This window comes from Euzebya sp. (assembly GCF_964222135.1).
Lineage (GTDB): Bacteria > Actinomycetota > Nitriliruptoria > Euzebyales > Euzebyaceae > Euzebya.
This window is the reverse complement of record NZ_CAXQBR010000049.1, coordinates 1-54,494: the sequence shown is the minus strand read 5'-3', so window position 1 is coordinate 54,494 and position 54,494 is coordinate 1. Positions and strand designations below refer to the sequence as shown.

At 72.4% G+C, this 54,494-nt stretch carries 48 protein-coding genes, 3 tRNA genes and 2 pseudogenes; 28 read left to right on the top strand and 25 right to left on the bottom strand.

The window, feature by feature from the left end; all coding sequences use genetic code 11:
• The first annotated feature begins 231 nt into the window (after positions 1 to 231).
• A complete protein-coding gene (locus tag ACEQ2X_RS11355) occupies positions 232 to 858 on the top strand; it encodes a site-specific integrase (RefSeq protein ID WP_370325925.1) in 627 nt (208 codons plus the stop codon).
• Positions 859 to 1,036: 178 nt separating this feature from the next.
• Here ACEQ2X_RS11355 and ACEQ2X_RS11350 read toward each other — a convergent pair whose 3' ends face one another.
• Positions 1,037 to 1,300, bottom strand: a complete 264-nt coding sequence (locus tag ACEQ2X_RS11350; RefSeq protein WP_370325924.1) for a helix-turn-helix domain-containing protein — start codon at positions 1,298 to 1,300, stop codon at positions 1,037 to 1,039.
• Between the two features lie 261 nt (positions 1,301 to 1,561).
• On the opposite strand from ACEQ2X_RS11350, the gene ACEQ2X_RS11345 reads away from it, so the two are divergent.
• On the top strand, positions 1,562 to 1,990 hold the full coding sequence (locus ACEQ2X_RS11345) for an ImmA/IrrE family metallo-endopeptidase (RefSeq protein ID WP_370325926.1): 429 nt from the start codon (positions 1,562 to 1,564) through the stop codon (positions 1,988 to 1,990).
• The gene (locus ACEQ2X_RS11340) at positions 1,959 to 3,629 is read left to right on the top strand and encodes an HD domain-containing protein (RefSeq protein ID WP_370325923.1); all 1,671 of its coding nucleotides are present in this window, start codon (positions 1,959 to 1,961) and stop codon (positions 3,627 to 3,629) included. The genes ACEQ2X_RS11345 and ACEQ2X_RS11340 overlap by 32 nt, the downstream gene beginning before the upstream one ends.
• A gap of 698 nt (positions 3,630 to 4,327) precedes the next feature.
• Here ACEQ2X_RS11340 and ACEQ2X_RS11335 read toward each other — a convergent pair.
• Positions 4,328 to 4,412, bottom strand: a tRNA-Leu gene (locus tag ACEQ2X_RS11335).
• A 130-nt stretch (positions 4,413 to 4,542) separates the two neighbouring features.
• Here ACEQ2X_RS11335 and ACEQ2X_RS11330 point away from each other — a divergent pair.
• The 4 genes from ACEQ2X_RS11330 (at position 4,543) to ACEQ2X_RS11315 (ending at position 6,694) form a co-directional block, all read left to right on the top strand.
• Entirely contained in the window at positions 4,543 to 5,229 is a 687-nt protein-coding gene (locus tag ACEQ2X_RS11330; protein WP_370325922.1) for a hypothetical protein, read from the top strand.
• Between the two features lie 109 nt (positions 5,230 to 5,338).
• Positions 5,339 to 5,839 (top strand): flavodoxin domain-containing protein, encoded by a 501-nt coding sequence (locus ACEQ2X_RS11325; RefSeq protein WP_370325921.1) that lies wholly within the window; start codon positions 5,339 to 5,341, stop codon positions 5,837 to 5,839.
• The gene (locus ACEQ2X_RS11320; protein WP_370325920.1) at positions 5,836 to 6,105 is read left to right on the top strand and encodes a hypothetical protein; all 270 of its coding nucleotides are present in this window, start codon (positions 5,836 to 5,838) and stop codon (positions 6,103 to 6,105) included. Before ACEQ2X_RS11325 ends, ACEQ2X_RS11320 begins: the two co-directional genes overlap by 4 nt.
• Before the next feature lie 46 nt (positions 6,106 to 6,151).
• Positions 6,152 to 6,694 carry a DUF1697 domain-containing protein gene (locus ACEQ2X_RS11315; RefSeq protein WP_370325919.1) on the top strand — a complete coding sequence of 181 codons (543 nt, stop codon included), beginning with the start codon at positions 6,152 to 6,154 and terminating at the stop codon, positions 6,692 to 6,694.
• A 21-nt stretch (positions 6,695 to 6,715) separates the two neighbouring features.
• Here ACEQ2X_RS11315 and ACEQ2X_RS11310 read toward each other — a convergent pair whose 3' ends face one another.
• Positions 6,716 to 10,225, bottom strand: a complete 3,510-nt coding sequence (locus ACEQ2X_RS11310) for a penicillin acylase family protein (RefSeq protein WP_370325918.1) — start codon at positions 10,223 to 10,225, stop codon at positions 6,716 to 6,718.
• Positions 10,226 to 10,411: 186 nt separating this feature from the next.
• Here ACEQ2X_RS11310 and ACEQ2X_RS11305 point away from each other — a divergent pair, with 186 nt between their 5' ends.
• The 7 genes from ACEQ2X_RS11305 (at position 10,412) to pknB (ending at position 19,006) form a co-directional block, all read left to right on the top strand.
• Positions 10,412 to 11,482: a hypothetical protein gene (locus ACEQ2X_RS11305; RefSeq protein WP_370325916.1), complete on the top strand. Its 1,071-nt coding sequence runs from the start codon at positions 10,412 to 10,414 to the stop codon at positions 11,480 to 11,482.
• A 110-nt stretch (positions 11,483 to 11,592) separates the two neighbouring features.
• Complete coding sequence (locus tag ACEQ2X_RS11300) at positions 11,593 to 12,390, top strand: FhaA domain-containing protein (RefSeq protein ID WP_370325915.1); 798 nt, start codon at positions 11,593 to 11,595, stop codon at positions 12,388 to 12,390.
• Complete coding sequence (locus tag ACEQ2X_RS11295; RefSeq protein WP_370325914.1) at positions 12,380 to 12,850, top strand: FHA domain-containing protein; 471 nt, start codon at positions 12,380 to 12,382, stop codon at positions 12,848 to 12,850. The genes ACEQ2X_RS11300 and ACEQ2X_RS11295 overlap by 11 nt, the downstream gene beginning before the upstream one ends.
• Positions 12,851 to 12,857: 7 nt before the next feature.
• Positions 12,858 to 14,207 (top strand): Stp1/IreP family PP2C-type Ser/Thr phosphatase, encoded by a 1,350-nt coding sequence (locus ACEQ2X_RS11290; RefSeq protein ID WP_370325913.1) that lies wholly within the window; start codon positions 12,858 to 12,860, stop codon positions 14,205 to 14,207.
• Positions 14,200 to 15,585: an FtsW/RodA/SpoVE family cell cycle protein gene (locus tag ACEQ2X_RS11285; RefSeq protein ID WP_370325912.1), complete on the top strand. Its 1,386-nt coding sequence runs from the start codon at positions 14,200 to 14,202 to the stop codon at positions 15,583 to 15,585. The genes ACEQ2X_RS11290 and ACEQ2X_RS11285 overlap by 8 nt, the downstream gene beginning before the upstream one ends.
• Positions 15,582 to 17,066 (top strand): peptidoglycan D,D-transpeptidase FtsI family protein, encoded by a 1,485-nt coding sequence (locus ACEQ2X_RS11280; RefSeq protein ID WP_370325911.1) that lies wholly within the window; start codon positions 15,582 to 15,584, stop codon positions 17,064 to 17,066. The genes ACEQ2X_RS11285 and ACEQ2X_RS11280 overlap by 4 nt, the downstream gene beginning before the upstream one ends.
• A 32-nt stretch (positions 17,067 to 17,098) precedes the next feature.
• Positions 17,099 to 19,006: a Stk1 family PASTA domain-containing Ser/Thr kinase gene (pknB, locus tag ACEQ2X_RS11275; RefSeq protein ID WP_370325910.1), complete on the top strand. Its 1,908-nt coding sequence runs from the start codon at positions 17,099 to 17,101 to the stop codon at positions 19,004 to 19,006.
• Positions 19,007 to 19,013: 7 nt separating this feature from the next.
• Here the strand turns inward: pknB and ACEQ2X_RS11270 are convergent, their stop codons facing one another.
• The 3 genes from ACEQ2X_RS11270 to ACEQ2X_RS11260 are packed head-to-tail and all read right to left on the bottom strand — an operon-like array spanning position 19,014 to position 23,003.
• Positions 19,014 to 19,625 carry an aminodeoxychorismate/anthranilate synthase component II gene (locus tag ACEQ2X_RS11270; protein WP_370325909.1) on the bottom strand — a complete coding sequence of 204 codons (612 nt, stop codon included), beginning with the start codon at positions 19,623 to 19,625 and terminating at the stop codon, positions 19,014 to 19,016.
• Positions 19,622 to 20,344, bottom strand: a complete 723-nt coding sequence (locus tag ACEQ2X_RS11265) for a TetR/AcrR family transcriptional regulator (RefSeq protein ID WP_370325908.1) — start codon at positions 20,342 to 20,344, stop codon at positions 19,622 to 19,624. The genes ACEQ2X_RS11270 and ACEQ2X_RS11265 overlap by 4 nt, the downstream gene beginning before the upstream one ends.
• 22 nt (positions 20,345 to 20,366) lie before the next feature.
• On the bottom strand, positions 20,367 to 23,003 hold the full coding sequence (locus tag ACEQ2X_RS11260) for an AMP-binding protein (protein WP_370325907.1): 2,637 nt from the start codon (positions 23,001 to 23,003) through the stop codon (positions 20,367 to 20,369).
• A 613-nt stretch (positions 23,004 to 23,616) separates the two neighbouring features.
• On the opposite strand from ACEQ2X_RS11260, the gene ACEQ2X_RS11255 reads away from it, so the two are divergent.
• Entirely contained in the window at positions 23,617 to 25,074 is a 1,458-nt protein-coding gene (locus ACEQ2X_RS11255) for a glycosyl hydrolase family 18 protein (protein ID WP_370325906.1), read from the top strand.
• Positions 25,075 to 25,095: 21 nt separating this feature from the next.
• Here the strand turns inward: ACEQ2X_RS11255 and ACEQ2X_RS11250 are convergent, their stop codons facing one another.
• Together ACEQ2X_RS11250 and ACEQ2X_RS11245 are read right to left on the bottom strand one after the other, a co-directional pair.
• Positions 25,096 to 25,221 (bottom strand): hypothetical protein, encoded by a 126-nt coding sequence (locus ACEQ2X_RS11250; RefSeq protein WP_370325905.1) that lies wholly within the window; start codon positions 25,219 to 25,221, stop codon positions 25,096 to 25,098.
• 43 nt (positions 25,222 to 25,264) lie between these two features.
• Complete coding sequence (locus ACEQ2X_RS11245; RefSeq protein ID WP_370325904.1) at positions 25,265 to 25,993, bottom strand: class E sortase; 729 nt, start codon at positions 25,991 to 25,993, stop codon at positions 25,265 to 25,267.
• 162 nt (positions 25,994 to 26,155) lie between these two features.
• On the opposite strand from ACEQ2X_RS11245, the gene ACEQ2X_RS11240 reads away from it, so the two are divergent.
• Positions 26,156 to 26,386 (top strand): cell division protein CrgA, encoded by a 231-nt coding sequence (locus tag ACEQ2X_RS11240; protein WP_370325903.1) that lies wholly within the window; start codon positions 26,156 to 26,158, stop codon positions 26,384 to 26,386.
• Between the two features lie 213 nt (positions 26,387 to 26,599).
• Positions 26,600 to 26,923, top strand: coding sequence for a hypothetical protein (locus ACEQ2X_RS11235; protein ID WP_370325902.1), 324 nt, complete (start codon positions 26,600 to 26,602; stop codon positions 26,921 to 26,923).
• A 3-nt stretch (positions 26,924 to 26,926) separates the two neighbouring features.
• Here the strand turns inward: ACEQ2X_RS11235 and ACEQ2X_RS11230 are convergent.
• Positions 26,927 to 26,999: transfer RNA gene (locus ACEQ2X_RS11230), tRNA-Ala, on the bottom strand.
• A gap of 313 nt (positions 27,000 to 27,312) precedes the next feature.
• On the opposite strand from ACEQ2X_RS11230, the gene ACEQ2X_RS11225 reads away from it, so the two are divergent.
• A complete protein-coding gene (locus ACEQ2X_RS11225) occupies positions 27,313 to 30,012 on the top strand; it encodes a GNAT family N-acetyltransferase (RefSeq protein ID WP_370325901.1) in 2,700 nt (899 codons plus the stop codon).
• 294 nt (positions 30,013 to 30,306) lie between these two features.
• Here ACEQ2X_RS11225 and ACEQ2X_RS11220 read toward each other — a convergent pair.
• The 8 genes from ACEQ2X_RS11220 to dnaA all read right to left on the bottom strand — a co-directional run bounded on the left by ACEQ2X_RS11220 (position 30,307) and on the right by dnaA (position 40,075).
• Positions 30,307 to 30,380 (bottom strand) — tRNA-Ile (locus ACEQ2X_RS11220).
• A gap of 31 nt (positions 30,381 to 30,411) precedes the next feature.
• The gene (locus ACEQ2X_RS11215; RefSeq protein ID WP_370325900.1) at positions 30,412 to 30,846 is read right to left on the bottom strand and encodes a DUF3566 domain-containing protein; all 435 of its coding nucleotides are present in this window, start codon (positions 30,844 to 30,846) and stop codon (positions 30,412 to 30,414) included.
• A 35-nt stretch (positions 30,847 to 30,881) separates the two neighbouring features.
• Positions 30,882 to 33,452, bottom strand: coding sequence for a DNA gyrase subunit A (gene gyrA / locus ACEQ2X_RS11210; protein ID WP_370325899.1), 2,571 nt, complete (start codon positions 33,450 to 33,452; stop codon positions 30,882 to 30,884).
• The gene (gene gyrB, locus ACEQ2X_RS11205) at positions 33,445 to 35,538 is read right to left on the bottom strand and encodes a DNA topoisomerase (ATP-hydrolyzing) subunit B (protein WP_370325898.1); all 2,094 of its coding nucleotides are present in this window, start codon (positions 35,536 to 35,538) and stop codon (positions 33,445 to 33,447) included. The genes gyrA and gyrB overlap by 8 nt, the downstream gene beginning before the upstream one ends.
• A 189-nt stretch (positions 35,539 to 35,727) precedes the next feature.
• A complete protein-coding gene (locus ACEQ2X_RS11200) occupies positions 35,728 to 36,042 on the bottom strand; it encodes a DUF721 domain-containing protein (RefSeq protein WP_370325897.1) in 315 nt (104 codons plus the stop codon).
• A 13-nt stretch (positions 36,043 to 36,055) separates the two neighbouring features.
• The gene (recF, locus tag ACEQ2X_RS11195) at positions 36,056 to 37,201 is read right to left on the bottom strand and encodes a DNA replication/repair protein RecF (RefSeq protein ID WP_370325895.1); all 1,146 of its coding nucleotides are present in this window, start codon (positions 37,199 to 37,201) and stop codon (positions 36,056 to 36,058) included.
• Between the two features lie 27 nt (positions 37,202 to 37,228).
• Positions 37,229 to 38,353 carry a DNA polymerase III subunit beta gene (dnaN, locus tag ACEQ2X_RS11190; protein WP_370325894.1) on the bottom strand — a complete coding sequence of 375 codons (1,125 nt, stop codon included), beginning with the start codon at positions 38,351 to 38,353 and terminating at the stop codon, positions 37,229 to 37,231.
• A gap of 303 nt (positions 38,354 to 38,656) precedes the next feature.
• The gene (dnaA, locus tag ACEQ2X_RS11185) at positions 38,657 to 40,075 is read right to left on the bottom strand and encodes a chromosomal replication initiator protein DnaA (protein WP_370325893.1); all 1,419 of its coding nucleotides are present in this window, start codon (positions 40,073 to 40,075) and stop codon (positions 38,657 to 38,659) included.
• Between the two features lie 400 nt (positions 40,076 to 40,475).
• On the opposite strand from dnaA, the gene rpmH reads away from it, so the two are divergent.
• The 8 genes and pseudogenes from rpmH to ACEQ2X_RS11145 all read left to right on the top strand — a co-directional run bounded on the left by rpmH (position 40,476) and on the right by ACEQ2X_RS11145 (position 45,760).
• Positions 40,476 to 40,610 (top strand): 50S ribosomal protein L34, encoded by a 135-nt coding sequence (rpmH, locus tag ACEQ2X_RS11180; RefSeq protein WP_370325892.1) that lies wholly within the window; start codon positions 40,476 to 40,478, stop codon positions 40,608 to 40,610.
• A 35-nt stretch (positions 40,611 to 40,645) separates the two neighbouring features.
• Positions 40,646 to 40,984: a ribonuclease P protein component gene (locus tag ACEQ2X_RS11175; RefSeq protein ID WP_370325891.1), complete on the top strand. Its 339-nt coding sequence runs from the start codon at positions 40,646 to 40,648 to the stop codon at positions 40,982 to 40,984.
• Positions 40,985 to 41,019: 35 nt separating this feature from the next.
• Positions 41,020 to 41,232, top strand: a pseudogene (yidD, locus tag ACEQ2X_RS11170) (membrane protein insertion efficiency factor YidD); the annotation flags it as partial.
• Between the two features lie 128 nt (positions 41,233 to 41,360).
• Positions 41,361 to 42,413, top strand: coding sequence for a YidC/Oxa1 family membrane protein insertase (locus ACEQ2X_RS11165; RefSeq protein WP_370325890.1), 1,053 nt, complete (start codon positions 41,361 to 41,363; stop codon positions 42,411 to 42,413).
• A 66-nt stretch (positions 42,414 to 42,479) separates the two neighbouring features.
• Positions 42,480 to 42,986 (top strand): protein jag, encoded by a 507-nt coding sequence (locus tag ACEQ2X_RS11160; RefSeq protein WP_370325889.1) that lies wholly within the window; start codon positions 42,480 to 42,482, stop codon positions 42,984 to 42,986.
• A gap of 8 nt (positions 42,987 to 42,994) precedes the next feature.
• Positions 42,995 to 43,750, top strand: coding sequence for a 16S rRNA (guanine(527)-N(7))-methyltransferase RsmG (gene rsmG / locus ACEQ2X_RS11155; RefSeq protein ID WP_370325888.1), 756 nt, complete (start codon positions 42,995 to 42,997; stop codon positions 43,748 to 43,750).
• Positions 43,747 to 44,766 carry an AAA family ATPase gene (locus tag ACEQ2X_RS11150; RefSeq protein WP_370325887.1) on the top strand — a complete coding sequence of 340 codons (1,020 nt, stop codon included), beginning with the start codon at positions 43,747 to 43,749 and terminating at the stop codon, positions 44,764 to 44,766. The genes rsmG and ACEQ2X_RS11150 overlap by 4 nt, the downstream gene beginning before the upstream one ends.
• A gap of 91 nt (positions 44,767 to 44,857) precedes the next feature.
• Positions 44,858 to 45,760: a ParB/RepB/Spo0J family partition protein gene (locus ACEQ2X_RS11145; protein ID WP_370325886.1), complete on the top strand. Its 903-nt coding sequence runs from the start codon at positions 44,858 to 44,860 to the stop codon at positions 45,758 to 45,760.
• Between the two features lie 121 nt (positions 45,761 to 45,881).
• Here ACEQ2X_RS11145 and ACEQ2X_RS11140 read toward each other — a convergent pair whose 3' ends face one another.
• Both ACEQ2X_RS11140 and ACEQ2X_RS11135 read right to left on the bottom strand, forming a co-directional pair.
• A complete protein-coding gene (locus ACEQ2X_RS11140; RefSeq protein WP_370325885.1) occupies positions 45,882 to 46,838 on the bottom strand; it encodes a D-alanine--D-alanine ligase in 957 nt (318 codons plus the stop codon).
• A gap of 9 nt (positions 46,839 to 46,847) precedes the next feature.
• Positions 46,848 to 48,080, bottom strand: a complete 1,233-nt coding sequence (locus tag ACEQ2X_RS11135) for a PLP-dependent aminotransferase family protein (protein ID WP_370325884.1) — start codon at positions 48,078 to 48,080, stop codon at positions 46,848 to 46,850.
• A gap of 168 nt (positions 48,081 to 48,248) precedes the next feature.
• Here ACEQ2X_RS11135 and ACEQ2X_RS11130 point away from each other — a divergent pair, with 168 nt between their 5' ends.
• A complete protein-coding gene (locus ACEQ2X_RS11130) occupies positions 48,249 to 48,377 on the top strand; it encodes a hypothetical protein (RefSeq protein WP_370325883.1) in 129 nt (42 codons plus the stop codon).
• Positions 48,377 to 49,027 carry an N-acetyltransferase family protein gene (locus tag ACEQ2X_RS11125; protein ID WP_370325882.1) on the top strand — a complete coding sequence of 217 codons (651 nt, stop codon included), beginning with the start codon at positions 48,377 to 48,379 and terminating at the stop codon, positions 49,025 to 49,027. The genes ACEQ2X_RS11130 and ACEQ2X_RS11125 overlap by 1 nt, the downstream gene beginning before the upstream one ends.
• Positions 49,028 to 49,106: 79 nt before the next feature.
• Here ACEQ2X_RS11125 and trxA read toward each other — a convergent pair whose 3' ends face one another.
• From trxA to ACEQ2X_RS11095, 6 genes and pseudogenes are all read right to left on the bottom strand, one after another.
• Positions 49,107 to 49,430, bottom strand: a complete 324-nt coding sequence (trxA, locus tag ACEQ2X_RS11120; protein ID WP_370325881.1) for a thioredoxin — start codon at positions 49,428 to 49,430, stop codon at positions 49,107 to 49,109.
• Between the two features lie 95 nt (positions 49,431 to 49,525).
• Positions 49,526 to 50,461, bottom strand: coding sequence for a thioredoxin-disulfide reductase (gene trxB, locus ACEQ2X_RS11115; protein ID WP_370325880.1), 936 nt, complete (start codon positions 50,459 to 50,461; stop codon positions 49,526 to 49,528).
• A gap of 86 nt (positions 50,462 to 50,547) precedes the next feature.
• Complete coding sequence (locus ACEQ2X_RS11110; RefSeq protein ID WP_370325879.1) at positions 50,548 to 51,630, bottom strand: hypothetical protein; 1,083 nt, start codon at positions 51,628 to 51,630, stop codon at positions 50,548 to 50,550.
• 42 nt (positions 51,631 to 51,672) lie between these two features.
• Positions 51,673 to 52,323: an RNA polymerase sigma factor gene (locus tag ACEQ2X_RS11105; RefSeq protein ID WP_370325878.1), complete on the bottom strand. Its 651-nt coding sequence runs from the start codon at positions 52,321 to 52,323 to the stop codon at positions 51,673 to 51,675.
• Positions 52,324 to 52,344: 21 nt separating this feature from the next.
• Entirely contained in the window at positions 52,345 to 53,952 is a 1,608-nt protein-coding gene (locus ACEQ2X_RS11100; RefSeq protein ID WP_370325877.1) for a protein kinase, read from the bottom strand.
• Positions 53,953 to 54,041: 89 nt separating this feature from the next.
• A pseudogene (locus ACEQ2X_RS11095) lies at positions 54,042 to 54,494 on the bottom strand (hypothetical protein); the annotation flags it as partial.

Genomic DNA, 54,494 nt, shown 5'->3' with positions numbered 1-54,494 from the left:
CTCGATGGCCTGCTGAGCTATACCCAGATGTTGTGGATCGGAGGTCTGAAAACGAGGGCGGCGTACCCTCCCGAAGTCCTGAAGTAGATCGCCGGGTTGCAGCCCGGTGGGAGGAGTACGCCTGATGTTGAAGATAGTCCATGACGCTCCGGCTGGCGACCAGCCGACCCTGACCGATCCCTCGACCGCGACCGGCACGACATCGACGCTGGATGAGATCCGCTGGAAGTCATGTGGACCGTGGCCCTCACGACCGGACTGCGACGTGGGGAGCTGGTCGGCCTCGCCTGGCACGACGTCGACCTCACCGCGGCAACCCTCGAGGTGCGAACCATGACCACCGTCGTGCGCGGGCAGCGGGTCACGACCGATGGCAAGACCGACGCCGCCCGGCGACGCCTGACGCTTGACGGTCACCTCGTCCAGGTCCTGGCGCGACACCGCACCCGACAGGCCCAGCTCGGCATGGACGTCACCGACGGCCCGGTCTTCACCGACCCGACCGGCGCGTCGCTTGACCCCCAACGGCTGACGAACACGCTGCGCCGCACCGCAGCCCGGGCAGGCCTCCCACCGATCGGCGTGCACGGCCTGCGCCACACGGCTGCCACGCTCATGCTCACCCAAGGCGTCCCGATCCACGTCGTCGCCAACCGCCTGGGCCACTCCGACGCCAGCACGACCCTGGCCGTGTACGCCCACGTCATGCCCGACGATGACGAGATCGCCGCCACCGCCATCGCCGAGGTGCTCTTCATCCCACCGGCCCGACCCGCTAGACGCACCAGGCTCCACCCGACACCTGAGCGCAGGACACCCACGGCCAGGCCTGAAGACGGGCGACACATCGGGGGGTGACGAGCTCTCGTGGGCTCCATCTCCCTACCCCCAGCGTCGCACAGATCATGGCCTAACCCTGATCGGCTCCCTGAACGACCCTCGCGGGCCAGCCCGCGACCGCGTTCGTTGGCGCCTTCCACGCGGCCCGTGCATTGACTTGGACGAACATATGTTCGATTATCTGGTGCATGCCGCTTCACGCCGCGTCGGAACCGGTTTCGCCCTTGCCCCACTCCTCACCCAGGCGCTCGACCGCAGAACGCCCGAGTAGTTCGTCGATCGATCCCACTCCGTATGCCCGTTGCATAGCCACGAGCGTGGCTAGCTGCGGATTCGGCGTCGGCGAACTCTCAAGACGCCTGAAGGTCTTCTCGTCGAGACCGCAGACGCGGGCCGCCTCACGGCCTGATAGCGCGGCCGCTTGCCGCAGGGCCCGAAGTCTCGACCCGAGATGCGGCACGCCGTCCGGTATGCGGTTTCTAGGCCGCACGCTGCCTCCAGAACTTGAGGCGTGAAGTCCATCGAAGTAAACTACAGACAGGTGTTTTCGACCAGCTCACGACCCAGCATAGCATCCGAGTGCGGCTTTAAAACCGCAGATGCTCTAGGTCCCCTCGCCCCCACCTTGGCCGAGGCTGCAGCTGAAGTACGCGCTGCGGCCGCCAGCTTGTCGCTACCGGCCCTGGCTGAGGCTTGGGAGGTCTCCGTGAAGCATCGGGGGATGGCCTCGCACTTGTGGGGCCTCCACTTGGGGAAGGGGCGCATCGTCATCAACCAAGGGCTGCCCGGCGACCTGCAGCTCTTCGCATTCGCACACGAGTTGGCCCACGTCTTGCTGTCGCGTGGGCGGTGGCCCTGGGCTAGCTCGTTGGCGGAGGAGTGGCTCGCCGACTGGTTCGGCCACGAGTTGCTGCTTCCGGCGCAACTCCTGGCCGATCTCTCGGGCGCTCGTGCGGCGCCGGCCCTCACCGTGGCTGCGCAGACAGCCCGTCTCGGACTTGGCCCCGCACTGACGCAGGTCGGTCCCACCGTCATTTGCCGAACGTGCGGCCATCGGCCCCACCTAGCGGGTTGTGAGTGCTTTACAGTGAGGGCACGCGTTCGCCGGGAGGGTTCACATGTCCAAGTTGTTGCCGGTCAATCCCTATAGCGACCTGTCGATAGACTCGGAGGTCCGGGAGCGCGTCAAGACGTACACGCTGCCGCCGGACGACACCGTCAGGCTGTACGGCCCCGAAGTCACCATCGTTGATTCACCCCAGTTCCAGCGACTGGCCGGCATCAAGCAACTGGGCACGACGAACTACGTCTACCGCGGCGCCCTGCACACCCGCTTCGAGCATTCGCTCGGCACACTGCAGCGTGCCGAGGAGATGCTCCAGGCGGTCGCCCGGAATCGCACGACACCTGGTGAAGTTGAAGCCAGCGCGCGACGGGTTGCACGACTGGCGTGTCTTCTCCACGATCTCCCCCACGTGCCCTACGGTCACACACTGGAGGACGAGTTCTCGCTACTCCAGCGTCATGACAAGAACCCCAGCAGGATGCAAGCTCTCCTAGTTGAAAGCCACATCGGTGACCTGCTACGAAGCACCATCGGCCAAGACGAATTCGAAGTCTTGGTCAAGACCCTCGAAGCCAAGACGGACGAGGAGATAGCCGCGCTCAAGTATCCGTACGTTGGGGATATCGTCGGGAATACCCTCTGTGCCGACCTACTCGACTACGTGCCCCGTGACTTGGCGGCGTGCGGGATGCCGGTCACGATTAACCGCCGGTTCCTTGATTACCTTACTCTCACGGGTCCAGAGACGCCGGTCGAACTCAACCGTCGCCGCCTTGCCGTCAACATCGACAAGGCGGGTATGCCAAGGCCCGACGTAGAGTCCGAGATTGTCGCGCTACTCACGCATCGTTACACTCTTGCGGAACGCGTCTACTTCCACCATGCCAAGAACGCTGCGTCCGTAATGATCGGTCGCGCCGTTCAAGCTCTGGGACTGGCAATGGGCGAGGATGACCCCCAGTCCCAGGACGATGCGTTTCTTGACCTAACCGACGACGTCCTTCTGCAGATTTTGGCCAATCCCGACTTGGCCGCTGCCTACGGCATCGACATCGCCCCGTCCGCGGCCGACCGAGCGCTCTGCCGAGAGCTCGGAAGTGCACTGCGTGAACGACGCCTATACAAGGTCGCATTCCTAGCGGTGAAAGACGACCTGCCTGCGGATGCCGCTGACCTCTATGCCCGATACGGAGCCCGGCCGCAAACCCGGCGAGAACTAGAGGACCGCATCGCCGCCCTAGCCGGGGCCGACCCAGGGCAGGTCCTCATTCATCTGCCTCGGCCCAAGATGATGCATAAGGACGCGGACGTTCGCGTGTTGATTAATGGCGGGCAGAGCATTCTTAAACTCTCCGAGTGGGACGACCTGCATTCACGGAGGATCCGTTCCCTTAACGAGGCTCACCAAGGGCTGTGGCGCCTCACCGTTTACGTGCATCCCGCGGTACGTGAGAACGAAGAGAAGCGCCTGCGAGTACTTGCCCTCGCCGAGGAAGAGTTCAACGCCCGTTCTCGTGTGAATCCGAAGGTCGGCAGTCCGTTTACCGATCTCCTATTCGACCAATTCGCGCCACAGAAGGGTTGGCTGCCCATGCACCGGCCCGCGTTGGCGGGGGCGCAACATAGTCAAGCTGGTTCACTGCAGGCTGTAGTGGACACGCTTCACGAACAGGTTTTGGCGTGGTCCGAGGAGAATGGGGTTGACCCACCCACCCTGGACTAGTTGTCTACAGGCGCTCGGGAGACACCTCCCACGCAGCGTCGCGGCCGATGGTCCACTTGATCGTTCGTGAACGGATGTCGCCACAAGAACGGCGGCTTCAACCTTGTGCACGGTGAGTCCGGTCAAGGCCGAGCTAGCAAGGACGCTACTCACAGAGAGCGTGCCCACGGATCTCATTCGTCTAGGTCTGGGTGCTCCACTCGATCCGGCAACCCCGGACGGGATCGATGTCCGTGACTGCGCCGCCGCCCATCAACGTGCACGGGCTGCGCTACTGGGATGCCGCGCTCATGCTCACCCAGGAGTCCCGGTCCACGTCGTTGCCAACCGCTTGGGCCACTCCGACGCCAGCTACGCCCACGTCGTGCCCGACGACGACCACATGGCCGCCAACAATCATCGTCGAGGCGCTCTTCAACCCGACGGCCGCCGCACGACCCACGCCCCCACATCTGTGGGCAGCGAACTCGGCCGGTGGACACCCCGCGCCCGACCCGCCGACGGCCCCCCGATCGCCCGGCCGCTGACGACGCCGCGACGCCCACGGCGGAACCGTCAATCCCACCCCGTTTCACAACCGCAGTTGGTCAAGGTTGGTCATGAGTTGGTCAAGGGAGCCCCGCGCCGCAGCGACACGCGACCTCGCCGAGCCCCCGCTTCGGGCCCATATCCACAGGTCAGATGTGGTTTGGAGGTGGTGGTGGGCGAGGGGGGACTTGAACCCCCATGTCCGAAGACACACGGACCTGAACCGTGCGCGTCTGCCAATTCCGCCACTCGCCCGTGGCCTTTGAGGAACGCGGAGTGTAGCGGGACGTCCTGAGAGCGGCCAACCGTCCGGTCGTCGGGAACCCTGGGGTCCGTCGGCGCGTCACACCCTGGCGACCCACCCCACGAAGGACACCTGACCACGATGCGCACCCCCCTCCCCCTCCTCGCCCTGCTCCTCGTCCTGGCCCTCGCCGGGGCCGGCTGCGCCGGCTCGGCCACGGACGTGGGTGCCGGCGGTGACCCGACCGACCCGGTGACCGAACCGGACAGCGAGGCGCCCATCCCGGTCGAGCCCGACGGCGGGATCGGGGACACCCCGTCCGACGCCGACACCCCGATCCCGGTCGAACCGGACGGCGGGATCGGCACCTCCAGCAGCCCGGTCGGCAGCGACACCCCGATCCCGGTCGAACCCGATGGCGGGATCGGCGACGACGGCAGCGGCGCCGGCGACCCCGAGACCGCACCCCCGTTCGGGGTCAGCGCGGAGGCCGACGACGTGGTCGCCGAGCCCTACACCTCCTGTTGGACCACAGAGGAGAGCGGTGTGTGCTCGGACGGGTTCCCCGGCTCGCGTGAGGAGCTCACCGCCGACGCCCGCATCGTCGTCACCTACCCGGAGGGCGAGCTCGGGGCCGAGATCTCACCACCGCTGACCGATGACGACTCCGCCGGTGTCGACCGCCTCCCCCTGCCCGTCACCCCGGAGAACCCGGGGATCTGGATCGTCGACGTCAGCGGTCTCGAACCGGGCCAGCACACCCTCTGGCTGACCTGGTCCGGTGCGCAGGGCGACTCCTCCGCCGCGATCGACCTGACCGTGGAGTGACGCCCCGGCGGGGACGAAGGTCCCCGGACATCGCCGACGATCGGCCCTGACCCGCCCCTCCCCGCAGGCGGATCCTGCGAGGACGACCGCCTCGGGACAGGAGCCGCAGATGCGCATCGTCGTGACCGCCGCCAGCAAGCACGGATCGACCGACGGGATCGCGGAGGTGATCGCGGGGCGCCTCGAGGAGCTCGGCGCGGATGTCGACCGTCCCCTCCCGAGGGCGGTCGGCGACCTCACCGACGTCGACGGCATCGTCGTCGGCAGCGCCATCTACGCCGGTCGGTGGCTCGCGGACGCGAAGGACCTCGTCGAGCGGCTCGCCGCGGCGGGTACGACCATCCCGGTGTGGCTGTTCTCGAGCGGTCCGCTCGGCGACCCGCCCACGCCCGCCGAGGAGCCGGCCGACGCGTCGGCGATGGTCGAGCGGATCCACCCGGTCGAGCACCGCACGTTCGCCGGCAGCCTCCGCCGCGAGGACCTCAGCCTGGCCGAGCGCATGGTCGTCAAGGCCGTCCGCGCGCCCTACGGCGACTTCCGGGACCGCGACGCGATCCGGGCGTGGGCCGAGCAGATCCACAGCCACCTCACCCCGGTGACCGCAGCATGAGCGCCGACGGCAGCTCGCAGGCGACCTGGGGCCGGTGGCACGGCGCGGCCCTGGTGATCGGCGCCGCCGTCGGTTCGGTCGTCGGCGTCCTGGTGGATCAGCTGGCGACGGGGCTGGTGCTGGGCGCGGCGATCGGACTCATCACCGGGGTGCTCCACAGCGGCCTGGCCCTCGCGCCTGCCCGCGACCGGCCCCGCATCGCCGCCATGGCCGGCGCGATCGTGCTCCTCGGGCTGGTGGCGACGGTGGTCGTGCTGATCCGTTGACGGCGGTCGGTGGCTGTGCGGTGGCGGATCGGATAGACCTGCGCACATGCCCCGCCTGACCGCGTTCCTGCGCGCCATCAACGTCGGTGGCCGGCGGGTCACGAACGACGACCTCCGCCGCGTGGCCACCGATGCCGGGTTCGCCGATCCCGCGACCTTCCTGGCCAGCGGGAACCTCGTGGTGGACGCGGGTGACCGGTCCCCCGACCAGGCGACGAGGGCTCTCGAGACGGCCCTCGAGGAGGGGCTCGGGTTCGCCTCGGAGGTCTTCATCAGGACCGCCGAGGAGATCGAGGCCATCGTCGGCGCCGACGTGTTCGAGCCCCCCGCCGTGGAGGCGGCGGTGGCGGCCCCGCAGGTCATCCTGCTCCGCGAGCCCCTCGACGGACCCGGGGCCGAGGCGGTCACCGCCCTGTCCACGGCCGCCGACCGACTGGCCGTCCTCGACCGCGAGATCCTGTGGCTGCCCCGCGACGGCGTGGGCCGCGCCGCGCTGGACTGGCGGAGCCTCGACCCCCTGATCGGGGTCACCACGGTCCGCTCGCGCAACACCCTGGCCCGCATCCACGCGAAGTACCTGTCCGGCTGAGCCGCGGCCGCTCCGTGCGGCTCAGCGGAGCCGGTCGGGCACCCCGTCAGCCACCACCGCCCTGCCGCCCAGCACGACGAGGCGCTCGACCGAGGCGCGCTGGCTGCGTGCCACGTCGAAGGCCGGGCCGGGGTTGCCCACCGCCAACCCGTCGACCAGCACGACGACCCCGTCGACCGCCGCGGCCCCCGCCCCGGCGGTCAGCCCGTCGGGGAAGTCCGCGCCGGTCGCCAGCACCACCGTCCCGAAGCCCACCCCCCTCGCCCGCGCGTGCGCCAGCACCTCGGCCGCCGTCGCGTACCGGTCTGTGCCAGCGACCCGCTCGGCAGCGGGCAGGGCCGCAGCCACCGACGACCCGACGGCCGCCTCCCCGCCCACGACCACCGTGGAGGTGATCCCGAGCTCGTCGATCACCGCGGCAGTGGCCGGCGACAGCTCCCCGGACCCGGTCAGCAGGATCGGCGTCCCGGTCCGCGCCGCGACCCCACCGACGGCGAGCGCGTCAGCGAACGCCTCACCCGACACGACGTAGGCGCCCACCCCCTCCCCCGCCCCGACCCGTCGGGCCACCGCCGCGGCCGTCGCCACGCGGTCCGGTCCGGCCACCCGCTCGACGGTGACGTCGAGCGCCTCCAGGCCGGCCACCACCGCGTGGGGCACCGCGGCCGGACCGCCCACCACGACCGCCCGCGTCGCCCCCAACCGGACGACCTCCTCGGCCACGACCTCCGGCAGGGTCGTCCCGACCAGCAGGATCGGCGCACCATCCACCGCCGCGAGCGGCGCGGCCGCCAACGCGTCGGGGAAGTCCTGCGCCGAGGCCACGACGACGGTCGCCGCACCGTCCAGGTGGGCCAGCCGGGAGGCGTCCACCGACGTCCCGATCCGCTCGCTCCCCCAGGCCCGCTCGACGGCGAGCTCTGCAGGCGGGTCGAACGCGACGAGGTGCACGTAGGAACCGCGGTCCATGTACGGCTGGGTCGAGGAGGGACCGACGACGCCGGTCAGCGACTCGACCTCCGACGTCGCGGTCGGGCGCCGGTAGGCGTCCAGGTCGTCCGATCCGTGGACCTCGGCCAGGGATGCGAGGGCCGACTCCACCGCGTCGAGGACCACCTCCTCAGCCGACCGGCCGCCGGTGTAGTCCATCGAGGGGGTCAGCCCCGACGACGTGGGGTCGAGGACCCGCAGCGCCAGGTTGTGCACCGGGCTCGCGTCGTAGACGTGGCTGGCGACGCTGCGCTGGCGGCTGACCAGGTCCTCGGGCACGTCGGCGAACAGCTCGACGAGCAGCGCGTCGACGATGGCGTCGAAGACCGTCGGCGCAGGCCCGTCCGTGCCGTCGACGGAGGTGCCGCCCGGACCGGCGTACAGCGACGGCGCGCCCGCGGGGTCGTGGTGGCGGCGGTTCCACCCCTCGAGCAGGTCGGCCACCTCGGCGAGCCGCCCGTCAGATCCCTCGAGGGAGGCGAGCACCAACGGCAGGAACGCGCCCGCCCGGACGTCGCGCAGCCCCGCCTCGACCTCCAGGTCGGCCAGGGTCTGCAGCGTGTGGTCGTCGGTCGACGTGGCCAGCTCGGCGGCGTTGACGACGCGCTGGACCGGCCCGGGCGGACGCGAGGCGTAGCCCATCCCGACCCCGCCGGGCCAGCCGTGCGCCGGGGAGTTGTTCCAGTTCGCGACGAAGCCCTGGACCGGGTCGACGACCTGCGGCAGGGCCTCGAACGGCAGGGGCGCGCCGAGGTCCATCGACCCGTCGCCGGGGAGGGGCAGGCGCGGATCGCTCCCCTCCGGGCGCTGCAGGTGCAGGCCCGGGTGCCAGTAGGCGATGTGGCCGTCGGCGTCGGCGTAGATGGCGTTCTCGTTCCACGTGACCTGGCGGACGCCGGCGGCGAAGTCCTCGAGGTCGTCTGCGCGGTTCCAGGCCAGCACGCCCTCGACCGTCTCGAGCTCCCTCGCCCACATGTGGTACTGGACGGCGCGGGCGAGGCGCTCCCCCTCCCCCTCCTCGGTCGCGACGATGGGGCCGTGGACGGTCCGGCAGACCTCGACGGCCTCGCTGCGCAGGGCGGGTGTGAGGGGCAGGCCCATCGCCGCCTCGCGGTAGCCCACGACCTCCTCGCGGCAGTCCGCGGGCACCCACTCGCCGTCGTGGAGAACCTCGAGGGGCCCGGCGTCGCCCCCGCCCCGGACGGTCTCGATGACGCTGTCGATGGTCTTCGAGAAGCCCGTCGTCAGCGCCCAGGCGACCGAGTCGGTGTAGCCGATCCCCACGACCGGGAGGGCGGGGACGCTGGCGCCGCGGGCGTCGTAGCCGCCGCCGTGGACCTCGAGCTCGACCAGCAGGGAGGGGTATGAGTACCCCAGCTGCGGGCCGCTCAGCAGCATCGCGCCGCCCTCGGCGGTCAGGCGCGGCCCGATCGCGACACCGATCGACCCGCCGCGGATCGAGTCCCGGAACGCGGCGAGCTGGGCGATGGCCCGGGCGGTCAGGACCGCGCCGGCATCGGCGACGGTCGGCACGGCCGCACCGACGTCGAGCGACGCCGGCTCGGGGTGATCGCCGGTCCCGGGACCCTCGGCGAGGGACAGCGGCAGCGTCGCGGCCCAGTCCGCCATCGCGTCGAACGCCGCCGCGGGATCGCCGGCTGCCCCGCCGGTGAACACCCCCTCGGCGCGCGGGACGGTCACGGCCGCGGCGGGGTCGGTGTCCCACACGAAGTCGGTGAAGACCCCGCGACCCGCCTCGACGCCGTAGGTCGCCTCGAGCTCGCGCAGCAGGGCGACGTTGCCCATCTCCTGGCCGCCCTCGGAGGCGACGGACCGGGTGATGAACACCCCGCTCGCCAGCACGTCGATGACGTCGAAGGGCTCGGGCACGGTGGTCAGCAGGGCGTACTCGGCGGGGAGCAGGGTCGGGTCGGCGATCGCCCGCTCGCGCCAGGCGTTGGCGCCGTCGACGTAGCCCTCGACGGCGTCGCGCGCCTCGTCGGACAGGGCGGCGAACATCGCCTCGTACTCGGCGTCGGTGTAGCCGAGCACCCGCGCCTGGACGTCCGCGGGGACGCCCGAGGGACCGGTCAGCTCGGCGAAGGTCCCCCGCGCCATGCGCCGGACGGCGTCCATCAGGAACAGGCGCAGCTCGGCGACGGCGTAGCCGGCCCCGAACCACACGTCCCGGCCGGAGTCGGCGTAGATCGCGGGGACCGCGTGGGAGTCCCAGTAGATCGTCACGCCGTCGGCGGGCTCCTCGACGCGGACGGCGTCGGCGGGGTCGGCGAAGCCGTGCCCGGAGTACCCGTCCAGCCCCCAGTACCGCTCGGACTGGTCGTCGAGGTTCGGGCCGTAGCTCCCGCCAGCCGCGCCGGACGCCTGGCCGGCCGCGCTGACGAAGCCGGAGTTCCCAGGGGGCAGGATCGATGCGGCGTCGCCCCGCAACCGCGGCGCGGTGGGCTGCCCGGCCGCCGGGGCCACGCCGAGCAGGGCCAGGGCGAGGGATCCGACCGTGACCGCGATCAGGAGTCGACGCACCGGAGGAGCATGCCAGAACGGGTGCACCCCGACGCCCCCACGGCACCCACCCCGAGCCGGCCGCCGGTGACTAGCCACAGCGGAGCACCGGTGCGCCGGCGGATCTGGCCCGTTCTGGGCACGCGGTGGGCGGTGGCCGGCCCCTAGAGTTGGCCCGACCACCGCCGCCGACCGCTCTGTGCCCGCATGCCCCGATTCGCCTTCGCGCTGCCCCTCGTCGCCGACCAGCGGTCGGCCTGGCACGAGGCCGCCACCGCCCTGCCCCAGACCGGGGCGCGGGCGCACCGCGCGTTCCTGCTGGAGCGGGGGATCTTCCGCGAGCGGGTGTGGACCCAGACCGGGGCCGGGACCCCGCCCCTCACCCTCGCGCTGTGGGACTGCGACGACGTCGATGCCGCCACCGCCGTGTGCGACGGGCGCCGACCGTCCACCCACGAGCGCTGGCTGGTCGACACCGTGCTGCGCACGTTCCACGGCCAGCCCGCCGACGGGTTCGCCTTCCCCGAGCCGGAGGTGCTGAGCGGCACGACGACCCGGGCGACGGCCTCCGCCGGGGCGCAGACCATGTTCGCCCTCCCCGTCCCCGACGAGGGCATCGGGGCGGTCCGGGAGCTGCTCGAGCAGATCGAGTTCGGCGACCTCGCCGGACCGCACACCAAGTTCCTCAACGACGCGTCGATCCGCGAGGAGTGGATCTGGCTGCAGGCACGCCGGCACGACCTCCCGGCGATGCTGCTGGTCCACTGGATCGGTGACGACCTGGCCGGCGCGTGGGACCGGGTGATCGCGGATCTGGAGGACCCCTACGCGACCGTGCTGCGGCGGGCGCTGTTCACGATGGTCGTCGGCATCGAGCCGGCCGTGGTCGCCGGGTGGGACGTCGAGCAGGTGCTGGCCATGCACGTCCGGCGCTCGGATTCGGTGCGGCCCTCCTCCCAACCCGTCGCCGCCCGGCTGAGCAGCGCGATCGCCCGCCGCCGCTGGGACGTGCTGCAGCGGGGGTTCGCCGAGCAGGTCGCCGTGGACGAGCCGGCCGGCGACCACCTGACGATCACGCTCGACGCCGCCGACGCGGCCGCGCACGTCAGCCGGGTGATCGACCTGCGGCCGGCGGAGGTGTCCGACGTGCTGCTCAGCGACCAGCAGGTCCTGGTCGCCCTGACCGACGAGGCCGGCGGGTCGTTCGGGGTCCTCTTCGGCCTGTCCGGCGACCGCGTCAGCGCCGTGCGGGTCCTGCGCGACTGGCCCGGTCCCTGACCCCCGACGGCGCCGTGCACACCTGCGGTCGGACAGCCCGCTGCGGTGCGACGCGAACCGTAGACTCCCTGCGGAGACGACCGGGCCGACGCCCGTGGTGACGGAGATCTATGAGCATCCTGAGGGACTTCGAGAAGCGCCTCGAAGGCGCGGTGGAGGGCTTCTTCGCGCGCGCCTTCCGCTCCGGACTGCAACCCGTCGAGCTGGCCAAGGCCATCCAGCGCTACGAGGCCGACTACCAGCACGTCGGCGTCGACGCGGTGTACGTCCCGAACGTCTACCGCTTCACCCTCTCCCAGTCCGACATCGAACGGTTCAGCGGGTTCACCCGGTCCCTCCAGCGCGAGCTGGCGGACGTGGCGCGCCGCACCGCGGACGAGAAGGGGTGGCGCACCCAGGGACCCATCCGGATCGAGTTCGAGCGCTCCGACGACATCCGCGTCGGCACCTTCGAGCTGCGCGGCAAGAGCGAGGCGCCGGGGACGGGCGCACCGTCGTCGAGTCGACAGGGCCCGCCGCCGATGCCCGCGTCACCCCCGACCGCCCAGCCCGCCCCGCGGCCCCCGGCTGCCGAGCCTGCCGTGTCCACCGCCGCGCCCGCGGGTCCGGCGGCCCGCCCGGTGCTGCGCGCGGTGGACGGGGCGGATGCCGGCAAGGTGTTCCCCGTGGAACACTCCCAGGTCGTCCTCGGGCGGCTGCCCGAGTGCGACATCACGTTGACCGGTGCCGGCGTGTCCCGGCGCCACGCGAAGCTGCAGCAGGAGGGTGACCGGTGGACGATCACCGACTTGGGGTCCACCAACGGGGTCCGGGTCAACGCACAGCCCGTGCAGGTCAGCGAGGTGAAGCCCGGCGACCGGCTGGAGGTCGGCGACGTGACCTTCACCTTCCTGCTCAGTGGGCAGTGACGTGCCGCCGATCGTCTTCACCGTCCTCCAGGCGCTGTTCCTGGTCCTGCTGTACGCCTTCGTGGCGCGGGCGGTGCGGTGGGTCATCCGGGACGTCGCCGCGCCGACCAGCCCGGCGCCCGCTCCGGCACCGGCCCGGAGCCGCCCGGCCAAGCAACGTCGCGCCACGCCGCGCGAGCTGGTCATCCACGCCCCCGACGGCGCGCCGCGCGTGCTGCCCCTCGAGGAGGGTCGCCAGGTGACCTTCGGCCGCCACGAGACGGCGACGGTCGTGCTGAGCGACCCGTACGCCAGCGACTTCCACGCCCGCATCGAGACCGACGGCGATGGCTGGACGCTGATCGACGAGGGCTCGACCAACGGCACCTACCTGAACGCCGTCCGCCTGACGGCTCCGACACCGCTCCGCGCGGGCGACCAGATCTCGTTCGGCCGCACGAGCGTCGAGGTCAGACGATGAGCGGGCTATGAGCTTCACGGTCCACGCCTTCGGCGACACCAACAAGGGGCTGTTCCGCGAGATCAACGAGGACAACCTCATGGTCGGCCGCACGGTCTTCGCCGTGGCCGACGGGATGGGCGGGCACGCCGCCGGCGAGGTCGCCTCGGCCGCGGCCATCGGTCCGCTCCAGGCCATCGACGGCACCGAGTTCCGGGACCCGACCGCCGCGACGGAGGCCCTCGCCGACGCGGTGCGCGAGGCCAACCACCTGGTGATCGAGAAGGCCACCGCGGACCCCGACCTCCGGGGCATGGGCACGACCCTCACCACCGTGATGGTCCGCGGGCGCCGGCTGCACCTCGCCCACGTCGGCGACAGCCGTGCCTACCTGCTGCGCAGCGGCATGCTCGAGATGCTGACCGAGGACCACACCCTGGTCAACGAGCTGGTCAAGGACGGGCGGCTGACCGAGGAGCAGGCGGCCACCCACCCCCAGCGCAGCGTGATCACGCGGGCGATCGGCGTCGAGTCGGCCATCGAGGTGGACGTGATGGCCCAGCCGCTCGAGCTGATGCCGGGCGATCAGATCCTGCTGTGCTCCGACGGGCTGACCGGTCCCGTGTCCGAGGCGCTGATCGCCGAGATCCTGCAGACCGAGTCGGACGGCAACATCGCCTGCCAGCGCCTGATCGACGCGGCGAACGCCGGCGGCGGGCCGGACAACATCACCTGCGTCCTGCTGCGGGTGGAGGGGGAGGGACCGGCCCCTGCGCCCGTCGAGCAGGTGCCGCGGGCGACGTCCGACGAGGACGCCACCGCCGAGCTGGGCGAGCCCTCGACCCTCGACGCGCGACGCCTGGCCGAGCTGAGCGACGGCGACCCCGACATCGCGCGCGGCGTGGTCGACGACGGCGACCGCGACTCCGGGGGTGGCCGGGGCCGCCGGATCGCCGCCGTCGTCGTCGGGGTGCTGATCGTCCTCGCCGTGCTGGTCGGGGGCGCCTACCTGCTGCTCAGCCGCCAGTACTTCGTCGGGGTGGGCGACGACGGCCAGGTCGGGATCTACCGGGGGATACAGGGCGACCTGCTCGGCATCGGGCTGTCGACCCTGGTGGAGGAGCAGCCCTTCACCCTCGACGACCTGCCCGAGCGGCTGCACCCGGGGCTCGAGGACGGCATCAGCTTCTCGACCGAGGCGGAGGCGGCCGCGCACGTCCGCCAGGTCCTGCTGCCCGCCGTCGACGAGGTGGACGGGGACGAACCGGTCGAGGACGCGACGGACGTCCCGGCGACGGAGTCGGCCACCGAGCCCGCGACCGAGGAGAAGGTCACGCCCGAACCCGACCCCTCGGACGGCACCGCATCCGATGGCTGACGCGACCGGCCGGTCGGCCGCGACGCGGTCCCCGCAGGGCAGGCGGCGTGGCGGCGCGCAGCTGGCGCTGCTGATCCTGGCGATCATCATCACCCTCAGCGCCTACGTGCTGGTCAACCTGGCGCGCGAGCCGGCCATCCCCGCGGACCTCGCGGCCTACGGCGGGGTCCTCGTCGCGCTGGCCGCCGCGGCGCACATCGTCGTCCGCCGCCTGGCCCCCCACGCCGACCCGCTGCTGCTGCCGATCGCGTTCCTGCTCAACGGCATCGGGCTGGTCATGGTCCGCCGCATCGACCACGCGCTCGCCGCCGACAACGCGCTCGCGCCGCTGCAGACGATCTGGACGATGGTCGGCATCGGCCTGTTCTGCGGCACGGTGCTGCTCCTGCGGGACCACACGGTGCTCGACCGCTACCGGTACCTCATCGGCCTCGGTGCCGTCATCGCGCTGATGACGCCGCTGCTGCCGGTGCTCGGCACCGACTTCGGGCGGGGGAGCCGCATCTGGCTGCGCATCCCCGGCGGGTTCAGCCTGCAGCCCGGCGAGTTCGCCAAGATCGGCCTGGTGGTCTTCTTCGCCAGCTACCTCGCGGAGAAGCGGGCGCTCCTGAGCGCGGCGACGTCACGACTGGGCCCGCTCCACGTGCCGCCGGCACGGGCGTTCGGACCGGTCGCCGTCGCCTGGGGGGTGTCGCTCGGGGTGCTCGTCTTCGAGCGGGACCTCGGCCTGAGCCTGCTGGTGTTCGGCATCTTCGTCGCGATGCTCTACATGGCGACCGGCAGGGTCGCCTACGTCGCGGTCGGGGGCCTGCTCTTCGGCGGCGGGGCGTTCCTCAGCTGGACGGCGTTCAGCCACGTCCAGACCCGCGTCGAGATCTGGCTCGACCCGTTCGCCGATGCCCAGGGCGCCGGCTTCCAGCTGGTCCAGTCCCTGTTCGCGCTGGGTACCGGCGGGGTCGCCGGGGTCGGCTGGGGACGCGGCAACCCCGAGCTCATCCCCGACGTGCCGACCGACTTCATCTTCGCCGCGATCGGCGAGGAGCTCGGGCTGCTCGGCACCACCGCGATCCTGCTCCTCTACTTCCTGCTCGTCGGCCGCGGGTTCGTCATCGCGCTCCGCGCGCCGGACGACTTCAGCCGCCTGCTCGCAGCCGGTCTGACGTTCGTGTTCGCGCTCCAGGTCTTCGTGATCGTCGGCGGCGTCACCCGGCTGATCCCCCTGACCGGCATCACCTTGCCGCTCGTCTCCTACGGCGGGTCGAGCCTGCTCGCCAACTACGTGCTGATCGCCCTGCTGGTGCTGATCAGCGGCGCCCGGCGCGCGCAGGGCCGTCGGGCGGCATCCGCCGCGCTCGCCGGGGTGGCGACCGGGCCGTGACGCGCTCCATCCGCCGCACGGCCTGGACCGTGTTCGTCCTCTTCGGCCTGCTGTTCCTCAACCTCAACTGGTTGCAGGTCATCCGCGCCGACGACCTGGCGGAGGATCCCCGGAACCGCCGGCAGCTGCTGGCGGAGTACGACATCCGACGCGGGTCGATCACCGTGGGGCGGGGCGGCGCCCAGCAGACGATCGCCAGCTCCCGCGAGACCGACGACCAGCTCCGCTTCCTGCGCGAGTACGCCGAGCCGGAGCTGTACGCGCACGTCACCGGCTTCCACTCCTTCATCTTCGGCCGCAGCCAGCTCGAGCAGCGCTACAACGACTTCCTGCAGGGCTCCTCGCCCGAGGCGCTGTTCCGCAACCTGGGGGACGCGCTGCAGGGCCGCGAGCGCCAGGGCGACACGGTCGTCACCTCGATCGACCCGCAGGTGCAGGCCGCCGCGGCGCAGGCGCTGGCCGGCCAGACCGGCGCGGTCGTCGCGCTCGACCCCCGCACCGGGGACGTCCTCGCGATGGTGTCGAGTCCCTCCTACGACCCGACCCTGCTGTCGAGCCACGACGGCGCGCAGATCCGCGAGACGTGGGAGGCGCTCGAGGCGGACCCGTCGAACCCGCGGCTCAACCGCGCCACCAGCGAGCTGTACGCGCCCGGATCGACGTTCAAGGTGATCACGGCCGCCGCGGCGCTCGAGCGCGGGGTGACGCCCGCCGACACCTACCCGGACCCGCCCTTCCTCGACCTGCCCCAGACCGAGGCCCAGATCGGGAACTTCGCCCGCGGGCGGTCGTGCGGCGACGGGCGGACCGTGTCGCTCCGACGGGCCCTCGAGGTCTCGTGCAACACGACCTTCGGCCAGATCGGCCTGGACCTCGGCGCGCAGGCCCTGATCGAGACCGCGGAGGCGTTCGGCCTGAACGCCGACCTCGAGTTCGACCTGCCGACGGCCACCAGCCGGATCCCGAAGGAGCTCGACCCGCCGCAGACGGCCCAGAGCGCGATCGGCCAGCGCGACGTCCGCGTGTCGCCGTTGCAGATGGCCCTGGTGGCCGCCGCGATCGGCAACGACGGGGTGATGATGCGCCCCCGCCTGGTGACCGAGGTGCAGGACTTCGCGGGCCGCACCGTCCGCCAGTACCCCGCGGAGGCGCGGGCGACGCAGGCCAGCGCATCGGGTGTGGCGATCAGCCCGGCGACCGCGGAGGCGCTGACGGACATGATGGTCGGCGTCGTCGCTGACGGCACCGGCTCGAACGCCCAGGTCCCCGGCGTGCAGGTGGCCGGCAAGACGGGGACCGCCGAGCAGGGCGACGGCGAGCCGCCGGACACGTGGTTCATCGGCTTCGCGCCGGCGGACGAACCCCGGGTGGCCGTGGCCGTCGTGGTCGAGGGCGGGGGCGACGCGGGTGAGAGCGGGACCGGTGGCGGCGTGGCGGCGCCGATCGCCCGTACGGTGTTGGAAGCAGCGCTCGCCACCTAGGCGAGCTGCTCGTGGATGGAAGGCATGGTGCTGTGAGCACGACTGACGGACAGGACCGGCGAGTGGTCGCCGGCCGCTACGTCCTGCGCGGTCTGCTCGGCCAGGGTGGGATGGCCGACGTCGAGCTGGCGTACGACGAGGTCCTCGATCGCCAGGTCGCGATCAAGATGCTGCACGAGCGCTACGCCGGCGACGACTCCTTCGTCGAGCGGTTCCGGCGGGAGGCGCAGTCCGCCGCCGCGCTCAACCACCCGAACGTCGTCGGGGTGTACGACACCGGCTCGGACGCCGGCCGTCCCTACATCGTGATGGAGTACATCGCCGGCCGGACGCTGCGGGAGATCCTCAAGCGGGAGGGGGTCCTGCCCCGACGCGCCGCGGAGATCGCCGCGGAGGCCGCCCAGGCCCTGCACTTCGCCCACGAGCGCGGCATCGTCCACCGCGACATCAAACCAGGCAACATCATGATCGGGGACGACGGGCGGGTGAAGGTCACCGACTTCGGGATCGCCCGCGCGGTCAACGTCGAGTCGATCACGCAGACGTCGTCGATCTTCGGCACGGCCGCGTACGTCGCGCCCGAGCAGGCGCAGGGCCAGCGCGTCGACGGGCGCACCGACATCTACGCCCTCGGCTGCGTGCTGTTCGAGATGCTGACCCGCCAGCAGCCGTTCACGGGCGAGTCGGCGGTGACCCTGGCCTACAAGCACGTCAGCGAGGCGCCGCCGCAGCCGCGCAGCATCAACCCCGAGATCTCCCCGCAGCTCGAGGCCGTGGTCCTGAAGGCCCTCGCCAAGGACCCGGCCCAGCGCTACCAGACCGGGCGGGAGATGGCCGACGACCTGCACCGCGCCGTCGCCGGCCAGCAGGTGTCCACCAGCCCGACCGCGGCGTACGCGGCGACGCAGGCCATCCCGCGCCAGGCCGCCGGTGCCGCCGCGCCGCACGACCCGACGCTGGTCGCCACCCGGACCACCACGACCGCCGAGCCTGAGCGCTACTACGCCGACGAGGGGCCGAACACCGGGCGGATCGTCGCCTACGCCTTCCTGGTCGTGCTGATCCTCGCGCTGGTCGGCATCGCGGTGTACCTGTTCACCACGGTGACCGACGGCGACGAGGAGGACCTCGCCCAGGTCGAGATCCCCGCCAGCATCATCGGGATCGATCAGGAGCAGGCCCAGGAGATCCTGGTCGACCTCGGGCTGCAGCCGGCGTTCGGGCCGGCGCAGTCCGACCCGGAGGCGCCGCCGGGGGCGGTCCTCGCGAGCGACCCGCCGCCGGGGACCACCGTGGACGCCGGCTCGACGGTGACCCTCACCCTCTCCTCGGGTCGTGGGACGGTCGTGATCCCGAACGTCGCCGACCTGACCCAGGCGGAGGCGGAGGAGACGCTCGAGGCCGCGGGCCTGGTCGTCGAGGAGGTCATCACCGACGAGGACGACCAGGTGGAGGAGGGGCTCGCGCTGCGCACCCAGCCGGGCGCCGGCAGCCAGGTGGAGGAGGGCAGCAGCGTCACGCTCGTCGTCTCCGCCGGGCAGCAGACGTTCCAGATGCCCTTCGTCGTCGACCTGACCGCCGAGGTGGCCCGCGAGCAGATCGAGAACGCCTGCGGCCGCGAGCCGGGCGAGCCGGTGTGCGCGCTGGTCGACGTGCGGACCGACGCGAGCGAGGTCGGTGAGGGACGGGTGATCCGCAGCGACCCCGAGGCCGGCGAGCCGGTCGAGATCGGATCGCTGGTCACGATCACGCTGTCGACGCCGGAGCCGACCGAGACCCCCCCGCCGGATCCCGAGCCGACCGACGAGCCCGAGCCGACCGACGAGCCCGAGCCGACGCCGACCGCGCAACCGACGCCGACGCCGCCACCCACCCCGACGCCGACGCCCACTCCCGGTCCGGCCCAGCCGCCGACCCCGCCGACCCCGCCCGGGGAGTAGCGGTCGGTCAGCCGATCCGGACCGGCAGGCTCGCCAGGAAGTTGCCGAGCAGGGTCATCCCGACGCGGGTGAGGATCGATTCGGGGTGGAACTGGACCCCCTCCACCGGCAGGGTCGCGTGGCGCACCCCCATGATGAGGTCGGGGTGGGCCGAACCCGGACCGGTCCGCGCGGTGACGACCAGCTCGTCGGGGATCGTGGCCGGGTCCGCGACGAGGGAGTGGTACCGCGTCGCGTCGAAGGACTGGGGGAGGCCGCTGAACACCCCGCGCGCGTCGTGGTGGATCGCGGAGGTCTTGCCGTGGACCAGCTCGGGCGCCGGGACGATCGTGGCGCCGTAGACCTCGGCGATGCACTGGTGGCCGAGGCAGACGCCGAGGAGGGGGATCTCGCCCGCGAACCGGCGGATCACGTCGTTCGAGATCCCCGCGTCGGCCGGGACGCCGGGACCGGGTGAGATGACGATCCCGTCGGGCGCGTCGGCCTCGACGTCGTCGAGGGTGAACGCGTCGTGGCGCGCCACCTCCACCGCGGCGCCGAGCTCCCCCATCTCCTGGGCGATGTTGTAGGTGAAGCTGTCGTAGTTGTCGACGAGCAGCACGCGCGGAGGGGCGCTCATGGCGCGACCCCACCCGCAGCCCCCGCGGTCATGGCGGCGAGGTGGACGTCGAGGAGGTGGTCGACGAGCGGCCCGACCTCGGGCCAGGGGAAGTCGATCGGCTCGACGGCCTTCGCGACCATCAGGGACGTCACGCCGTGGAAGGCGGCGAGCAACCCCATAGCCCACATCTCGTCCGTCGGGTGGGGCGCGTCGTGCGGCGGATCGGCGGGGGCCACGCGGGGGCTCCGGACGTCGGCGACCATGTCGGTGAGCAGGCGGAACGCGTGGGTCCCCTCGTAGGACTCGATGTCGAAGTCGTCGGGGACCTCGTGGTGGGGCGACATGAACGTGATGCGGTACGGCTCGGGGTTCTCGATGCCGAAGGTCACGAAGGTGTGGGCGGCCAGGCGGAGTCGCTCGACGGGGTCCCGGATCCCCTCCACCGCCTCGGTGACCCGCACGGCGAGCTGTCCCATCAGCATCCGGCAGCACTCGAAGATCAGTTCGCCCTTGTCCCCGAAGTGGAGGTAGATCGACGGCGGGGTCACCCCGACCCGCTCGGCGACCGCGCGGACGCTGACCGCGCCCTCGTCACCGGTCTCGACCAGCAGCCGGGTGGTGGCGTCCAGGATCTCTCGGCGCAGGCGGGCACCGTCACCCCGGCGTGCGCGGGAGCGGGCGGGCCCGGGCCGCGCGTCCACGCCGCCCGCGGTCCGTGCGGAGCCGGCACCTGCCATCAGGCGGCGAAGGCTAGCAGCGTCAGGTCCCACCCCCGCGCGCCGGGTCATCGGGCGCCGCGTCCTCGTGGACGGCGTCATCGGTGCCGGCATCGTCCGGGGTGGCATCGTCCGAGGCGGCATCCTCCGAGGCGGCATCGGGCAGCTCACCCAGGGGCGCGCCCGCCCCGTCGGAGAGGTCGAGGCGGACCGTCTGGCCGCCGAGCGGCTCGGTGTCGTCCCTCCGGGGCCCGTCCGGCTGGTCGGCGTCGGTCTGGGTGACCGCCGCCTGGCCGGCCTCGGGCTGGGGGGTTTCGGGCTGGGCGGGCTCGGAGGCGACCGCAGCCGGGGTCGGCGCGGCGACGGTGATGTCCCAGCGCGACGGAGGCGCCTGTGCGGGGGCGCGCTCGGCGAGCCCGGCGAGGAGGTGGGCGGGGGTGACCCCGTCGTCGGCGACGGTGGCGTCCACGACCAGGCGGAGGGCGCCGTCGGTGAACTCCGTCCGCACCGACGCGTCGACCACCCCGGGGCTGCGGCGGACGGCCGCGGCGATCACGGCGGGATCCGACACGCCGTCGGCGTGCACGACCGTCGAAGCGGCGTCGCCGACGACGGTCAGGAAGCCGGTGTCGTCGAGCCAGCCGACCAGGCCGAGCGGCTGCCAGCCACCTGGCACCTGGGGGCCGGACACCTCGACGGGTCCGACGGCGAGACCGGCCGCGGGGCCGTCGCCGGGGACGACGCGGAGGTCGGTGTCTGGCAGGGCCAGCCCCGCACCGGTGCCACGCGGGTCCGCGTAGACGGGTTCCGCGACGGCGATGCCCGCGATGCGCGGGGTGGTGACCGCCGTGCGGAGCCGCCCGCCCGTGCGCTGCTCCATGGTGGCGCGCACCGCCGGGTCCGCGGGCGCGCCGGCCACGAGGCTCACGCGGAGGGACGTCAGGTCCTGCTTGCGGGAGGACGGGGCGAGGACCTTGCGGACCTCCTCGACGCCGGTGACGAGGATCGTCGGGCGGCCTGCGTCGATCGTGCGCGCCAGGCCGCCGGGACGCGGCTCGGGCAGCAGGACCGTGCCGGCGGACAGGACGGCCATGAGCATGCCGGCCGCCATCCCGTACGGATCGGTCGGGTCGCCCGCGACCGCCACCACCTCGCGGCCGGCCTGGACGTCGGGGATCCACAGACGGGCCTGGAACGCGCCCACGAGGAGCTGGTGGTGGGTGAACGCGGTCACCGCGCCGTCGCGGACGACGGTCATCGCCGGCGCCGACTCGACGTCCACGTCCACCTGGGTCGCGGTGGGCGCCGCGCGCTCGAGGAGGGTGCGGAGGGCGAGGACGCCCTCGCTCGCGGGGATCTCGACGGTGGGGACCTTCATGCGGACCGACTGCACGCGGGCGCGGAGGCTCGGCAGGGCGTCGAGCAGGTTGGTGGCGACCACGTGGCGGACGCTCGACAGCTGCTCGGCGTGCGCGGTCAGCGCCGGGTAGAGGGTGTCGAGGAGGATCAGGACCCGGGGGGCCGACAGTCCGACCGCGCCGGCCAGGACGTGACCGGGGGCGTCGGGGTCGAGGACCACCGGGTCGAAGCCGCGTCGCCAGCACGCGTGGAGCGCGAGGACGAGCTGCGGGCTCCACGGCAGCGCGATCCCGACGCGGTCCCCGACGGACAGCTCGAGGTCGGTGAGCGCCGACCCGAGCCGGTCGACCTGCTCGGACAGCTGGCGGTAGCTGGTCTCGGTCCCGAGGAAGGACAGCCCGGTGGTGTCGGGGAAGTCCTGGGCCGCGTCGTCGAGGAACCGGGTGAGGGGGACCAGCGGGTACCGGTAGGTCTCCGGCACCCCGGGCGGGTACGCCCGCACCCACGGGCGGGTGCCCGCCTGGGCGGCGACCGGGGTCCCTGCGGTGGGAGCGAGCCGGACGGTGTCCGACGTCGCGGCCGCGCTCCGCAGGTCGACGGTGGGGTCGGCGGCCGGGTCATCGGACCCGGGGGACGGGGGCTTCGCGGGCTCGGCGTCGGCGTCATGGGTGCGTGCCGCGGGGTTCGCGGGCGGGTGGCGGTCGTCCTCGCCCGCGGTGGGCTCCCCGTCGCCGGGCACGGGGAGGTCGACCGGCAGGTCCGCGGTCGCGAGGCCGACCGACGGGGAGGCGGAGGCGTCGGCGCCACCCGTGGCGTCGGGCTCGGCTGCTGCACCGCTGGGCGCCACGTCGCTCGGTGAGGCCGAATCAGGATCCCCGTCGGCGACCGGCGCGGCGTCGGGTGCGGTGCCCGCTGAGGCGGGGCCATCTCGTGGCGGCCGTGGGAGCACCAGGCCGTCGAGCGCGCGCGCCGCCGGTCCTGCGTGGGGGGCGCCGGCGGCGTCCGTCGTCGCCTCGCCCCCGGGCGCGGTCCGCCCTGGCGGCTCGGGGAGGGGCGGCAGATCCGTGAGCTGGCCCGTCGCCGCCCCCAACCGCTGGCCGTCCACCGGGAGCCCGGCCGAGGGGGCCGTCCCGGACGCCCTCGGCTCGTCCGCCGTCTCCTCGGGGCTCGTCCGGCTGGGCTCGTGGGCCCCGGAGACCTGCGGCGCCGTCGTCGATCCCGTGGTCGCCGGTCCGGTCGCGGCGGGACCCTCGTCAGCGAGCGGGGTGACGCGGCCCTGGTCCGGCGCACCCGGTGTCGGACCGGCGTCGCGTGCTGGCACGTCGCCGCCGAGTCGGGCGGCGGGTGGCTGCGCGCCGGGCGCGGGCGGCCGGCCGGTCCGCGTGGCGGGCGGCACCGGACGTCGGATCGCGGGGGGTCGGGCCAGCCGCGACACGTCGCGCGACGACCCCGCAGGCGGGGTCGACGGAGTCGCCCGTCCGGGAGTCCCGGCGGCGCTCGTCGCGGTCCCGTCCCCGGTGTCGCCACCCCGACCGCGTCGGGGCGCGGGCCTGTCGCCCACCGGACCGGCGGGGGTGGTGCGGCCGGGATCCGGTGTCACCGCGGGACGGGCAGGTCCCCCGGCGGCCGCACCCGGCGGGGGGGCCGTCGCCCGCGAGGTCCCCGGCGGACGGCGGGCGGGAACCTCCCGACGGCGGGCAGCCTGCTCCGCACGCCGGGCAGCGGCGTGGCGAGCCGCCTCGCGGCGGGCCTCCGCTGCCGCCTCGGCGGCACGTCGGGCGCGCTCGGCCGCGCTGGGTTCCTGCTCTGGCACCGTGTCCTCATCTCCTCCGCTGCGCTCGCGATCCCCGGGGGACGCGCCCGCATTCTTCCACGCCCGGACCGCACCGTCCGTGCGCCGATCGGGCGTGCTCGCCGGTGCTACCGTCGCGGTGGTGGGGACGCAGCGCAAGGTGGCGACGTCCGCGGCGGTGGCCGCGGGGCCGACACCCGGATCGACGGTCCTCCGGGCGACCGCCCTCGTCGTCGCGGTCCCGCTGGCGCTCCTGGTGGCGATGCTGGTGGCGATCCTGGGGCTGCGCACCCCGCCGGCTGCCGGCGCGACCGCCGACCCAGCGGCACGCCACCTGCGGCCGGACGGGCACATCGCCCTCGCGTGGCTCTACGGCGGCTCGACCGCGGAGTACATCGCCCAGATCGACCGCGCCGACGGCCTGTCCGTGGTGTCGCCGACGTGGTGGTACCTCGATCCCGCCCGCCCGGGAGCCCTGGAGATCGACACCGACGCCGCCCTGGTCGCCCACGCCCACGGCCGTGGCATCGCGGTCTGGCCGCTGTTCGGCAACCACATCGATCCCGACCTGACCGACCAGGTGCTGCGGGATCCATCCCTCCGGGCGGGCGTCGTGGACCAGATCGCCGCCGAGGTGAGGCGCAGCGGCGTGGACGGCGTCAACGTCGACTTCGAGAACCTGCACGACCGGACCGCACCGCTGCTGACCCAGCTGGTCGCCGACCTCCAGGCCGCACTGCCCGACCGCGTCATCAGCGTCGACGTCACCGCGATGACCGACACCTGGGTGCTCGGCAACTGGTCGACGGCCTTCGACCGGGAGGGGCTGGGCCGAGTAGCCGACTACGTCATGCTCATGGCCTACGACCAGCACAACGCCCTGCGGCGCGATGGTCCCGTGGCCGGCCTCTCGTGGGTCGCCGAGTCCACCGCGTTCCTGCTCAGGACCGTCCCGCCGGAGAAGGTCGTGCTCGGCCTGCCGCTGTACGCACGGGACTGGGCCGAGGACCCCTCGGCGGAGCAGGGCATCGACCTCGACGCCACCCTGGGGATGGAGGCGATGGCCCGCCGGGCGGCCGAGCGCGGCACGGCGGTCGCCTACGACCCGGCAGCCGGCATGGACGTCCACACCTACGTCGACGAGCGCGGCCGGCCCCACCGGATCTGGATGGAGGACGTCGCGAGCCTCCAGCGCAAGACCGTGCTGGTCGCCACCCACGGCCTCGCCGGCATCGCGGCGTGGCGGGCGGGGTTCGAACCGCCGGAGGTGTGGACCGCCCTCGATGCCCAGCTGGCGGCCGTGGCCCCGCCGGGCCCACCCCCTGCCACAGCGGACCCGACCACCGCGGACCCTCCCACTGCGGACCCGCCCACCGCGGAACCGACCCCGGACCCGCCGCCCACCGGACCCGTCGTCCCGCAGGCCGAGACGCGTCCAGCACCAGCGTCGGAGGTGGCCACCCCCACCGAGCGGCCCATGGCCGTCATGACCACCGCCCTGCCCGCACCGCGGTCGAGCGCGATCGCGCTCGCCGCCGCGCTCCTGGTGCTGGTCGGCCTCGGACTCGCCGAGGTGGTGCGCCGCCGGCGCCCCCGGTGACCCCCTCTGACAGGAGCGGGGTCAGCCGGCGAGGGTCGGGTCGGCGACGAGGATCCGCTCGATCCAGGGGAAGACCCAGGTGAACAGCACGACGACCGCCACCACGACGGCGGCGGCGATCATGGCGCCGCGGGCGAGCGGGCTCACGGGTGGTGGCCAGGTGTGGACGGAGGGGGCGGCGGCCGATCGCTCATGACGCGAGCGCCAGGGGGACCTGGTCCGAGCTGAGGGTCGCGAAGACGATCAGGCGCTCGGTCTGGGACCAGCGCGGGTGGCACGTCGTGAGGGTGAGGGTCGGCGCGCCGGTGCCCAGGGGGTCCTCGCCGATCACCGACACGTCCTGGGGACCGACGATGCGGCTCTCGGCGAACTCGTAGACCCAGCGGGTCCCGTTGCGGTCGGTGACGTGGATCTCGTCGCCGGCCTCGAGCTGGTCGAGATCCCAGAACGGCGCGCCGTAGGTCGTGCGGTGCCCGGCGACGGCGAAGTTGCCGGTCTGGCCCGGGTAGGCGGTCCCCGGGTACCGACCGGGCCCGGACTGGAGCGCCTCGGTGGTGATGCCCTCCACCACGACCACCGGGTCGGTGACGACCTGCTGGCCGGTGGCGGGACGCCGGAACTCCATGACGCCGACCGCATCCCCCACCTCGGCGGCGGTCGGCGCGGTCGCGGGGCCCACGGAGGGGTCCTCCGCGCTGAGCGGGTCGAGTGCCGCGGTCTCGAGGTCGAAGTCGTCGCCCTCGGTCGGCGCCGCCGCGACGAAGTCCCCCCCGATGGACTCCTCGAACTCCTGCATGAGCCGGTCCTGGGAGCGGGACGTCTCGAGTCCCGTCCAGTACAGCGAGTAGACGAGGTACAGGGCCACCACCGCGCCGGCCGCGATCAGCAGCCAGCCCAGTGCGCGCAGTGCGAGCCGCATCTCCGGCGTTCCTCGTGGTCAGACAGCAGGGGCGAGGGTCGAGTCCCGCCGACCCAGCAGCCGAGGGTAGCACGGCGCTACCCTTGCGGTCCGTCCCGGCTCGCCGCAGCCGCGTGCCGCCGTGCGCCGGGACCGCGTCGAACGAGCTAGCGAGGTCCTGCTGTGCCCAAGTCCAAGTCCAAGCGCGACACCTACACGCCGCCGCCGAAGCCGAAGCCGCCGCCCAGCCCGACCTGGGTGCCCGTGGTCGGCACCGGGCTGATCATCGCCGGGATCGTCGTGATCCTCGTGAACTACATCTTCCCGGGGTTCCTGCCCGGTGGGAACGCGTGGATCTTCGGCGGTTTCGGGTTCATGGCGGTGGGATTGGGCATCCTGAGCCAGTGGCGGTAGCTGTCCACACCGCTCTCCCCAGGTGTGGACAGAACGACACGTGCGGAACTCCCCTCGTGTGACGTCATCCACAGCTGTGGGCAAACCTGTGGACGAGTTCGCGGGTGACCTGCGGAACCACATGGCTGTGGTCCAGGGTCCACCCCCCACCAGGGAGGTCCTCCCAGTGACGTGGGGAGGGTGCCCGGGGGCCGACGTGGCAGGCTGTGACGCATGAAGCGCGCGCTGTGGGCGGTGATCCTGGTCGCCCTCGGAGCCGCCCTGGCCGGGCGGATCCCGTTGGAGTGGGTGCTCGCGCCGCTGCTCGGCGTCGCGATCTGGTCGGTGGGGGTCGCGTCGCTGGGGTCCCTCCGCCGCGGCGGCGATCACATCCCCGACGGTCCCCCGACCCCCGTCGAACCGGAGGACGGGCGCGTGACCTACCTGTGCAGCGGGTGCGGGGCCGAGATGCTCCTGCTCGTGCGCGGGTCAGCGACCCCGCCCCGGCACTGCGGCGAGCGCATGCACGAGCGGACCGAGGTCCCGCACCTCAACTGATCGTGGAGCCAGCCGGAATCGAACCGGCGACATCTGCCTTGCAAAGACAGCGCTCTACCAACTGAGCTATGGCCCCGAGGGGTCCCCTGCGGGGATCGGACAAGCGTAGCGGGACTCAGAGGTCCCGCGGCTCCTCCCAGATCGCTTCGTCGAGCTCACGGTCGCGCTGCCGCTTGAGCGCCAGCGCGCCGGCGGTCGCAGCGGCCAGCAGGATCAGCAACTTCTTCATCTCGTCCTCCATGGAGCCGTGGGCCGCGGAGCGTACCCGACCACGCGGGGCGGCTCAGCCGGGCGTCGGGTCGATGGTCCCTGCCACGGGGAGGCCATCAGCCCTAGCGGGTCCCTGTGCGTCCCGCGAGGGTGGCTGGCGACGAGTGCGAGGAGCTCCTGTGACCACGCTTGCCAGCGCCGAGGCCGACCACCTGCTGCCCGACGGCACCACGATCCACGTCCGACCGCCACGGCAGGGCGACGTCGAGAAGCTGCGTGCGATGTGGGATCGCCTGTCGCCGACGTCCATCCGGTACCGGTTCGGCGGCGCGGTGGCGATCGACCGGGCACCCGCGCTCCTGGGCCTCGAGCAGCCGGACGGCCCGGTCGTGCGGGTCGCCACCACCGGCAGCGGACGCGCCGAGCAGGTGGTGGCGCTGGCCCAGCTCGCCGCGGTCGACGAGTCGACCGCGGAGTTCGCTGCGCTGGTCGAGGACGCGCACCAGGGGCGGGGCATCGGCACGGTGCTCCTCCGTGAGCTGACCGCCATCGCCCGTGAGGAGGGGAGGACGCGCATCGTCGCGGAGGTGCAGGCCTCGAACGTCCGCATGCTGCGCGTCATCCACGACCTGGGGGTCGACGTCGTCCAGCACCTCGAGGGCACCGACGTCCACGCGACGTTCGACGTGCACCCGACCGAGTCGTACCTGGCCGCGATCGCCCGCGACGAGCAGGTCGCCGCCCGCCAGGCGCTGCGCCGCTTCCTCCAGCCCCGCCGCATCGCGGTCATCGGGGCCACCGGCGACACCGTCGACGGTGCGGGTGCCGTGGCGGCGAACCTCCGCGCGAGCGGCTTCACCGGCGCGGTCTACGTCGTCGACCCCTCCCTCCCGGCAGACCCGTCCGACGGCCGGATCGCCGCGATCGAGGACTGCCCCCACGTCCCCGACCTGCTGTACGTCTGCCTGCCGGCCCCCGAGGTGCCGGACGCGGTGGAGCGCGCCGGGCGGTTCGGCGTGCGGGCGGCGTACGTCGCGTCCGGAGGCTTCCTCGAGCGGGGAGCCGAGGGGGCCGCGCTGCAGGCAGACCTCCTGGATCGCGCGCGCGCCCACGGCATGCGGGTGATCGGGCCGAACGGCGTGGGACTGGTCAACACCGCCGTCGAGGTGCGGCTCAACGCCACCACCACCCCGGGACTGCCACCGGCCGGTCGGGTGGCGCTCGCCTCCCAGTCGGGCGCGGTCACCTCGACGGTGCTGCGACGGGCCGAGGAGCTCGGCCTCGGGGTGTCGAGCGCGGTCTCGCTCGGCGGCAAGGCCGACGTGAGCGGCAACGACCTGCTCCTCAGCTGGGAGCAGGACCCGGGCACCGCCGTCGTCCTGGCGTACCTCGAGTCCTTCGGCAACCCGCGCCGCTTCGCGCGCATCGCGCGGCGGATCGCGCGGACCAAGCCGATCGCCATCGTGAAGGCGGTCCGCGGCCCCGCGGCCCAGCGCGCCGCCACCGGTCACCGCACCCCCGTCAGCCCCGCGGACCCGACGGACCTCGACGGCGCGGTGGAGGCACTGTGCCGTCAGGCCGGCGTCATCCGGACCGGCACGCTCGAGGAGCTGCTCGACGTGGGACGCCTGCTCGGCAGCCAACCGCTGCCCAGGGGACGTCGCATCGCGGTGGTCACCGACGGTGGCGGACCCGGCGCCATGGCCGCCGATGCGCTCGAGGCCGCGGGGCTCGTCCTGCCGGAGCTCGACGAGGAGCTGCGGTCCGCCCTGGCGGCCGTCCTGTGCGAGGGGGCCGGGACGGCGAACCCGATCGACCTGCTGGCCGGCGCCGGCGGTGACGCCTACCGCCAGGCGATCGAGCTCGTCGGGGCCAGCGGTCAGGTCGACGCCGTGGTGGCGATCACCAGCCCGCCGGCGGCGCGGGTCGAGGACGTCGCGCAGGGCATCGCGAGCGGGGCCGAGGGCCTGGGAGAGGACGTGGCCGCCGTGGCGGTCCTGTTCGGACCCGAGCAGGCCGCCAGGCGGACCGGCGGTGCGGTGCCGTGGTTCCGGGACCCGGCGGACGCCGCGCGAGCCCTGGGCCGCGCGGCGGTGCACGCGGAGTGGCGCCGCCGGCCGCTCGGCACGGTGGTCCGCCCCGAGGGCGTCGACGTCGAGGGGGTGCGGCGTGACCTCCGAGCCGTCCTCGCCGCGCACCCGGAGGGCACGTGGCTCCAGGACGTCCAGACCGCCGACGTGCTCGACGCCTACGGGGTGCGTCGCGTCCGGACCCGACGCGTGACGTCGGCGGCGGAGGCATCGCTGGCCCAGCGCGAGCTCGATGCGCCGGTGGCGGTGAAGATCGCCGCGCCGGTGGCCAAGCAGGACCTGGGTGCGGTCGTCCTCGGCTGTCGCACGGCCGCGGAGGCCCACGAGGCCGTCGGGCGGATCGACGCCGCGCTGGCCACCCGTGGCCGCACCGACCTGTCCGGCGCGTACCTGGTGCAGGAGATGGTCACCGACGGCGTCGAGGTCGCCGTCCGCGTCGTCCACGACCGGTCCTTCGGACCCGTGGTCACCATCGCCGCCGGCGGCCCCGCCCTCGAGCTGGTCGGTGACGTCGCCGTCGGCATCACCCCCCTGACCGACGTCGACATCGACGACATGCTCACCGGGCTGCGGACCTACCCCCTGCTCACCGGCTACCGCGGCGCGCCGCCCGCGGACGTCGCCGCCCTCCGCGACCTGCTCTTCCGCATCAGCGCCCTGGTCGAGGACGTCCCCGAGATCGCCGAGCTCGACATCAACCCCGTCTTCGTCCGCCCCGAGGGCCACGGCGTCACCCCCGTCGACGTCCGCATCCGACTGGCCCCACCCGCCCCCGCCCAGCCCCTCTGAGCGGGCCACGACCACGCAACGACCCGGCCACGATGTGCACGTGAGCCACCCGGTTGGCCCAAGTGCACATCCGCGCGCCCGGACCCCACCCGACGGTGCACACCCACCCCGGAGACCCCAACCGCCCAACGGCGTCTGACCCAACCGGTGCACGGCACCGGGGGATCGAAAGGGGGCGGAGCCCCCTTGGGAGGGACGTGGGCGGAGCCCACGCGGCTGACCGGATGCCCGGCGAAGCCGGGACTCCGGTCCGGTGGATGTCATGGGCGGACGCTCATGACATCCAACCCCGCGTGGGCCATCGAGGACTTGAACCTCGGACCTCACCCTTATCAGGGGTGCGCTCTAACCGCCTGAGCTAATGGCCCGTATGCGTTGCGGACGGAGGAGTGTACGCGGCTACTCCTCGCTCGCCAACTCGATCCGAAGGCCGCCGAGGAGGTCGGCGACCAGGTTGTAGAGGAAGGCGAGGAAGACGTTGATGCCGGTCCACAGCACGACGTTGAGCAGGCCCAGGAGGAACGCGGCGCGGGCGATGTTGGACCCGTTGATCGCGAGCTCGAGCTGCAGGTCGGCCAGGAAGCTGGTGATCGTGTCGATGATCCCGATGTTGATGACGACCGACCAGAACACGGTCAGGCCGAGCATCACCACCAGCAGGAAGCAGAAGTAGAAGATCACGCTGAGCTTCAGGACCGACCAGGGGTCGACCCGGCGGACGGTGGCACGGCGCCGCACGACCTGCCCGGTGCGGACGCGCTCGCGTGGCGGTTGGCTGCTCACGCGGGTCGCGCCGCGGCTGCGGGCGCTCTGCGGGCGCTGTGTGGTGGACATCGTCGAGGCAGTCTATACGCGCGCTGGTCGCCGGATCACTCGTCCGCCCCGGCCTCGTCGGCCGGGTCGTCGTCGCCCTCGACCGGCGCCGTCCCCTCCACGTCGTCCTCGTCGTCGACGAGCTCCATCACCTTGGCGACGCTCGCCACCTTCGCGCCTGCGGCCGGCGTCATGATCCGGACGCCCTGGGTCGCGCGGCCGGTGGGGCGGACGTCCTTGACGTCCATGCGGATGATCGTGCCGCGGTCGGTGACGACGAAGATCTCCTGCTCGTAGCCGGCGACGAGCGCGCCGACCAGGCTGCCGCGCGCGTCGGTCAGCCGGGCGGTCAGCACGCCCTTCCCGCCGCGCTTCTGGGTGGGGTAGCGCTCGAGCGGGGTGCGCTTGCCGTACCCCTCGTCGGTGATGACGACCAGGTAGCCCTCGGGCTCGGCGATGGCGCAGGCCAGGACCTTGTCGTCGTCCGCGAGGTCCATGCCCTTGACGCCCGACGCGCTGCGACCCATCGTCCGGGCGTCGGACTCGTGGAAGCGGATCGCCTGGCCCTTCTCGCTGACGAGGATGACCTGGTCGTCGCCGCTGGTCAGCCGCACGTCGATCAGCTCGTCGCCCTCGCGGAGGGAGATGGCGATCAACGTCGACCGCGGCGAGTCGTACTCCTCCAACTTGGTCCGCTTGACGATCCCGCCGGCGGTCGTGAACAGCAGGTTCAGGCCCTCGGACTGGAGGTCGGGCAGGTGCACGACGGTGCGGACGACCTCGTCGGCCTCGCGCTCGCGGCCCGGCACGTTCGCGATGTACACCCCGCGGGCGGTGCGGCTCTTCTCGGGGATCTGCCACGCCTTGATCCGGTGCATCCGACCGGTGGAGGTGAAGAACAGCACCCAGTGGTGGGTCGAGGTGCTGAACAGGTCCCAGATGATGTCCTCGTCCTTCAGCCCGCCGGACGAGATGCCCTTGCCGCCGCGCTTCTGGGTGCGGTACTCGCTGGCCTTGACCCGCTTGATGTAGCCGCCCTGGGTGATCGTGACGACGATCTCCTCCTCGGTGATGAGGTCCTCGACGTCGAGGTCCCCCTCCGCGGGCACGATGCGGGTGCGGCGGGCGTCGCCGAACTTGTCGCGGATCTCGCTGAGCTCGGTGGTGATGATGTCGAGGACCTTCTGGTGGTCCGCGAGGATCCCCTCGAGCTCGGTGATGCGGCCCATCAGCTCGTCGTACTCCTCGGCGATGCGCTGGCGCTCGAGGGCGGCCAGGCGGCGGAGGGGCAGGTCGAGGATGGCGCGGGCCTGGACCTCGGAGAGGTCGTAGGTCTCCATCAGCTCGCTCAGGGCGGCGTCGGCGCTGGCGGAGTTCCGGATGAGCTGGATGACGTCGTCGAGGTTCTCGAGGGCGACGATCAGGCCCTCGAGGACGTGGGCGCGCTCGCGCGCCTTGCGGAGCCGGTACTCGGTCCGCCGGCGGATGATCTCGACCTGGTGGTCGATGTACTCCGCGATGGTGGCCTTGAGCCCCATCGTCCGGGGCACGCCGTTGACCAGCGACAGGTTGATGACGCCGAAGGTGTCCTGCAGCTGGGTCATCTTGTAGAGCTGGTTCAGCACGACCTGGGCGTTGGCGTCGCGCTTGAGCTCGATGACCAGCCGGTTGCCCTGGCGGTTGGACTCGTCGCGGATGTCGCGGATGCCGGTGATCCGCTTGGTGTTGACCAGCTCGGCGATCTTGAGCGCCAGGTTCGCCTTGTTGACCTGGTAGGGCAGCTCGGTGGCGACCAGCCGCTCCCCGCCGGCGTGCTCCTCGACGTCGACGATCGCGCGCATGCGGATCGAGCCGCGGCCGGTCTCGTAGGCCTCGCGGATCGGGGCGTTGCCCATGATCAGCGCGCCGGTCGGGAAGTCCGGCCCGGGGACGATCTGCATCAGCTCCTCGAGCGTGATCTCCGGGTTGCGGATCTGGGCGATGACCGCGTCGGTGATCTCGTTGAGGTTGTGCGGGGGGACGTTGGTCGCCATCCCGACGGCGATGCCGGCCGACCCGTTGACCAGCAGGTTCGGGAAGCGGCTGGGCAGCACCAGCGGCTCGGACTCCATCCCGTCGTAGGAGTCCTGGAAGTCGACGGTCTCCTCCTCGATGTCGCGGAGGAGCTCCATCGCGAGCGGGGACAGCCGGGCCTCGGTGTAGCGCATCGCCGCGGGCGGGTCGCCGTCGACGGACCCGAAGTTCCCGTGCCCCTCGACCAGCGGGTAGCGGATGGCCCAGGGCTGGGCCATGCGGACCATCGCGTCGTAGATCGGGGAGTCGCCGTGGGGGTGGTACTTCTTCATCACGTCGCCGACGGCGGCGGCGGACTTGCGGTGCTGGGTCCCCGCCCGCATGCCGCCCTCCCACATGCTGAAGAGGATCCGGCGGTGCACCGGCTTCAACCCGTCGCGGGCGTGCGGCAGCGCCCGTCCGACGATGACGGACATCGCGTAGTCGATGTAGGAGCGCTGCAGCTCCTCCTCGATCTCGACCGGCTCGAAGGTCTCGAGGGCCGCGTCGGCGATCTCCGCGCCGACCTCGTCGTTCGGATCGATCGGGCCGCCCGGGAGGTCGTTGTCAGACATCGAGGAACTCCACGTTCTTCGCGTTGCGGACGATGAAGTCACGACGTGCCTCGACGTCGTCACCCATCAGGATGGAGAACATCTGGTCGGCGGCGGCGGCGTCCTGCAGGGAGACCTGCAGCATCTTCCGGGTCCGCGGGTCCATGGTCGTGACCTCGAGCTGCTCGGCGTCCATCTCGCCGAGGCCCTTGAGGCGGCCGATCTCGACCTTCCGGCCCTCGCCGTTGGTCATCTCCGCCACGATCCGGTCGCGCTCGGCGTCGTTCAGCGCGTAGCGCATGTTCTTCTTCGACTTCGAGCCCTTGGGCTTGATCTGGTACAGCGGCGGCTGGGCGATGTAGACGTAGCCGGCCTCGATGAGCTCGCGCATGTAGCGGAACAGGAAGGTCAGGACGAGGGTCCGGATGTGGGCGCCGTCGACGTCGGCGTCCATCAGCATCACGACCTTGTGGTACCGGGCCTTGGTGATGTCGAACTCCTCACCGATGCCGGTCCCGATCGCGGTGATCAGCGCCTGGATCTCCTTGTTCTCGAGGATCTTGGTGATCCGGGCCTTCTCGACGTTCAGGATCTTCCCGCGGATCGGCAGGATCGCCTGGTACTCCCGCTTGCGCGCCTGCTTGGACGTGCCGCCGGCGGAGTCCCCCTCGACCACGAAGATCTCGCACTCCTCGGGGTTCCGGGACTGGCAGTCCGCCAGCTTGCCGGGCAGCGACGTCGAGTCGAGGAGGCCCTTGCGCCGGGTCAGGTCGCGCGCCTGCCGGGCCGCCATCCGCGCCTGCGCGGACGACACGGCCTTCAGGAAGATGCGCTTGCCCTCGTTCGGGTGCTCCTCGAACCAGGTCTTGAGGTGCTCGTTCACCGTCCGCTGCACGAAGCTGCGGATGTGGGTGTTGCCGAGCTTGGTCTTGGTCTGCCCCTCGAACTGCGGGTCGCCGAGCTTCACGCTGAGGACCGCGGTCAGCCCCTCGCGGATGTCGGCCGCGTCGAGGTTCTCGATGCCGTCCTTGCCCTTGGTGGGCAGGATCCCGGCCTCCTTGGCCATCCGGTTCACCACCGAGGTCAGCGCGGCCCGGAAGCCCTCCTCGTGCGTACCCCCCTCGTGGGTGTTGATCGTGTTGGCGAAGGAGTGGATCGAGTCGTGGTACTCGCTGGTCCACTGCATGGCCACGTCGATCTCGGCCATGCCCTCGGTCTCGTGCTGCTCCGAGCCGGTGAAGGCGATGACCTCCTCCTGCACCTCGGTCTTCTTCGTGGCGTTGAGGTGCGCGACGAAGTCGCTCAGACCGCCCTCGGCGTGGAACTCCGCGTGGCGGGGCCCTTCCTCCTCGTCGGGGTCCACGCCCTCGTCGGTGACCGTGATCCGCAGGCCGGCTGTCAGGAATGCCGTCTCGCGGAACCGGGTGACCAGCGTCTCCCAGTTCAGCTCGGTGGTCTCGAACACGGTGTCGTCGGCCCAGAAGGTGATCGTGGTGCCGGTGCCCTCGCCCTCGGCGAGGGGGCGGACCTGGGAGACGGGACCGTCGGGGACACCGCGCTGGTAGGACTGGCGCCACAGGTGCCCGTCGCGCTTCACCTCGGCGACGAGACGGCTCGACAGCGCGTTGACGACCGAGATGCCGACGCCGTGGAGGCCACCGGACACCGCGTAGGCCTGGTTGTCGAACTTCCCGCCCGCGTGGAGGACGGTCATGACGACCTCGAGGGTCGACTTCTTCTGCGTCGGGTGCTCGAGGACGGGGATGCCGCGACCGTCGTCGGTGATCCGCACGCCCCCGTCGGCGGTCAGGACCACGTCGATGCGGTCGCAGCGACCGGCCATCGCCTCGTCGACGGAGTTGTCGACGACCTCCCAGACCAGGTGGTGCAGCCCGCGGGGGCCGGTCGAGCCGATGTACATGCCGGGCCGCTTGCGGACGGCCTCCAACCCCTCGAGCACGGTGATGTCAGACGCGACGTATTCATGCGCCCCTCCCGAGGCGACGTACTCATGCGGCGCGCCGCCGGGGGCGGGGTCCGACGGGACCACGATCTCGGCCTCCTCGTCCCGTCCTGGGGGCACACCATCGATTTCGTCGCTTGCCACGTCGGAGCCTCCCTGGATCGGGGTGACACGTCGACCCGCGTGCAGACGCCATCGGCAGACAGGGGAGAAATGGCGTGTCTGCGGGCGTCTCTGGGCCTGGAACGTCTTGGTCGCCCAGCCTACCACGCCAGGGGGGTCAGGCCCGCAGGCGTCCCCAGATCGCATTTGCCCTGGTCAGGGGCGGATCGATCAGCTGCCGACGACGATCTGGACCTTCCGGACGGTGTCCGGTCCCATCAGGGAGTTCGCCCGTGCCTGGAGGTCGCCGGTGAAGTAGCTCAGCTGGGTCGCCCACCCGGCATCCGCCGCGCGGATCACGAGGACACCGCCGTGCAGGCGGACCGGGGTCGCGTGGGCCGCGATCTCCTCCCCCGCCACCTGGTCCCACACGTCGAAGATCCGCGCGCCGTCGAGGCGTCCAGCCCACCGCCGGCGCATGACCAGCTCGTCGAGCGCCCGGCCCAGCGGCTGGGGTTCCGGTCGTCGCGGTCGCCCCTGTTTCACGTGAACCTCCCTGTCACGACGCCGCCGTGACGCTACCGGCGCGCACCTGGAAGCGCATCCCGTCCAGAGGGACCTCGGTGCCCATCGCGGAGGTCACGAGCACCTGGTCGAAGGCCGCGCAGCGCTCGGCCAGACGTCGCCTGCGGTGGTCGTCCAGCTCGGCGAACACGTCGTCGAGCAGGACCAGCGGCTGATCCCCCACCTCGGCGATCACACCGTGGGACGCGAGCTTGAGGGCCAGCGCGATCGACCACTGCTCGCCGTGGCTCGCGTAGCCCTTGGCCGGGAGCGCGCCGATGCCGAGGTAGAGCTCGTCGCGGTGGGGCCCGGCGAGCGTGGTGCCCCGCCGGACCTCATCACCCTCCTGCGCCGCCAGGGACTCCCGCAGCTCCTGGGCGAGCTCGGCGGGGTCGGGGACGGGCTGTCCCGTCCGGCCGACGACGTGACGGCCGCTCGAGAGCTCGTAGCGGAGCTCGGGGAGGCGGGCGACGTCGTGGCTCGGGCTGTCGGCGACCAGGTCGGCGTAGGCCTCGCGGACCGGGTCGGCCAGGGCGTGGACGGCGGCGATCCGCGCGGCCAGGACCGGGCCGGCGGTGTGGACGTAGGTGTCGGTCCACACCTCGAGCACGTCCCGCGGGATCCTCCCGCTCGCCCGCGCGTCCTTCAGCAGCGCGTTGCGCTGCGCCAGGGCGCGGTCGAGGTCGCTGCGGATCCCGATGTAGCTGGCGCGACGACCACCCAGGAGGTCGTCGAGGAACCGCCGCCGGTCCCCGGGATCGCCCCGGACGAGGGAGAGGTCCTCGGGCGCGAGCAGCACCGAGCGGATCCGACCGATGACGTCACCGATCCGCTGCTGGGGCTGGCCGTTCAGCTGGGCGCGGTTGCGGCCCTGGCGCAGCTCGAGGCTGACCGCGATGCGCTCGTCGTGGTCGCTGCGGGCCTCGGCCCGGATCACCGCGGCAGCGGCGCCCACGCGGACCAGCGCCTGATCGCTCGACACCCGGTGGCTGCGGCCGAGGGCCAGGTAGCTGACGGCCTCGAGCAGGTTGGTCTTGCCCTGGGCGTTCGGGCCGACGAAGAGGGACACGCCCGGCTCGAGGGCCAGGTCCACCCGCTCGTAGTTGCGGACGTCGAGGAGGTGGAGGGACTCGAGCCGCATCAGCGCGACGGCGCGGCCGTCACCGGCTCACATCCGGACCGGCATCAGCAGGTAGAGGAAGTCGGCCTGGTCGGTGTCGTCGCCCTGCTCCGGCGCCGGCGGGCGGAGGATGGCGGGCTTCAGCTCGTCGCGGAACTCGAGCATGACCTCGTCCCCGCCGACCGCGTCGAGGCCGTCGATGAGGAAGCGCGGGTTGAAGGCGATCGTCAGCGGCTCGCCCTCGAGCTCGATCGGCAGGGACTCCTGGGCCTGCCCGGCCTCCGTGGAGTCCGCCTTCACCACGACGCTCGAGCCAGCCATCTCGAAGATCACCGGCGTCATCGCCTTGTCGGCCTCGCCGACCACCGCGATGCGGCGCACGACCTCGGTCAGGGCCTGGCGGTCGACGCGCATGCGGCGCTCGAAGCCGTCGGGGATCAGCTGGCGGTACGGCGGGTACTTGCCCTCGATGAGGGTGGACACGAGCCGGCGGTCGGCGAACTCGAAGGTCGCGTAGCTCGGCTCGAGGATCAGCTTGACCTCGCTCGACAGCATCTCGGCGGCGTTGCGGGCCTGGTCCAGGGCGCGGCGCGAGACCAGCGCGCTCATCTCCCCCTCACCGTCCCAGCCGATCGTCCGGACCGCGAGGCGGTAGGAGTCCGTGGCCGCCGCGGTGAAGCTGCCGTCCCCCGCCTCGAGCTTCACCCCGGTCAGGGCCGCCCGGGCGTCCTCGGTGCTGGCGGACTTGGCGACCTGCCCGACCAGGGCGGCGAACTCCTCGGCCTTCAACGTGGCCGACGGCGCGTCCGCCATCGGCGTGCGCATCGCGGGGAAGTCCTCCAGCATCATCAGGCGCAGCTCGAAGCTGGCCCGTCCGCACGTGATGTGCAGCGACTCCGCCTCCACCTCGAGCTCCACCGCGTCGTTCGGCAGCAGGTGCACCACGTTCGTGAGCAGCTTGCCGGACACGAGCGCCCCGCCGTCGCGTTCGCCCTGGACGGTCAGGTGCAGCTCGGAGTCGACCTGCCCGTTGGTCGACGAGAGCGTCAGCGTGTCACCGGACAGGCTCAGCTTGATCCCCGCCATCGCGGGGAAGCTGACACGTTCCCCGACGGTCCGCTGGACCCACTTGACCGCCTCCTCGAACTCGGTGCGCTCTGCGCGGAACTTCATGACGGGCTCCTTTGTCCACCGCTCCCGGCGCCCCTCCTGGGTGAGGGTGTTGGGAGAGGTACATGAGAAGTTGTAGCTGTAGGGGCGGAGCTGGGGTGTGGAGAACCGGTGTCCTCCCAGGTCAGCGCGGGTTCGGGCCTGTGCGGATCGATGTGGACGTCCTGTTCGGCGTTCGTGTAATTCCCTGAACGCCTTGTGGGCAGCGCCCAGTCTGCCCGACGCCCTGTGGGCAGACCAGGGACGTCCACCGCCGATCCACACCCCGCTGTGGACACATCACCTGCGCTCCAGTGGTGTGCTCGGTCAGCCACGCGCCTTGACCTTGATCTGCCCCGTCAGGTCCTGGATCTGCTCGAAGGTCGCGGGCCGCTCCTTGATGAGGGCCTGGATCTTCTTGTTCGCGTGGATGACCGTGGTGTGGTCGCGCCCGCCGAAGGCCTCGCCGATCTTCGGCAGGGACAGCTCGGTCAGCTCGCGCGTGAGGTACATGGCGATCTGGCGGGCGTTCACCAGGGCGCGGGTGCGGGTGCTCGAGCACAGCTCGTCGACGGTGAACCCGAAGTACGCGGCGGTCTCGGCCTTGATGATGTCCGCCGTGATCTCGCCGCTCTGGGACTCGGGGAACACGTCCTTCAGCGCGGTCTCCGCCAGCGCCAGGGTGACGGGCCGCTTCGACAGGCTGGCGGCGGCGATGACCCGGATCAGCGCGCCCTCGAGCTCGCGGATGTTGGTGGCGATCCGACCGGCGATCAGCTCGAGGACCGGGCCGGGGACGTCGACGCCGTCGAGCTCGGCCTTGCGGCGGAGGATGGCCAGGCGGGTCTCGAGGTCCGGCGGTTGGACGTCTGTCAGCAGGCCCATCTCGAAGCGCGTGCGGAGGCGCTCCTCGAGGCGCTCGAGCCGGCGCGGCGGCCGATCGGACGTCAGCACGATCTGCTTCTCCGCGTGGTGGAGCGCGTTGAAGGTGTGGAAGAACTCCTCCTGGGTCCGCTCGGCCTTCTCGAGGAACTGGATGTCGTCGATGAGGAGGATGTCCACGTCCCGGTAGCGCCGCTGGAAGCTCGCCTGCTGGCCGCTCCGGACGCCCTCGATGAACTCCGACGTGAACTGCTCGGACGTGATGTACGTGATCCGGCTGCGGGGGTAGAGCCGGCCTGCGTAGTGGCCGACGGCCTGCAGGAGGTGGGTCTTGCCGAGCCCGGAGTCGCCATAGATGAACAGCGGGTTGTAGGCCTTGGCAGGTGCCTCGGCCACGGCGAAGGCGGCAGCGTGCGCGAAGCGGTTGCTCGCCCCGATGACGAAGCGGTCGAACACGTACTTGTCGGAGAGGTTCGGCACCGGCAGCGGCGTGGGCCCGTCGCTCGACCGACCCCCCGGCACCGCCCGCAACGGCGCCTCGACCTCCTCGATCACCGCGTCGTCCTCCGGTTCGGGGGGGTCGCCCACGGCGGCACCGCCCGCGTCGGGCCGGGCGGTGATGACCAGCGTGACCGGTTCGCCCACCGCGGCGCTCAGGGCCTCGGTCAGCGGCTCGGTGAAGCGGCGCTTGAGCTGCTCCTGCGCGAACCCGTTGGGCGCGGCCAGCACGAAGACCCCGTCGGTCAGTCCGATCGGCTCGGTCTGGTCGAGCCACGCCATCTGCGCCGGGCCGGAGACCTGGTGGGCCAGAGCGTCGACCGCCGCCCTCCACAGCTGTGGGAGATCGGGTGGCTGCTGCTCCATCAGGGTGTCACGCTCACTTCACGGCGGTCGGCACTGGCGTTCGGGCACGTCGAGGCGGGGCATCGATGCTGCCTCGCGGATCGGCATCGTCCACAGAGTTGTCCACACGCTGTGGACGGGGAAGGGCGAGGCCGCGGACGGGGCCCGCCGACGTGGAAGGTCGCGGAGTCTAGGCACACCCGGGTCGTGGCAACAAGCCCCGTCGTGTGGCCGGTTGACGGGGTGAGAGGGGGCTCCCTACACTGTCCTGACGCATGCGGGGCGCAGCAGTCTGTCGCACTGCGATCCGCCGGGGCACCACGCCCGCTCCACCGCCACCCGACCGCACGTCTGCCGAGCACGACGCGCGCGGGGACGGCACCGCCTCCCCCAGGCCGCTCCACCACCGAGGTCACCAGCCATGAAGCGCACCTTCCAGCCCAACAACCGTCGCCGCAAGCGCAAGCACGGCTTCCGCAGCCGCATGAGCACCCCTGCCGGTCGCCGGATCATCAAGGCACGGCGGGCGAAGGGGCGCAAGAAGCTGTCGGCCTGACGCCCCGACACCCGGGCGTCGCTACGGTGGTGTCCGTGCCCACCCCCCTGCGCTTGCGGTCCTCCGCGGACATCCGCGGGGTGTTCACCGCACGCGCGTCGTGGGGCAGTGACCAGGTCGTCGTGCACGCGCGCTCGCGCGGTGACGGCGGCGGTGCGCGCGTGGCCGTCGTGGCGGGACGCCGCGTCGGCGGTGCGGTGGTGCGGAACCGCGCGAAGCGCCGGATGCGGGCGGTGCTCGCGTCGTGCGACCTCCCCGCGGGGCTCGATCTCGTCGTGAGCGGTCGTGCAGGGGCCGACTCGGTCCCCTTCGCGGCGCTCGAGGCCCAGATCGCCGACGGCATCCGGCGGGCGGGCCGGCGAGCCACCCGATGACCCGCGGCACCGCACAGGCAAGTTCGAACTCGAACATGCGTTCGCCCCTCGCATGGCTGCTGGTCCTCGTCATCCGGGCCTACCGGCTGGTCCCGAAGACCCAGGACCGCTGCCGCTACCACCCGACCTGCTCGGCCTACGGCCTGGAGGCCGTCACCGTGCACGGTGCGCTCCGGGGCGGTTGGCTGACGCTCCGCCGCCTGGGGCGCTGCCACCCCTGGGGCGGGACGGGGATCGACCCCGTGCCCCCGGCGCGACCGCGACGTCGCGCACCCGACCACGACACACGTCATCACGACCAGCCCGCGGCCCACGGTGGGCCGGATGAGCGCGATCAGCTCGTCCCGGCCACGAGGCCTGCAGAGGAGCGCACACCATGGGATTCCTAGGCGACATCTTCGGTGGGTTGCAGGACGCCCTCGCACAGGTCCTGCGGTTCTACGAGGGGCTCCTCGAGCCGCTCGCCGGCGGCTACGCCTGGGGACTCGCGATCATCCTCCTGACCGTCACGGTCCGGATCTTCCTCATCCCGCTCATGGTCCGCCAGACCCGGTCCATGCGGTCGATGCAGCGCCTCCAGCCGGAGCTGAAGAAGATCCAGGAGAAGTACAAGGCGGACCGGTCGCTCATCAAGACCGACCCGGAGCGCTACAAGAAGCTCAAGGACAAGCAGCGCGAAGCCCAGATGGCGCTCTACCAGGAGCACCAGGTCAACCCGGTGGGCGGCTGCCTGCCGTTGCTGCTGCAGATGCCGATCTTCCTGGCGCTCTTCTACGTGCTGCGGGACAACGCCCGGGTGGAGGAGCTCACCGCCGCCCCGTTCTTCGGCATCGAGGGCCTGGGCATGACGGCCGCCGAGGGCGCCGGCATCGGGGCGTTCGTGCTGGTGGCGCTGCAGGTCTTCACGACCTTCTACACCCAGAAGCAGATGCAGGCCCGCAACTCCGGCAACTCCAACGACCAGCAGGCCCAGGTCCAGAAGATCATGATGTACGTCATGCCGGCCTTCCTCGGCTGGCTGTCGTTCACCTTCCCGATCGGCGTGGTCCTGTACTGGGTCACCACCAACATCTGGACCATCGGCCAGCAGGCCTACATCTTCAAGAAGGTGGAGGCCGAGGAGGCCGAAGCCGCGCGGCAGCGCAAGGAGGAGCGCGTCGCCAGCAAGCGCACCCGGCCCAAGGGCCAGAGCGGTGACCGCCGGGCCCGGGCGGACGAGGTCACGGGGAAGCGGGATCAGTCGAAGGACATCGTGGACTCCGGCTCCTCCGGCTCCCGACCACGCACGAACGGGTCGAACGGGACGCCGCGCAGCCAGCGCTCGAGCAAGGGCGGGAGCACGGGCAAGGGCAAGGGCGAGAGCTCGGGCAAGGGCGAGGGCAGCTCCCGCAAGGGCCGCTCCGGCGGCAGCGGCGAGCGGGACCGCTAGGCCACCACTCTCCATCAGCCGCGTCCCCACATCGAGCTGGGGACCTGACAGACGAAGGGGGCTCATGTGAGCACCGACACCGGAACCGATCCGCAGGACGAGGGCACGCTGGTCGAGCAGCTGGACGAGGACGCCGATCTCGCGGCGGACTTCGTCGAGGGCCTGCTCGACATCCTCGACCTGCCAGGGGACATCGACATCGAGGTCAAGGAGGATCAGGCCGTCGTCACCGTCCAGGACGTCGGCAGCGGGCTCCTGATCGGCCGACGTGGCGCGACGCTGGATGCGCTCCAGGAGCTCGTCCGCTGCTCGGTGCAGCGCCAGACCGAACGGCGCAGCCACGTGCGCGTCGACGTCGAGGGCTACCGCGCGCGTCAGCTCGAGAAGCTGCGCGAGCGGTGTCGAGAGGCCATCGCGGAGGTTCGCGAGACCAACGCCCCGGTCAAGCTCGAGCCGATGGATGCCTACGAGCGCAAGATGATGCACGACCTGGCGGCTTCGGCCGGGGGCGTGACCTCGGCCAGCGAAGGCGCGGAGCCGCGGCGGCGCGTCGTGATCCGACCAGCTGACTAGGACTGCACATGGCCATCGATGACGACGCCATCGATGACGAGCATGCGAGGGACGCGGGATGGGCCGATGCAGGTCCATCCCGCGTTTCACGTGGAACGCCGCTCTCGACCGCCGAGCAGCTCGAGCTGCTGGGCACCTTGATCGCCGAGTCCCCCCACAACCTGGTGTCCAGCAGGGACCGTGGGCTGGTGGCGACCGTCCACATCCCGGAGTCCGTCGCGGTCGTCGAGGCGTTGCACGCCGGTGACGGCCAGCACTGGGTCGATCTCGGCACGGGCGGCGGGCTCCCCGGCCTCGTGGCGGCGATCCTCCGCCCTCGCGTGGGGTGGACGCTCATCGATGCACGGCAGAAGAAGGTCGATGCGGTGTCCGAGTTCATCGACGTCCTGGGCCTCGAGAACGCACGGGCCGTTGCCGGCCGCGCGGAGGTGCTCGCCCACGACGACGCGTTCCGCGGACTCTACGACGGTGTGGTCAGCCGCGCCCTCGCCAGGCTCGACGTGACCGCGGAGCTGGCGCGGGGGTTCCTGCGCCCCCGCGGGCGGTTGGTGGTCGTGAAGGGGCCCTCCGTCGACTCCGAGCGAGGCTACTTCCAGCGCGCGTCGGGACGCCTCCGCATGAAGGAGCTGCACACCGAGGGGGTCGGCTCCGCGGATCGTGGCACGGTCCTTGTTAGCATCGCCGCGCAGGGTGGTCCGCCACGAGGGATCCCCCGACGGAACGGGATCCCCCAATCGTCACCGCTGGGAGGTGGACGGACATGACGGAGGCATCCACGAGCGGCTGGTATCGCTACTGGGCCGGCGGATCCGGCGACCCGCCCCGGCCCGCCACCTCCCGCCCCGCCGACCCGGAGGTGTTCCACGTGGAACGCCCCGACCCGGTTCAGGTCGATCCCCCCCAGCGTGAACCGTCGGGTCCCCTCCCCCCGACCGACGCCGCCTCTCCCCCTCCCCCGCCCGTCCGGGGTGCGCAGCGCTACGCCCAGGCCACCGTGTTGGCCGTCGCCAACCAGAAGGGCGGGGTCGGGAAGACGACGACGGCGGTGTCCCTCGCCGCCGCCCTGGCGGAGCAGGGGCTCCACGTGCTGCTGGTCGACTTCGACCCCCAGGGGAACGCTAGCAGCGGCCTCGGGCTGCGAGCGGGACCCGAGGACACGTCGATCTACGACGTGATCGTCGACGACGTCCCCATCACCGATGCGGTCGTCCAGACGTCGCAGGTCCGTCTCGACATGGTCCGCGCGACCATCGACCTGGCGGGTGCGGAGGTCGAGTTGGTCAGCGCGTTCAGCCGCGAGCACAAGCTGCGCCGGGCCCTCGATGCGGTGCGGGGGGAGTACGACGCCGTCGTGATCGACTGTCCGCCCAGCCTCGGCCTCCTGACCGTGAACGCGATGACCGCCGCTGACGGCGTGATCGTCCCGATCCAGTGCGAGTACTTCGCACTCGAGGGCCTCGGCGCGCTCCGCCGCAACGCGGAGCTCATCCGCGAGCAGCTCAACCCCCACCTCGAGATGACCGGGTTCGTCCTGACCATGATGGATTCGCGCACCAAGCTCAGCCAGCAGGTCGTCGACGAGGTCCACGCCCACTTCGGCGAGCGCGTCTTCGACGCGCGCATCCCCCGCACCGTCCGGCTCGCCGAGGCCCCCGGGTTCGGGCAGCCGATCACCCAGTGCGACCCGGCCTCACGTGGCGCGATGGCCTACCGCCGCCTGGCCCGAGAGGTCATCGGCCGCCTCGACCAGCGCGCCGCGCGCCAGGGAGCCGTGGCGTGAGCGAGCCGATGATGGACGAGCCGGCATGAGCGAACCCGCATGACCGATGTGAGCTGATCGACACCGACCCCGCCAGGAGAGAGGAACCGCCATGAGCCGTCCCGGAGGACTGGGCCGAGGTCTCGGTGCGCTGATCCCTGCTGCGAGTCCCGGCCAGTCCGGGCTCGTCACCGTGTCCCTGGACGAGCTCCACCCGAACCCCCGGCAGCCGCGCGACCGCTTCGACGCCGGCGCGCTCGAGGAGCTCGCCGCGAGCCTCTCCGAGGTGGGGATGCTGCAGCCGATCGTCGCGCGCCCCGAGCCCGATGGCGGGTACCAGATCATCGCCGGTGAGCGGCGGTTCCGGGCCGCGCGGATGGCCGGGATGGCGGAGGTCCCCGTCGTGGTGCGCCACACCGAGGACGCGCAGCTGCTGACCGAGGCGCTGGTCGAGAACGTCCACCGCGCCGACCTCGACGCCATCGAGGAGGCGCTCGCCTACCGCCAGCTCCTGGACGACTTCGGCCTCACCCACGATGCGCTCGCCACGAAGCTCGGCAAGTCCCGGTCCGCCATCTCCAACAGCCTGCGGCTCCTCGCCCTGCCGCCCGCGGTCCAGGACCTGGTCATCGGCGGATCCCTGTCCGCCGGGCACGCGCGCGCGCTGCTCGGCCTGGGCGAGCCGGAGGACCAGGAGCGGCTGGCCACCCAGGTCGTCGCCGAGGGGCTCAGCGTCCGGGCCACCGAGGACCTGGTCCGCACCATCTCCGACCGGCAGGCCCGCTCGGCGGATGCCACGATGAAGGACCTCGCCGCCGACGCTCGCGGTCGGCGGCGGTCGTCGCCGTTCGCGCACGTGGAGGAGCGGCTGGTCGACGCGCTGGCGACGAAGGTGCAGATCAAGGGATCGGTGAAGCGCGGCCGTGTCGTCATCGAGTTCTCGGGGGCGGAGGACCTCGAGCGCCTCATCGACATCCTCGGCCGTGGTGCGGGACAGGACCTCCTCGCGGGTTGACCCGCGAGGACCGTCTCCCGGGCCCCGAACGGCCCATGGTCGACCATGCGAGCGGTCCGGAACGTCGCCCAGGCGCGACGTGGGCGCGTTCGCCCAGGTCAGCGCGCCCTTCGGTGTGTGGTCAGCGGGTGTGTGCCGGCAGTGCGGCGAGCAGGATCCGCTCGCACACCGAGGCGAAGTCCTCGCCGGCGGCCTCGGCGGCGGCGGGCAGCAGCGAGGTCTCGGTCATCCCCGGCGAGGTGTCGAGCTCGAGCAGCCAGGGGTTGCCGTCGGCGTCGATGATCATGTCGGCACGGGTCACGTGGCGGGCGCCGACCTCTCCGTAGGCGGCCATGGCCGCGTCGGTGGCGCGCGCCGCGGTCGACGCGTCGAGCCGCGCCGGTGCGTGGAGCACCGTCGCACCCGGCGTGTAGCGCGCGCTGAAGTCGTAGTGGCCGTCCTCGCCGTCGGCGTGCGGCACGTCGATCTCGACGGGGGGCAGCGGCTCACCGTCGACGATCGACACGGCCACCTCGACCCCCTCGACGAAGCGCTCGACCAGGGCGACCGGGTGGTAGCGGAAGGACCCGATCAGCGCATCGGTCAGGTCCTGGGCGTCGCTGGCGTACCCGACGCCCATCGACGCGCCCCCCTGGGTCGGCTTGACGACCAGGGGCCCCGGGAGGCGCTGGGTGACCTGCGGCAGGATCCGGACGGCGCCGAGGTCGCGGACCGCGTCGGACGACAGGGAGATCCAGTCAGGCGTCGGGATCCCGTGTCGACGCCACACCCCCTTCGCGACGGCCTTGTCCCAGGCGAGCGACGAGGCGCGCGCGTCGGGACCGGTGAACGGGATCCCCATCAGCTGCAGGAGCCCCTGGATGGTGCCGTCCTCCCCCATGCGGCCGTGCAGGGCGACGTAGGCCACGTCGGGCTTGCAGGTCTCGAGCTCGTCCAGCAGGTGCTGGTCGACGTCGAACAGGGTCACGTCGTGCCCGCGGGACTCGAGGGCTGCGGTGACCCGCGCACCCGAGCGCAGGCTGACATCGCGCTCGAACGACAGGCCACCGGCGATGACGGCGATGCGCAGCGGTTCCATCAGACCTCCTCAGCGCCCGAACGCGTGCAGCAGCTCGAGCTCGTCACCGATGAGCTCCCCCAGTCGGCGTATGCCCTCGCGGATGCGGTCGGCTGACGCGTAGCTGAAGTTCAGGCGCATCTCCTGCTTCCCGCTGCCGTCGGCGTAGAACCCGCGGCCGGGCACGTACGCGACGCGCGCGTTGATCGCGCGGGGTAGCAGGGCGCCGGTGTCGATCGGCTCCGGCAGCCGGACCCAGGTGAACATGCCGCCGGTGGGGGCCGCGACGTGCGCCTCGGGTGGGAACGCGACCTCGATCTCCGACAGCATCTCGTCGCAGCGCTCGCGGTACAGCTCGGTGAAGGCGCGGACGTGCTCCCGCCACGGCTGGGTCCGGAGCCACGCCTCGGCGATCGCCTGCGTCATGTTCGACTGGCAGAGGTCCGAGGCCTCCTTCAGCTGCACGAGCTTGTCGCGGACGGCGTGGGGGGCGAGGACGAAGCCCGTCCGGACCCCCGGGGAGAAGATCTTCGACAGCGTGCCGACGTAGATCACCCGCTCCGGGGCGAGCGTCACGAGCGGCGTCCGGGTCTCGTGCTTGAAGTCGAGCATCCCGTAGGGGTTGTCCTCGACCACCATCAGGTCGTGGGCGTCCGCGAGCGCGAGGACGGCGCGGCGCCGGTCCTCGGTCAGCGAGACCCCCGCGGGGTTCTGGTGGTTGGGGATGGTGTAGAGCATCTTCGGCTTGACGCCCTCGGCCCGCAGCCGGTCCAGCACGTCCGCCATCGCCTCGGGCACCACGCCGTCGGAGTCCATCGGCACGTGCACCACCCGCGGCTGGTACTGGCTGAAGGCGCTGAGGGCACCGACGTAGGTGGGGCCCTCGGCCACGATGACGTCGCCGGCGTCGATGAACAGGCGGGCGAGGAGGTCGAGGGCCTGCTGGCCGCCGGTGGTCACGACGAGGTCGTCGGCCCGAGCGCGGATCCCCTCGGCGGCGAGGACGCCGGTCAGCTGCTCGCGCATCTCGCCGAGGCCCTGCCCCCCGCCGTACAGCAGCGCGCTCGCCCCCCGCTCGCGGATCACCCGCGCCGCCACGTCGGCGACCTCGTCGAAGTCGAGGACCGTCACGTCCGGGTTGCCACCCGCCAGGGAGACGATCTCGGGCCGCGAGGCCACGGCGAAGAGCGCGCGGATCTCGCTCGCGGTCATGCCCTGCGCCCGGGTGGCGTACCGGTGCAGGTAGGGGTCGGCTGGGCTCACGGTCAGCTCCTCGACGTCGTGACGGCCGGACCGCGGGGGCTCCACGTCCACCACGCCAGCGCGGCCGGGTCCAGCGTAACCGCGGGCGGCCGGGCCACCGCGGTGGCCACCCGGCCCCCGCCGGTCGGCCCGCTGACCGGCAGGACCGCGAGGCCTATCCTCCCTGACGTGACCTCGCGCACCGCCCACCTGATCACGCGCACCGCGGTGGCGTGCGCCCTCGGCGTCGGGGTGGCCCTGCTCTTCCGCTGGAGCAGCTACCCGAACGTTCGTTCGGAGGACGTGGTGGGTCCCTGATGCGGGTGCGCGAGCTCCGCATGGAGGACCTCGACGACCTCCCGGCCCCCTGCCGTGGCTGCGCCTTCTGGCAGACCACCTCGGCCGCCCGCGGAGGGCTGCCCAGCGACCCCGCGGCGCAGGACGCCTGGTGGCAGGCCGTCCAGCTCGAGTGGGGCGTCCCCGGCCGGGCGGTGTGGGACGACGACCGCCTCGTCGCCTACGCGCTGTTCGCGCCGACGGTGCACCTCCAGCGGAGCCGCGTCCTCGGGCCCCCCGCGAGCGAGGACGCGATGGTGCTCGCCACGGTCTGGGTCGACCCCGACCACCGCCGGGCGGGGCTGGCCCGCCACCTGTTCCAGGTCGTGGCGCGCGAGGCCGTCGCCCACGGCATCGAGGCGGTCGAGGCCTACGGGACCCTCGTCGGCGCCGGCGCCGCCCACGCGCCCGGCGGGTGCGTCGTCACCGGGGAGTTCCTCGAGCACCTCGGCTTCCGCCTCCACCGGTCGGACCTGAAGACCCCCCTGTACCGCTTCGAGACGCGTCGTACGGCGACGTGGGCCAAGTCCATGAGCCACGCACTGGCCGAGGTGGTCGCGGCGCTCTCGCGGCGCGAGAGGGCCACGTCGCGGCCGGCCCTCGAGTCGGTCCCCTCCCCCGCGGCAGATTGAACCGACGAGGGGTGAACGACGAAGGCCGCCCCGATGTGGGGCGGCCTGGTCGCGGTGCGGGGTGGCGCTGGCGCGCGGCCTAGAGGAACTCGGCCAGGTCGCCGAGCAGCGCGGCCTTGCCCTTGGCGCCGACGATCCGCTTCTTCTCGACGCCGTCGGAGACGACGAGCATGGTCGGGATCGACATGACCCGGTACTGGCGGGCGGTGTCGGGGTTCTCGTCGACGTTGAGCTTGACGACCTTCAGGTTGTCGGACTGCTCGGTCGCGATCTCGTCGATCACCGGGGCCACCATCCGGCACGGCCCGCACCACTCGGCCCAGAAGTCGATCAGGACGGGCTTGTCGGCCTCGAGCACCTCGGTGCTCCAGGTGGCGTCGGTGACGGCGGGGGTGTTGCTCACGGGTGCGCTCCTCTTGTGTCGCGGTCTTCAGCTGTGCGTCGACGGTCCAGAACGGTTCGGCGGGGCCGGCTATTCCGTAGCCGACCCCCCGGAGGTCAGTGGCTGGCCTCGAGCCACCGCTCGGCGTCGATCGCGGCCTTGCAGCCCTGCCCGGCTGCGGTGATCGCCTGCCGGTAGATCGTGTCGGTGATGTCACCGGCGGCGAAGACGCCGGGGATGCTGGTCGCGGTCGTGGGCTCGGTGACGACGAGGTACCCCTGGCTGTCGGTCTCGAGCTGGTCGGCGAACAGGCCCGACGCCGGGTCGTGGCCGATCGCGAGGAAGAGCCCGTCGGCGGCCATCTCCCGACGTTCCCCGGTCCGGGTGTCGGCCAGGACGACGCCGGTGACGACGTCGTCGCCGAGGACGTCCACGACCTCGCTGTTCCACTCGAAGACGATCTTCTCGTTCGCCATCGCCCGGTCCGCCATGATCTTCGAGGCCCGCAGCTGGTCCCGGCGGTGGATGACGGTGACCTTGGAGGCGAACTTCGTCAGGAACATCGCCTCCTCCATCGCCGAGTCGCCACCGCCCACGACGACGAGCTCGCGGTCGCGGAAGAAGAAGCCGTCGCAGGTGGCGCAGGCCGAGACGCCCTTGCCGATCAGGCGCTGCTCGTTGGGCAGGCCGAGCCAGCGGGCGGTGGCGCCCGTCGAGATGATGACCGTCCTCGCGAGGATCGTGTCGGCGCCGACCGTGATGGCGAACGGCGAGCCGCTGGTGAGGTCGACCGCGTCGACGTCGCGGGTCAGGAACTCGGTGCCGAACTTCTCCGCCTGCTTGCGGAAGTCCATCATCAGCTCCGGACCCATGCGCCCGTCGGGGAAGCCCGGGAAGTTCTCCACCTCGGTGGTCTGCATCAGCTGCCCGCCAGCGGCCTGACCCTCGATCACGAGGGGTTCGAGGTCCGCCCGCGCGGCGTAGAGCGCCGCGGTCAGCCCGGCCGGGCCGGAGCCGATGATCACGACGTTGCGGATGGGCGTGTCGGGCATGTGGGTGGTTTCCTCCGAGGCGGGACCGAGGTGGCGGCAGGGCGTTGAACAGCGGTGTCCCGCAGCCTATTCCGAGACGCCTGGGGTCAGCTGATGACCTGCTGGACCGCGCAGGTGGAGGGGTCGACGACCCACACGTCGACGGCGTCCAGGGCCTCACCGCCGGCGGAGCGGACCAGCGCGAAGGCGATCACGGGCCCGTCGGGCAGCTCCGCCGTCGCGGCGACGGCGGGGACCAGGTCGGGGCCGGCGGCGTCGAGGACCTCGCGGACGCAGGTGCCGGCAGGCGTCTGGTCGGGGTACGTGGCGCGGAGCAGCTCGTCGGCGTGGGCGCGTGCGCGGTCTGCGGCGGCGGTCGCGTCGAGTCCCAGCAGGGCCTGCGTCGCCGGGTCCTCTGTGAGGACCGGTCCGAGGTCGGCGGGATCGACCGGCCCGAGGTCGAGGACCGCGGGACCGTCGATCGCGATCAGGGCGTCGGCACCTGCACCGGCGGACCCCTCCTCGGCCGCGGCGTCCGCGACCTCCTCGGTCGGGGCGGGCGCGGCGGCCACCGCGGGGTCCTCGGCCTCGGTCGCTGCCGCATCGCCGTCGGCCGCGTCGCCGTCGGCCGCATCGTCCTCGGCCGCGTCGCCGGCCTGCAGCACCTCCCGCTCGTCCTGGGCGAACTCGGCCCCCTCGTCCGAGCCCGAATCCGACGCGCTGCCGAAGAGGCCGCCGTCGAGCACGCCGACCGTGGCCACGCCGATGACCACGAAGACCGCGGCGACGGCGAGCGCGCGGGTCAGCCGCCTCCGGCGGTCGCCGCCGGAACCGCGGCCGGCCGGGCGTGCGCTCCCGGGCCGACGCCCTCGCGGGCCGGTGTGCTGCTCGGCCCACCCCGTGGCGGCGGCCGCACCCGTGGCGGCGAGCGCCCGCGGGTCCGGGGCGGCGGGCAGGGGGTGACCGATCTCCGCGGCCAGGGCGTCCGCGAGGCGGTCGGCGTAGCCCGGCGGCGGGGTGACGTCGTCGACCCCGCCGAGCTCCACGAGCAGGTCGGCCATCTCGTCGGCGAGGTGGGCGACCCAGGGCTCGGCGTCGATGCGGTCCTGGAGCGCATCAGCGGCAGCACCGTCCAGCTCGCCGGCCAGGAAGGCGGCGAGCTGCTCGCGGAGGTCGACGGGATCGGTCACGTGGTCAGGGAGCTCCGAGGGGGGGCGGACGGGAAGGCTGCGTCAGGTAGGAGGTGGGCCGCGGTCCGAGGGTTCCGCTCCCGACCCCTCCCCCTCGGACAGGATGGCCGCCAGCTTGGCGTGGCCGCGGTGGACGCGTGACTTGATGGTCCCCACGGCGACACCGGCCTCGGCGGCGATCTCGTGGTACGGACGCCCCTCGACGGTGTGCGCGACGACCGCGTCGCGGTGCTCGGGCTGGAGCTGCAGCAGCGCCTCCCGCAGCTCGAGGGTGAGGAGGCGGCGACCGATGTGGTCGTCGGCGTCGGCCAGCGGCAGCTCCTCGACCACCGCATCGGCCTTCTGCGGCCGACGGGCGCGCTTGCGGGCGAGGTCGTTGCAGGCGTTCGTCGTCACCCGGTACATCCAGGTCGAGAACTTCGATCCGCCCCGGAAGGTCGCCGCCCTGCGGTACAGCGTGAGGAAGACGTCCTGGGCGGCGTCCTCGGCGTCGACCGGATCGCCGAAGTAGCGGATGCAGATTCCGAAGACCCGCCGCCGGTAGCGGTCGACCAGCGCGACGTACGCGCGCTCGTCCCCGCGGACGAAGGCCGCGACGAGGTCCTCGTCGGGGACCTGGTCGGTCGCCTCCGCGCGGGGTGCGGTCGGGCGCCGGGTCACGGCGCCGGAGGAGCTGCGGGCATCGGTCAGCACAGGATGCCAGCGACCTCCCCCTCAGGATGCGAGCGCCTGCACCTCGATCTCGCCGATCTCGGCTCGGAAGCCGGTCTCGAAGGGTTGGAGGTCACCGGTGATCCACACCAGCAGGTACCGCGCCGTGGGGTTCTCGGGCAGCGGGTAGGTGCTCCGGCCGGGCGCGATGTCGTCGATGGTCGTCGCCGTCACCCACGCGGCCGGGTCGGGGTCGACCCGGCCCGCCACCCGGATCTCGACGTCGAAGCCGCCTCGCGGCACCTCGAGGACGACCTCGGCGAGGGTCCTCGACCCGCTGAGGTCGACGTGGAAGCCGACGCCGTCCTTCAGGTTCCCGAACTGCGGCGTGTCGTAGCGCTCGGTCGCCCACGCGGTGTTCGGGGCGCCGTCGGTCAGGTTGGGGAGGAACTCGTCGCGTTCGCCGCCGCCGTCGCCCTGGGGGTCGAACGCCGTGATCTGCCCAAGCCGGAGCGGCACGACCTGTGGCGCCGGCTCCTCCCCTCCCTCGCCCGCGCCCGCGTCACGACCTGCCTCGGCGATCGGGTCGGCGTCCGCCCCGCCGGCGCCGAGGTCGGGCGTGACCTCCTCCGCGGACAGCGAGATGCGGTCGTCGTCGATGATCCCGCCCACTATCCCGACAGCGACGAGTGCGGCGGCGAGCAGCAGCAGCCCGCCGACCGGCGCCAGCCAGCGCAGCTCGGAGCGGAGGGACGTGCCCTCGTCGTCCTCCTCGGCGGCCGGCAGTGCGGGGGGCACGGTCCGGTCGGCGGCGAAGGGCCGCAGGAGCTCGACCACGGCGGCTGCCGACGCCGGGCGATCCGCGGGCTCGGGGGCCGTCAGCGCCGCGACCACGTCGTCGAGGGCCTTCGGCACGTCGGCCCGCAGTTGGCGGGGGTGCAGCGGACCGGCGCCCAGCCGCGCCTCGGCGACGCTGATCGGGTCGCCGCCGGAGAAGGCCCGCTCGCCGGTCATCGCCTCGTACATCACCAGCCCGAGGGAGTACAGGTCGGCGCGCGCGTCGATCTCGTGGCCCCGGAGCTGCTCGGGCGCCACGTACGCGGCGGTGCCCATCACCCGACCGGGGGCGGTGAGGGTCGAGTCCTGCGCCGCCTTCGCGATGCCGAAGTCGGTCACCTTCACCGCGCCGTTGGCCCACCCGCCGCCGGCGCCAGCGGCGGAGAGCAGCACGTTGGCGGGCTTGACGTCCCGGTGGATGATCCCGCGGTCGTGGGCGTGGGCCAGCGCGCTCGCGATCCGGCTCGCCATGCGGGCGACCTCCTCGGGCTCGAGGACCTCGGTCGCCAGCACGTCGGCGAGGGTCCGCCCCTCGACGTACTCGATCACCAGGTACACGCGGCCGCCGTCGACGCCGGTGTCGAACAGGCTGACGATCCCCGGGTGGACCAGCTTCGCGGCGGCGACCGCCTCACGTCGGAAGCGCTCGCGGATCGCCTCCTCGCGTGACAGGTCGTCGTGGAGGATCTTGATCGCGACCGTCCGGGCGAGGACCTCGTCGTGGGCGCGCCAGACCGCCGCCATCCCGCCGACCGCGATGTGCTCCTCGAGGACGTACCGGTTCGCGAGCAGGTCGGAGGTGACCGGCCCGCTGAGCGGTGGGCGTCTGCGCACGCTGGTGGGGTCTGGGTTCGGGTGCACGTGAGGAAGAGGTCGGGAGGCCACTCGGTCGTCGACCCCGCCGGCCAGGGAAGTGTAGGTCCCTACCTCGGCGGGCGACGTCTGGACCGGCGGGCAGTGGCCGATCGGGCGGGCGGACGGCCGTGCGCGGCGCGGGCGAGCGGGAACCCGTACATCTTGGTGACGAGCAGGTAGGCGACGCCGCCCGCGCCGAGCGCGAGGACCCCGAGGGGGAGGGGTGGGAGGCCGCCAAGGACCAGGCGCACGACGAGCGTGGCCCCGACCGCGGCGAGGGACCCCGCGAGGGTGTGGTCGAGCACCCCGCCGGTGATGTCGATCGGCCCGATGGCCCGGGACAATCGGATGCGCAGGATGCGCAGCTCGGTCCAGGCCGCCGCCGCCCCGCCGAGCGCCAACCCGGCCGCCCCCAGCCGCGGCAGGGCGTCGGCGCTCGACCGCGCCGCCGCGTCGACCGGGCCGAGGGCGGGAAGCGACCCGATGACCTGCAGGCCGGCGGCGCCGGCGGCGCCCCGGTC

Excerpts from the sequence above, each read along its gene's own strand:
- ACEQ2X_RS11315 (WP_370325919.1), top strand. The coding sequence starts at position 6,152 with ATGCCCCGCCTGACCGCGTTCCTGCGCGCCATCAACGTCGGTGGCCGG.
- recF (WP_370325895.1), bottom strand. The coding sequence starts at position 37,201 with ATGCGGCTCGAGTCCCTCCACCTCCTCGACGTCCGCAACTACGAGCGG.
- ACEQ2X_RS11165 (WP_370325890.1), top strand. The coding sequence starts at position 41,361 with ATGGGATTCCTAGGCGACATCTTCGGTGGGTTGCAGGACGCCCTCGCA.
- ACEQ2X_RS11140 (WP_370325885.1), bottom strand. The coding sequence starts at position 46,838 with ATGGAACCGCTGCGCATCGCCGTCATCGCCGGTGGCCTGTCGTTCGAG.
- ACEQ2X_RS11270 (WP_370325909.1), bottom strand. The coding sequence starts at position 19,625 with ATGAGCGCCCCTCCGCGCGTGCTGCTCGTCGACAACTACGACAGCTTC.
- trxB (WP_370325880.1), bottom strand. The coding sequence starts at position 50,461 with ATGCCCGACACGCCCATCCGCAACGTCGTGATCATCGGCTCCGGCCCG.
- ACEQ2X_RS11150 (WP_370325887.1), top strand. The coding sequence starts at position 43,747 with ATGACGGAGGCATCCACGAGCGGCTGGTATCGCTACTGGGCCGGCGGA.
- ACEQ2X_RS11325 (WP_370325921.1), top strand. The coding sequence starts at position 5,339 with ATGCGCATCGTCGTGACCGCCGCCAGCAAGCACGGATCGACCGACGGG.
- ACEQ2X_RS11320 (WP_370325920.1), top strand. The coding sequence starts at position 5,836 with ATGAGCGCCGACGGCAGCTCGCAGGCGACCTGGGGCCGGTGGCACGGC.
- ACEQ2X_RS11215 (WP_370325900.1), bottom strand. The coding sequence starts at position 30,846 with ATGTCCACCACACAGCGCCCGCAGAGCGCCCGCAGCCGCGGCGCGACC.
- ACEQ2X_RS11145 (WP_370325886.1), top strand. The coding sequence starts at position 44,858 with ATGAGCCGTCCCGGAGGACTGGGCCGAGGTCTCGGTGCGCTGATCCCT.
- ACEQ2X_RS11265 (WP_370325908.1), bottom strand. The coding sequence starts at position 20,344 with ATGGCAGGTGCCGGCTCCGCACGGACCGCGGGCGGCGTGGACGCGCGG.
- ACEQ2X_RS11330 (WP_370325922.1), top strand. The coding sequence starts at position 4,543 with ATGCGCACCCCCCTCCCCCTCCTCGCCCTGCTCCTCGTCCTGGCCCTC.
- ACEQ2X_RS11300 (WP_370325915.1), top strand. The coding sequence starts at position 11,593 with ATGAGCATCCTGAGGGACTTCGAGAAGCGCCTCGAAGGCGCGGTGGAG.
- dnaN (WP_370325894.1), bottom strand. The coding sequence starts at position 38,353 with ATGAAGTTCCGCGCAGAGCGCACCGAGTTCGAGGAGGCGGTCAAGTGG.
- ACEQ2X_RS11290 (WP_370325913.1), top strand. The coding sequence starts at position 12,858 with ATGAGCTTCACGGTCCACGCCTTCGGCGACACCAACAAGGGGCTGTTC.
- ACEQ2X_RS11245 (WP_370325904.1), bottom strand. The coding sequence starts at position 25,993 with ATGCGGCTCGCACTGCGCGCACTGGGCTGGCTGCTGATCGCGGCCGGC.
- ACEQ2X_RS11340 (WP_370325923.1), top strand. The coding sequence starts at position 1,959 with ATGTCCAAGTTGTTGCCGGTCAATCCCTATAGCGACCTGTCGATAGAC.
- rpmH (WP_370325892.1), top strand. The coding sequence starts at position 40,476 with ATGAAGCGCACCTTCCAGCCCAACAACCGTCGCCGCAAGCGCAAGCAC.
- ACEQ2X_RS11305 (WP_370325916.1), top strand. The coding sequence starts at position 10,412 with ATGCCCCGATTCGCCTTCGCGCTGCCCCTCGTCGCCGACCAGCGGTCG.
- ACEQ2X_RS11125 (WP_370325882.1), top strand. The coding sequence starts at position 48,377 with ATGCGGGTGCGCGAGCTCCGCATGGAGGACCTCGACGACCTCCCGGCC.
- gyrA (WP_370325899.1), bottom strand. The coding sequence starts at position 33,452 with ATGTCTGACAACGACCTCCCGGGCGGCCCGATCGATCCGAACGACGAG.
- ACEQ2X_RS11235 (WP_370325902.1), top strand. The coding sequence starts at position 26,600 with ATGAAGCGCGCGCTGTGGGCGGTGATCCTGGTCGCCCTCGGAGCCGCC.
- rsmG (WP_370325888.1), top strand. The coding sequence starts at position 42,995 with ATGGCCATCGATGACGACGCCATCGATGACGAGCATGCGAGGGACGCG.
- ACEQ2X_RS11355 (WP_370325925.1), top strand. The coding sequence starts at position 232 with ATGTGGACCGTGGCCCTCACGACCGGACTGCGACGTGGGGAGCTGGTC.
- ACEQ2X_RS11285 (WP_370325912.1), top strand. The coding sequence starts at position 14,200 with ATGGCTGACGCGACCGGCCGGTCGGCCGCGACGCGGTCCCCGCAGGGC.
- dnaA (WP_370325893.1), bottom strand. The coding sequence starts at position 40,075 with ATGGAGCAGCAGCCACCCGATCTCCCACAGCTGTGGAGGGCGGCGGTC.
- ACEQ2X_RS11345 (WP_370325926.1), top strand. The coding sequence starts at position 1,562 with ATGGCCTCGCACTTGTGGGGCCTCCACTTGGGGAAGGGGCGCATCGTC.